General features: G+C 67.9%; 51 protein-coding genes (2 of these 51 only partly in view). 37 read left to right on the top strand and 14 right to left on the bottom strand.

The window, feature by feature from the left end:
• A protein-coding gene (locus ACLQ3I_RS19175; RefSeq protein ID WP_425804063.1) for a YncE family protein crosses the window boundary here: on the bottom strand, positions 1–349 show its 5' portion. 764 nt of this gene lie to the left of the window's left edge; 349 of the gene's 1113 nt are visible here — the first part of the coding sequence; its start codon is at positions 347–349; its stop codon lies off the left edge, out of view.
• Positions 350–489: 140 nt separating this feature from the next.
• Between ACLQ3I_RS19175 and ACLQ3I_RS19170 the strand changes: the two genes are divergently transcribed.
• The 6 genes from ACLQ3I_RS19170 to ACLQ3I_RS19145 all read left to right on the top strand — a co-directional run bounded on the left by ACLQ3I_RS19170 (position 490) and on the right by ACLQ3I_RS19145 (position 5571).
• Positions 490–1332, top strand: coding sequence for an undecaprenyl-diphosphate phosphatase (locus tag ACLQ3I_RS19170; RefSeq protein WP_425803998.1), 843 nt, complete (start codon positions 490–492; stop codon positions 1330–1332).
• A gap of 71 nt (positions 1333–1403) precedes the next feature.
• Entirely contained in the window at positions 1404–2186 is a 783-nt protein-coding gene (locus tag ACLQ3I_RS19165; RefSeq protein ID WP_425803996.1) for an MSMEG_4193 family putative phosphomutase, read from the top strand.
• A gap of 25 nt (positions 2187–2211) precedes the next feature.
• Positions 2212–2904 (top strand): DUF3090 domain-containing protein, encoded by a 693-nt coding sequence (locus tag ACLQ3I_RS19160; protein ID WP_425794466.1) that lies wholly within the window; start codon positions 2212–2214, stop codon positions 2902–2904.
• Between the two features lies 1 nt (position 2905).
• Positions 2906–3814, top strand: coding sequence for an SCO1664 family protein (locus ACLQ3I_RS19155; protein WP_425794464.1), 909 nt, complete (start codon positions 2906–2908; stop codon positions 3812–3814).
• A 75-nt stretch (positions 3815–3889) separates the two neighbouring features.
• A complete protein-coding gene (mshC, locus tag ACLQ3I_RS19150; protein WP_425803994.1) occupies positions 3890–5131 on the top strand; it encodes a cysteine--1-D-myo-inosityl 2-amino-2-deoxy-alpha-D-glucopyranoside ligase in 1242 nt (413 codons plus the stop codon).
• Positions 5132–5262: 131 nt separating this feature from the next.
• The gene (locus tag ACLQ3I_RS19145) at positions 5263–5571 is read left to right on the top strand and encodes a hypothetical protein (RefSeq protein ID WP_425794460.1); all 309 of its coding nucleotides are present in this window, start codon (positions 5263–5265) and stop codon (positions 5569–5571) included.
• A gap of 18 nt (positions 5572–5589) precedes the next feature.
• On the opposite strand, the gene ACLQ3I_RS19140 is transcribed toward ACLQ3I_RS19145, so the two are convergent.
• Positions 5590–6489 carry a PAC2 family protein gene (locus ACLQ3I_RS19140; protein ID WP_425794458.1) on the bottom strand — a complete coding sequence of 300 codons (900 nt, stop codon included), beginning with the start codon at positions 6487–6489 and terminating at the stop codon, positions 5590–5592.
• 51 nt (positions 6490–6540) lie between these two features.
• On the opposite strand from ACLQ3I_RS19140, the gene metH reads away from it, so the two are divergent.
• The 4 genes from metH to ACLQ3I_RS19120 all read left to right on the top strand — a co-directional run bounded on the left by metH (position 6541) and on the right by ACLQ3I_RS19120 (position 13729).
• The gene (gene metH, locus ACLQ3I_RS19135) at positions 6541–10125 is read left to right on the top strand and encodes a methionine synthase (protein WP_425803992.1); all 3585 of its coding nucleotides are present in this window, start codon (positions 6541–6543) and stop codon (positions 10123–10125) included.
• A 78-nt stretch (positions 10126–10203) separates the two neighbouring features.
• Complete coding sequence (locus ACLQ3I_RS19130; protein WP_425794454.1) at positions 10204–10668, top strand: MarR family winged helix-turn-helix transcriptional regulator; 465 nt, start codon at positions 10204–10206, stop codon at positions 10666–10668.
• Positions 10669–10679: 11 nt separating this feature from the next.
• Positions 10680–12128, top strand: a complete 1449-nt coding sequence (locus tag ACLQ3I_RS19125) for an MFS transporter (protein WP_425794452.1) — start codon at positions 10680–10682, stop codon at positions 12126–12128.
• A gap of 110 nt (positions 12129–12238) precedes the next feature.
• A complete protein-coding gene (locus ACLQ3I_RS19120; protein ID WP_425803990.1) occupies positions 12239–13729 on the top strand; it encodes a hypothetical protein in 1491 nt (496 codons plus the stop codon).
• Here ACLQ3I_RS19120 and ACLQ3I_RS19115 read toward each other — a convergent pair.
• On the bottom strand, positions 13630–14478 hold the full coding sequence (locus ACLQ3I_RS19115; protein ID WP_425803988.1) for a serine aminopeptidase domain-containing protein: 849 nt from the start codon (positions 14476–14478) through the stop codon (positions 13630–13632). The two genes, ACLQ3I_RS19120 and ACLQ3I_RS19115, sit on opposite strands and share 100 nt — an antisense overlap.
• An 85-nt stretch (positions 14479–14563) precedes the next feature.
• Between ACLQ3I_RS19115 and ACLQ3I_RS19110 the strand changes: the two genes are divergently transcribed.
• The 4 genes from ACLQ3I_RS19110 (at position 14564) to hisG (ending at position 17303) form a co-directional block, all read left to right on the top strand.
• Positions 14564–15364 carry a helix-turn-helix domain-containing protein gene (locus ACLQ3I_RS19110; protein ID WP_425803986.1) on the top strand — a complete coding sequence of 267 codons (801 nt, stop codon included), beginning with the start codon at positions 14564–14566 and terminating at the stop codon, positions 15362–15364.
• Positions 15361–16104 carry an HAD family hydrolase gene (locus ACLQ3I_RS19105; RefSeq protein WP_425803984.1) on the top strand — a complete coding sequence of 248 codons (744 nt, stop codon included), beginning with the start codon at positions 15361–15363 and terminating at the stop codon, positions 16102–16104. Before ACLQ3I_RS19110 ends, ACLQ3I_RS19105 begins: the two co-directional genes overlap by 4 nt.
• Positions 16105–16110: 6 nt before the next feature.
• The gene (locus ACLQ3I_RS19100; protein ID WP_425794444.1) at positions 16111–16374 is read left to right on the top strand and encodes a phosphoribosyl-ATP diphosphatase; all 264 of its coding nucleotides are present in this window, start codon (positions 16111–16113) and stop codon (positions 16372–16374) included.
• Positions 16375–16457: 83 nt separating this feature from the next.
• On the top strand, positions 16458–17303 hold the full coding sequence (gene hisG, locus ACLQ3I_RS19095) for an ATP phosphoribosyltransferase (RefSeq protein WP_425794442.1): 846 nt from the start codon (positions 16458–16460) through the stop codon (positions 17301–17303).
• A gap of 2 nt (positions 17304–17305) precedes the next feature.
• Here hisG and ACLQ3I_RS19090 read toward each other — a convergent pair whose 3' ends face one another.
• Both ACLQ3I_RS19090 and ACLQ3I_RS19085 read right to left on the bottom strand, forming a co-directional pair.
• On the bottom strand, positions 17306–18016 hold the full coding sequence (locus ACLQ3I_RS19090) for a response regulator (protein ID WP_425803982.1): 711 nt from the start codon (positions 18014–18016) through the stop codon (positions 17306–17308).
• Positions 18013–19146, bottom strand: a complete 1134-nt coding sequence (locus ACLQ3I_RS19085; RefSeq protein ID WP_425803980.1) for a sensor histidine kinase — start codon at positions 19144–19146, stop codon at positions 18013–18015. Before ACLQ3I_RS19085 ends, ACLQ3I_RS19090 begins: the two co-directional genes overlap by 4 nt.
• 219 nt (positions 19147–19365) lie before the next feature.
• On the opposite strand from ACLQ3I_RS19085, the gene ACLQ3I_RS19080 reads away from it, so the two are divergent.
• Positions 19366–19932, top strand: a complete 567-nt coding sequence (locus tag ACLQ3I_RS19080; RefSeq protein WP_425803977.1) for a hypothetical protein — start codon at positions 19366–19368, stop codon at positions 19930–19932.
• Here the strand turns inward: ACLQ3I_RS19080 and ACLQ3I_RS19075 are convergent.
• Together ACLQ3I_RS19075 and ACLQ3I_RS19070 are read right to left on the bottom strand one after the other, a co-directional pair.
• Complete coding sequence (locus tag ACLQ3I_RS19075) at positions 19872–20738, bottom strand: thioesterase family protein (protein WP_425803974.1); 867 nt, start codon at positions 20736–20738, stop codon at positions 19872–19874. The genes ACLQ3I_RS19080 and ACLQ3I_RS19075 overlap by 61 nt on opposite strands.
• A gap of 58 nt (positions 20739–20796) precedes the next feature.
• Positions 20797–21687, bottom strand: a complete 891-nt coding sequence (locus ACLQ3I_RS19070) for a RecB family exonuclease (RefSeq protein ID WP_425794433.1) — start codon at positions 21685–21687, stop codon at positions 20797–20799.
• A gap of 74 nt (positions 21688–21761) precedes the next feature.
• Between ACLQ3I_RS19070 and ACLQ3I_RS19065 the strand changes: the two genes are divergently transcribed.
• On the top strand, positions 21762–22607 hold the full coding sequence (locus ACLQ3I_RS19065; RefSeq protein WP_425794530.1) for a tRNA (adenine-N1)-methyltransferase: 846 nt from the start codon (positions 21762–21764) through the stop codon (positions 22605–22607).
• Between the two features lie 291 nt (positions 22608–22898).
• Positions 22899–24626, top strand: coding sequence for a proteasome ATPase (gene arc, locus ACLQ3I_RS19060; RefSeq protein WP_425794529.1), 1728 nt, complete (start codon positions 22899–22901; stop codon positions 24624–24626).
• A gap of 108 nt (positions 24627–24734) precedes the next feature.
• On the opposite strand, the gene glgP is transcribed toward arc, so the two are convergent.
• The gene (glgP, locus tag ACLQ3I_RS19055) at positions 24735–27386 is read right to left on the bottom strand and encodes an alpha-glucan family phosphorylase (RefSeq protein WP_425803972.1); all 2652 of its coding nucleotides are present in this window, start codon (positions 27384–27386) and stop codon (positions 24735–24737) included.
• 67 nt (positions 27387–27453) lie between these two features.
• Here glgP and dop point away from each other — a divergent pair, with 67 nt between their 5' ends.
• The 11 genes from dop to ACLQ3I_RS19000 all read left to right on the top strand — a co-directional run bounded on the left by dop (position 27454) and on the right by ACLQ3I_RS19000 (position 39928).
• Complete coding sequence (gene dop / locus ACLQ3I_RS19050) at positions 27454–28959, top strand: depupylase/deamidase Dop (RefSeq protein ID WP_425794429.1); 1506 nt, start codon at positions 27454–27456, stop codon at positions 28957–28959.
• A 141-nt stretch (positions 28960–29100) separates the two neighbouring features.
• Positions 29101–29292 carry a ubiquitin-like protein Pup gene (locus tag ACLQ3I_RS19045; RefSeq protein ID WP_161059114.1) on the top strand — a complete coding sequence of 64 codons (192 nt, stop codon included), beginning with the start codon at positions 29101–29103 and terminating at the stop codon, positions 29290–29292.
• On the top strand, positions 29289–30176 hold the full coding sequence (gene prcB, locus ACLQ3I_RS19040; protein WP_425794427.1) for a proteasome subunit beta: 888 nt from the start codon (positions 29289–29291) through the stop codon (positions 30174–30176). The genes ACLQ3I_RS19045 and prcB overlap by 4 nt, the downstream gene beginning before the upstream one ends.
• Positions 30173–31000 (top strand): proteasome subunit alpha, encoded by an 828-nt coding sequence (prcA, locus tag ACLQ3I_RS19035; RefSeq protein ID WP_425794426.1) that lies wholly within the window; start codon positions 30173–30175, stop codon positions 30998–31000. Before prcB ends, prcA begins: the two co-directional genes overlap by 4 nt.
• 96 nt (positions 31001–31096) lie before the next feature.
• Positions 31097–32455 (top strand): Pup--protein ligase, encoded by a 1359-nt coding sequence (pafA, locus tag ACLQ3I_RS19030; protein WP_425794424.1) that lies wholly within the window; start codon positions 31097–31099, stop codon positions 32453–32455.
• Positions 32456–32471: 16 nt separating this feature from the next.
• Entirely contained in the window at positions 32472–33464 is a 993-nt protein-coding gene (locus ACLQ3I_RS19025) for a helix-turn-helix transcriptional regulator (protein ID WP_425803970.1), read from the top strand.
• Positions 33461–34438: a helix-turn-helix transcriptional regulator gene (locus ACLQ3I_RS19020; RefSeq protein WP_425794528.1), complete on the top strand. Its 978-nt coding sequence runs from the start codon at positions 33461–33463 to the stop codon at positions 34436–34438. Before ACLQ3I_RS19025 ends, ACLQ3I_RS19020 begins: the two co-directional genes overlap by 4 nt.
• 81 nt (positions 34439–34519) lie before the next feature.
• Complete coding sequence (tatA, locus tag ACLQ3I_RS19015; RefSeq protein WP_425803968.1) at positions 34520–34837, top strand: Sec-independent protein translocase subunit TatA; 318 nt, start codon at positions 34520–34522, stop codon at positions 34835–34837.
• Between the two features lie 32 nt (positions 34838–34869).
• Positions 34870–35859 carry a twin-arginine translocase subunit TatC gene (gene tatC, locus ACLQ3I_RS19010; RefSeq protein WP_425803966.1) on the top strand — a complete coding sequence of 330 codons (990 nt, stop codon included), beginning with the start codon at positions 34870–34872 and terminating at the stop codon, positions 35857–35859.
• The gene (locus tag ACLQ3I_RS19005) at positions 35856–38663 is read left to right on the top strand and encodes a DEAD/DEAH box helicase (protein ID WP_425803963.1); all 2808 of its coding nucleotides are present in this window, start codon (positions 35856–35858) and stop codon (positions 38661–38663) included. The genes tatC and ACLQ3I_RS19005 overlap by 4 nt, the downstream gene beginning before the upstream one ends.
• 206 nt (positions 38664–38869) lie before the next feature.
• The gene (locus tag ACLQ3I_RS19000) at positions 38870–39928 is read left to right on the top strand and encodes a DUF4333 domain-containing protein (protein WP_425803961.1); all 1059 of its coding nucleotides are present in this window, start codon (positions 38870–38872) and stop codon (positions 39926–39928) included.
• Between the two features lie 25 nt (positions 39929–39953).
• Here ACLQ3I_RS19000 and ACLQ3I_RS18995 read toward each other — a convergent pair whose 3' ends face one another.
• Both ACLQ3I_RS18995 and ACLQ3I_RS18990 read right to left on the bottom strand, forming a co-directional pair.
• Positions 39954–40253: a putative quinol monooxygenase gene (locus ACLQ3I_RS18995; protein ID WP_425803958.1), complete on the bottom strand. Its 300-nt coding sequence runs from the start codon at positions 40251–40253 to the stop codon at positions 39954–39956.
• Positions 40250–41236, bottom strand: a complete 987-nt coding sequence (locus ACLQ3I_RS18990; RefSeq protein WP_425804060.1) for a 5'-3' exonuclease — start codon at positions 41234–41236, stop codon at positions 40250–40252. Before ACLQ3I_RS18990 ends, ACLQ3I_RS18995 begins: the two co-directional genes overlap by 4 nt.
• Before the next feature lie 52 nt (positions 41237–41288).
• Here ACLQ3I_RS18990 and ACLQ3I_RS18985 point away from each other — a divergent pair, with 52 nt between their 5' ends.
• Positions 41289–42401 (top strand): M24 family metallopeptidase, encoded by a 1113-nt coding sequence (locus ACLQ3I_RS18985; protein ID WP_425803955.1) that lies wholly within the window; start codon positions 41289–41291, stop codon positions 42399–42401.
• Positions 42402–42518: 117 nt separating this feature from the next.
• Here the strand turns inward: ACLQ3I_RS18985 and ACLQ3I_RS18980 are convergent, their stop codons facing one another.
• Positions 42519–42920 (bottom strand): PPOX class F420-dependent oxidoreductase, encoded by a 402-nt coding sequence (locus ACLQ3I_RS18980; RefSeq protein WP_425794415.1) that lies wholly within the window; start codon positions 42918–42920, stop codon positions 42519–42521.
• Here ACLQ3I_RS18980 and ACLQ3I_RS18975 point away from each other — a divergent pair.
• The 4 genes from ACLQ3I_RS18975 to ACLQ3I_RS18960 are packed head-to-tail and all read left to right on the top strand — an operon-like array spanning position 42919 to position 46490.
• Positions 42919–43725, top strand: coding sequence for an SDR family NAD(P)-dependent oxidoreductase (locus tag ACLQ3I_RS18975; RefSeq protein ID WP_425794414.1), 807 nt, complete (start codon positions 42919–42921; stop codon positions 43723–43725). The two genes, ACLQ3I_RS18980 and ACLQ3I_RS18975, sit on opposite strands and share 2 nt — an antisense overlap.
• The gene (gene cbiE, locus ACLQ3I_RS18970) at positions 43722–44948 is read left to right on the top strand and encodes a precorrin-6y C5,15-methyltransferase (decarboxylating) subunit CbiE (RefSeq protein WP_425794413.1); all 1227 of its coding nucleotides are present in this window, start codon (positions 43722–43724) and stop codon (positions 44946–44948) included. The genes ACLQ3I_RS18975 and cbiE overlap by 4 nt, the downstream gene beginning before the upstream one ends.
• Positions 44945–45712 carry a cobalt-precorrin-4/precorrin-4 C(11)-methyltransferase gene (locus ACLQ3I_RS18965; protein WP_425803952.1) on the top strand — a complete coding sequence of 256 codons (768 nt, stop codon included), beginning with the start codon at positions 44945–44947 and terminating at the stop codon, positions 45710–45712. Before cbiE ends, ACLQ3I_RS18965 begins: the two co-directional genes overlap by 4 nt.
• Positions 45705–46490, top strand: a complete 786-nt coding sequence (locus tag ACLQ3I_RS18960; protein ID WP_425794410.1) for a cobalt-precorrin-6A reductase — start codon at positions 45705–45707, stop codon at positions 46488–46490. Before ACLQ3I_RS18965 ends, ACLQ3I_RS18960 begins: the two co-directional genes overlap by 8 nt.
• Before the next feature lies 1 nt (position 46491).
• Here the strand turns inward: ACLQ3I_RS18960 and cobJ are convergent, their stop codons facing one another.
• From cobJ to ACLQ3I_RS18945, 3 genes are read right to left on the bottom strand one after another with little or no spacing between them, the layout of a single operon-like run.
• On the bottom strand, positions 46492–47985 hold the full coding sequence (gene cobJ / locus ACLQ3I_RS18955) for a precorrin-3B C(17)-methyltransferase (protein WP_425803949.1): 1494 nt from the start codon (positions 47983–47985) through the stop codon (positions 46492–46494).
• A 5-nt stretch (positions 47986–47990) separates the two neighbouring features.
• Entirely contained in the window at positions 47991–48614 is a 624-nt protein-coding gene (locus ACLQ3I_RS18950) for a precorrin-8X methylmutase (protein ID WP_425803947.1), read from the bottom strand.
• A gap of 12 nt (positions 48615–48626) precedes the next feature.
• Entirely contained in the window at positions 48627–49847 is a 1221-nt protein-coding gene (locus tag ACLQ3I_RS18945; protein ID WP_425803944.1) for a precorrin-3B synthase, read from the bottom strand.
• 235 nt (positions 49848–50082) lie between these two features.
• Between ACLQ3I_RS18945 and cobN the strand changes: the two genes are divergently transcribed.
• The 4 genes from cobN to lnt all read left to right on the top strand — a co-directional run.
• Entirely contained in the window at positions 50083–53709 is a 3627-nt protein-coding gene (gene cobN, locus ACLQ3I_RS18940; protein WP_425803942.1) for a cobaltochelatase subunit CobN, read from the top strand.
• 145 nt (positions 53710–53854) lie between these two features.
• Positions 53855–54355 (top strand): FxsA family protein, encoded by a 501-nt coding sequence (locus ACLQ3I_RS18935; protein WP_425794526.1) that lies wholly within the window; start codon positions 53855–53857, stop codon positions 54353–54355.
• A 36-nt stretch (positions 54356–54391) separates the two neighbouring features.
• Positions 54392–56032 carry an amidohydrolase gene (locus ACLQ3I_RS18930; protein ID WP_425794405.1) on the top strand — a complete coding sequence of 547 codons (1641 nt, stop codon included), beginning with the start codon at positions 54392–54394 and terminating at the stop codon, positions 56030–56032.
• Positions 56029–57671 carry the 5' portion of an apolipoprotein N-acyltransferase gene (lnt, locus tag ACLQ3I_RS18925; protein ID WP_425803940.1) on the top strand. It continues 61 nt past the right edge of the window, so the window shows 1643 of its 1704 coding nt (coding positions 1–1643); the start codon lies at positions 56029–56031; its stop codon lies beyond the right edge, outside the window. The genes ACLQ3I_RS18930 and lnt overlap by 4 nt, the downstream gene beginning before the upstream one ends.

Raw genomic sequence — 57671 nt, 5'->3', positions numbered from 1 at the left:
TCGTCGATCGTCGCGGAGCGTCGGAAATGCGGTCGGTGGCGTAACGCAGGACGGTGGTCCCGGCCGGATCGAGCACCGCGACGGTGCCCGAGTCGATCGCCAGTCCACGGCTGTTCGCGGGAGTCGGCACCACCACACCGGCCGGCGCGGCAGCCGGACCGGGCGGGGCCTGCTCGGCGGTCGCCGGTGTGACGGTCGGCACGTTCGGGGTGGACGAACTGTCGCCGGACGATCCGCAACCCGACACCAGCACGACGGCAGCGATCGCGACGATCCCGGCGGCGATCGGCGCAGGCCTGCGCACCGCGGTGAACAGGGGGCTCCGGCGCGGTGATCTCGGCACGTGCATCTCACCATCTTGCGTCACGACGCCGATCCGGGACGCGCGGGGTCGCGTCGACGGCTCGTGTCGGATCTGCGGCGGATGCCGGGAAACGCCGGTGCGGGCGATGCGGTGCCGCAGCGGGTTTCCACGTAGCATCAGCCGCCGTGACAGACACCATGACGTGGGCCCAGTCGATCGTGCTCGGTGCCCTGCAAGGTCTCACCGAGTTCCTGCCGATCTCGTCGTCGGGCCATCTGCGGATCGCCTCGGAGATCATGTTCGGCGGGGATGCCGGCGCCTCGTTCACCGCGGTCACCCAGCTCGGGACCGAAGCCGCCGTGCTGGTCTACTTCGCGCGCGACATCGTGCGGATCGTGGCGGCGTGGTTCCGCGGTCTGACGAACGAGGAGGAGCGCGGCCTCGACTACCGCATCGGCTGGTACGTGATCTTCGCGACCATCCCGATCGGTGTCCTGGGATTCCTGTTCAAGGACCAGATCCGGACATCCGGGCGCAACCTCTGGCTGGTCGCGACCGTGCTGATCGTGTTCGCCGGCGTCATCTGGCTCGCCGAGCGCTACGGACGCAAGGAACGCTCGATGGAGCAGCTGACATTGCGGGACGGCGTGGTGATGGGACTGGCCCAGTGTCTGGCGTTGGTCCCCGGGGTCTCGCGTTCGGGCGCGACCGCCAGCGCCGGACTCTTCCTGGGGCTCGAGCGAGAGGCGGCCTTCCGTTTCTCGTTCCTGCTCGCCATCCCGGCGGTGACCGCGTCGGGACTGTTCAGCCTCCCCGACGCTTTCGACCCCAGCGGCGAGGGGATGGAGGCATCCGGATCGCAACTGCTGGTCGCCACTCTCATCGCCTTCGTCATCGGTTATGCGTCGATCGCCTGGCTGCTGCGCTTCGTCAGCGCCCATTCGATGAACTGGTTCGGCGCATACCGGGTGATCCTCGGCCTCATCGTGATGGGCCTCCTCGCCGGGGGTGTGATCAGCGCCACGTGAGTGGACCGGGCATGAGGTCGGCGGACTGTCGCGTCGCGATCCATGTTGTTGGCTACGCCTATGGTTGAGACATGACCGTGATTCTGGTGCGACACGGACGTTCCACGGCCAACACCTCGGGGGTGCTCGCCGGGCGGACGCCCGGAGTGTCACTCGACGACAAGGGGCGAGAGCAGGCCGCTGCCCTGATCGACCGGCTCGGAGTGTGCATCGGCGAGATCGCCGCGGTCGCGCGTTCCCCGTTGGATCGCTGTGCGCAGACCGTGGCGCCGTTGATGGCTGTGCTGGGCGCCGATGACCAGCGTGACGTCCCCGAACTCGTGGTGGACGCCCTTGCGGAGGTCGACTACGGCGAGTGGACGAACAAGCCCATCAAGGAGTTGTTCTCGGAGCCGCTCTGGAAGACCGTGCAGCAGCATCCGTCGGCCGCCGTGTTCCCCGGCGGGGAGGGCCTTGCAGCTGTCCAGGCGCGGGCCGTCGCCGCGATCCGCGACCTCGACCGGGTGCACGGGGGCGAGGACGGCAGCGGCGTCTGGGTTGCGTGTTCGCATGGCGACGTGATCAAGGCGGTGATCGCCGACGCGATGGGCATGCATCTCGATTCGTTCCAGCGCATCGTCGTCGAACCCGCATCGATCAGCGTCATCCGATACGGCTCCACCCGCCCGTATGTGCACACCGTCAACAGCACGGCGGTCCTGTCGGTCCCGCCACCGCACCGCGAGAAGGACGGGCCGCGTGACGGATCCGCCGAGGTCGCCGCAGGTGAGGACGCCGTGGTGGGAGGTGCCTCCGGCGTCGACGGTCGCGATCGTGGCGACAAGGCTGCGGCCACCCCCCTCGCACGCGGATAATGGACGAACAAGCCAAGGAGGTGTGATGTCTCGCGCGATACACGTGTTCCGAACCCCGGACCGGTTCGTTGCCGGTACGGTCGGCCAGCCGGGCGACCGAACGTTCTACCTCCAGGCCGTGCACGAGACGAGAATCGTCAGCGTGATGCTGGAGAAGCAGCAGGTGGCCATCCTGGCCGACCGCATCGGTGCGCTGCTCGACGAGATCCACCGTCGATTCGGGACGGCCATTCCCCCGGAGAGCGACCAGGTCGGCGACCTCAGTCCGCTGGTGATGCCGGTGGACGCGGAATTCCGCGTCGGCACGATGGGCCTGGGCTGGGATGCCGAATCCGAGGCCGTCGTGGTGGAGCTGCTGGCGATCACGGAGGGAGAGTTCGACGAGAGCGTCGTCCTCGACGACACCGACGAGGGACCCGACGCCGTTCGGGTGTTCCTCACCACCGAGGCGGCCCGTGAGTTCGCCGCCCGTTCCTCACGCGTGATCTCGGCCGGCCGGCAGCCCTGCCCGCTCTGCCACGAACCACTCGATCCGGACGGCCACCTGTGCGTGCGGACCAACGGCTACAAACGCGATGCCGAACTCAGCAAATCGCTCGACTTCGTCGATCCCGAGGTGTTCCGGAACCTGACGATCCAGGACGAGGGCGGTTACCTGGACGTGGATCCGACCGACCCGGACGACGACACCGATCCCGGTCCGAACCCGCAGGACTGATGTGACCGTCGGAGAACCGTCCGCGCCCGGGCCCGAGACGTCGGGTTCCGGCGACCGCCGAGACGATCGCGGTGCTGCCGAGGTCGAGGCGCTCCGCACCGGCGAGCTGGTCATCATCGGACGCATCCCGTCGGCGAGCAATGCGACGCTGGTCTGCGACGCCGTCCTCGGGGACACCGAGGTGCGCTGTGTCTACAAGCCGGTCCGGGGCGAGGTGCCGCTGTGGGATTTCCCCGACGGCACGCTCGCCGGGCGCGAGGTGTCGTCGTTTCTGGTGTCGGAGGCACTCGGTTGGTCGGTCATCCCGACGACCATCCACCGTGACGGTCCATTGGGACCGGGAATGGTGCAGCGGTGGGTGGTGACCGCGGAGAACGACGAGCCGCCATCGAGAGCGGGAGCGGCCGTCGACCTCCCGATCCCGCGGGTCGACCTGGTCGACCTGTGTCCCGCCGACACCGTTCCGACCGGCTACAAGGCGATCCTCCGCGCGCTCGACGGGCTCGGTGAGCCGGTCGTCCTCGTGCACGCCGACGACCCGCGGCTACAACGGATGGCCGTGCTCGACATCGTGCTGAACAACGCCGACCGCAAGGGCGGTCACGTCCTGGAAGGCCTCGACGGCGGGGTGTACGGCGTCGACCACGGGATCTGCCTGCATACCGACGACAAGCTGCGGACCGTCCTGTGGGGATGGGCGGGCGAGCCGATCCCCACACATCTGCTGGCCGATCTCGGCGGCCTCGTCGAACATCTGACCTCGGCTGACCACCCCCTCACCGCCGAGTTGGCCGGGCACATCACCGATGACGAGATCCTCGCGATGGCCGTACGTGCCGGCGAGCTCGTCGAGCACGAGACGATGCCGCACCCACCGGGTCACCGGCCGATTCCGTGGCCACCCTTCTGACCGCTGCCGAAGGTCGCACGGTCGAGCATCCGATCCCCGCGGGCCGCGTCGCGAGCCGGGCCATACAGTGGACCCATGCAGTCTTGGCCTGACCCCGCCCTTCCGGCCGTGCCGGGCACCGGGCCGGCACTCCGCCTCTATGACACCTCCGACGCACAGGTTCGTCCCGTCAGTCCGGGCGAGACCGCCACGATGTACGTCTGTGGGATCACCCCCTACGACGCGACCCACCTGGGGCATGCCGCGACCTACGTCACCTTCGATCTGGTGAACCGCGTGCTGCGTGACCTCGGACACGACGTGCACTACGTGCAGAATGTGACCGACGTCGACGATCCGCTCTTCGAGCGGGCCGAACGCGACGGCATCGACTGGCAGGACCTCGGTGCACGCGAGACCCAGCTGTTCCGCGACGACATGACCGCGCTGCGAGTGCTCCCGCCGCGCGACTACATCGGCGCCATCGAATCGGTCGGCGAGGTCGTCGAGGTGGTCGGCAAGCTGTTGGCGTCCGGGGCGGCCTACGTCGTCGACGATGCCGAGTATCCCGACGTGTATTTCCGCACGGACGCGACCGAACAGTTCGGCTACGAGTCCGGGTACGACCGCGCGACGATGGAGAAGTTCTTCGCCGAGCGCGGCGGCGACCCGGACCGGGCAGGCAAACGAGACCCGCTCGACGCTTTGCTGTGGCGCGCGACGCGCCCCGGTGAGCCGTCCTGGGACTCGCCCCAGGGGCCAGGACGGCCGGGCTGGCACATCGAGTGCTCGGCGATCGCGCTGAACCGCCTCGGCGTCGAGTTCGACATCCAGGGTGGTGGCAACGACCTCATCTTCCCGCATCACGAGTTCTCCGCCGCCCACGGCGAGGCGCTGACCGATTCGCGCCGCTTTGCCCGTCACTACGTACACACCGGGATGGTCGGTCTCGACGGCGAGAAGATGTCGAAGAGCCGCGGCAATCTCGTGTTCGTCTCCGGCCTGCGCCGCGACGGTGTGGACCCGGCTGCGATCCGGCTCGCCCTGCTCGCCGATCACTATCGGGCCGACCGGATGTGGACCGACGCGGTTCTCGACCAGGCGCAGGAGCGGCTACAGCGGTGGCGCACCGCGACGTCGGCGCCCACCGGCCCGGACGCGGCACCGGTGATCGCGCGCGTACGCCAGCACCTCGCCGATGACCTCGACACCCCGAAGGCGCTGGCCGCGATCGACGCGTGGTGCCGCGATGTGGCCGAGGGGATCGGCGGGTCGGCCGGGGCCCCCGCGGAGGTCGAACACGCCGTCGACGCGTTGCTCGGCGTCGCACTGCCCTAGCCGAACAGTCAGGGGCAGCAGGAGACCGGGCAGCAGGAGTCCGGGAAGCAGGAGTCCGGGGCAGCACGAGTCCGGGGAGAACCACCCGACGTCGTCGCGAAGGTAGGAAACGGGATCGGTACAGTTCTTCCGTGGCACGCGCTCAGCAAATCGATCCCGACACCACTGCCGGGGTGTGGACGGTGGTGACCCGCACATCGACCTACCTGCTGGACTTCGAAGACATGACGTTGCTCAGGGCGCCGGGGGTGGGTGGCACGGAGAGTGACGAATGGGCCGTCAGTCGGCTGCGTCGCGATTCCGAGGACATCCCGCTCCTGGGCGTGAAGTCCTGCCGGATCGGCGAATCCGCCCAGTTCTGGGTCCGGGCCGCCGATGACCCGGACGTGCGCACGTGGCGAATCACGACCCCGGTCGTGTCGATCGAGAGGATCGGCTGAGGGCCGGCCTGTTCGCTCTCAGCTCCCGAACGATCCCTGGCCGCGTCCGGCCCCGCCCGGTCCGCGACGCTTGAGGTAGCGCTCAAATTCGGCGGCGAGGGCGTCCCCGTCGATCTTGGCCATCACGTCATCGGCGTCGAGTTCGGCGTCGCCGCGCTCTTCGAGCCCGCGCACATAATCGGCGATCTCCTCGTCGTCCTCGGTCATCTCGGTGACCGCACGTTCCCACTCCTCGGCCTGCTCGGGCAGCGTCGCCAGCGGCACCTCCACATCGAGGACCTCCTCGACACGGTTCAGCAGTGCCACCGTCGCCTTCGGGTTCGGGGGAGTGGAGACGTAATGGGGCACCGCGGCCCAGAACGACACCGCCGGCAGCCCCGCCTGGACGAACAGGTCCTGGAGTACGCCCGTGATCCCGGTGGGGCCCTCGTAGCGGCTCTCCGCGAGGTTGAACTGCGCGGCCGACTCACTGCTGTAAGCGGTTCCGGTCACCGGAACAGGACGCGTGTGAGGCGTGTCGGCGAGGAGAGCGCCGAGCATGACTGTCGTCTCGACATCCAGTTGTCGAGCGAGGTCCACGATCTCTGCGCAGAATGCCCGCCAGCGCATGTTCGGCTCGATGCCGCGAACGAGTACGATGTCACGGTCCGCACCTTGGGGGGTGCAATAGGAAATGGACGTGGTGGGCCAGTCGATCCGTCGGGTGACCCCGTCGATCTGCTTGACCGTGGGTCGGTTCACCTGGAAGTCGTAGTAGTCCTCGGAGTCGATATCGGCGAGTGGAACGGCATCCCAGGTGAGCGCCAGATGCTCGATCGCGCTGCTGGCAGCGTCCCCCGCGTCATTCCACCCCTCGAAGGCGGCCAACAGGATGGGCTTGCGCAGCTGGGGAAGGTTCGACCTCTGCTCAGCGTTCACTGAACCAGCCTACGACCGAACCCCGAGAGAGGGCGAACTACGCTGACAACCATGTCGACCCGCACCACGGACCCGTCCGCCTACGACACGACATTCCTCACCGCGATGTCGCGCCGTGTGCTGATCGGCGATGGGGCCATGGGCACAATGCTGCAGGCCGCCGATCTCACGCTCGACGACTTCAACGGTCTCGAGGGCTGTAACGAGATCCTCAACGACACCCGCCCCGATGTGCTCGCGGACATCCACCGCGCCTATTTCGAGGCGGGCGCGGACGCGGTCGAGACCAACACCTTCGGCTGCAACCTCTCGAACCTCGGTGATTACGACATCGCCGACCGCATCCGCGAACTCTCCTACAAGGGCACCGGCATCGCCCGTGGCGTGGCCGACGAGATGGGTCCGTCGGCCGATGGGACGGCGCGCTTCGTGCTCGGCTCGATCGGGCCCGGCACCAAACTGCCCAGCCTCGGCCACACCACCTTCGCGGTGATCCGTGACGCCTACTACGAGTGTGTCGCCGGGATGCTCGACGGCGGTGCGGACGCGATCCTGGTCGAGACGTCGCAGGATCTCCTGCAGGTCAAGGCGGCGATCGTGGCGGCACGTCGCGCCATGAACGATCTCGGGCGCTCCATCCCCATCATCAGTCACGTCACCGTGGAGACAACCGGCACGATGTTGCTCGGCTCGGAGATCGGTGCGGCCCTGACCGCCATCGAACCGCTCGGCGTCGACATGATCGGGTTGAACTGCGCGACCGGCCCCGCCGAGATGAGCGAGCACCTCCGGTACCTGTCCAAACACGCGCGGATCCCGGTGTCGGTCATGCCCAATGCCGGCCTGCCCGTGCTGGGCGCCAACGGCGCCGAATACCCCCTGCAGCCCGACGAGCTGGCGACCGCCCTGGGAGATTTCGTCTCCGACTTCGGACTGGCATTCGTGGGTGGGTGCTGCGGGACCACACCCGAACACATCCGCCAGGTCGCCGACCACGTGGCCGACGTGACCGCGGCACAGCGGAAACCGGAGCACATCGCCGAGACGTCGTCGCTCTACAGCGCGGTCCCGTTCGATCAGGACGCGAGCTTCCTGGTGATCGGTGAGCGGACGAACACCAACGGCTCCAAGGCATTCCGTGAGGCGATGATCGCCGAGGATTACCAGAAATGCCTCGACATCGCCAAGGATCAGACCCGCGACGGTGCGCACATGCTCGACCTCAACGTCGACTATGTGGGACGCGACGGTGCGGTCGACATGACTGAACTGGCAGGTCGGTTCGCGACGTCGTCGACACTGCCGATCATGCTCGACTCCACCGAGCCCCCGGTCATCAAGGCCGGTCTGGAGGCGCTGGGCGGCCGCTGTGCGGTCAACTCGGTCAACTACGAGGACGGCGACGGGCCCGACTCACGGTTCACCCGCATGATGGAGCTGGTCGTGGAGCACGGCGCCGCCGTGGTCGCGCTGACCATCGACGAGGAGGGGCAGGCGCGGACCGCGGACTGGAAGATCCGGATCGCCGAGCGGCTGATCACCGACATCACCCAGAACTGGGGTCTGGCCGAGGAAGACATCATCATCGATGCCCTCACGTTCCCGATCTCCACCGGGCAGGAAGAGGTCCGACGCGACGGTATCGAGACCATCGAGGCCATCCGCCGCCTCCACGAGGCGCACCCGGACGTCCACTTCACCCTGGGTATCTCCAACATCTCGTTCGGCCTGAACCCGGCCGCCCGGCAGGTGCTGAACTCGGTGTTCCTGCACGAATGTGTGCGGGCCGGCCTCGACACGGCGATCGTGCACGCATCGAAGATCCTGCCGATCGCCCGGATTCCCGAAGAACACCGCGAGGTCGCGCTCGATCTCGTCTATGACCGGCGTCGTGAGGGCTACGACCCACTGCAGAAGCTCATGGAGCTCTTCGAAGGGGTGTCGGCGGCGTCGGCGCGCGAATCCCGTGCGGCCGAGTTGGCGAAACTGCCGTTGTTCGATCGTCTGGAGCGTCGCATCGTCGACGGCGAGCGCAATGGTCTCGAGGACGACCTCGACGCCGCGATGACCGAGAAGCCGCCGCTGCAGATCATCAATGAGACATTGCTCTCGGGCATGAAAACCGTCGGCGAGCTCTTCGGTTCGGGACAGATGCAGCTACCGTTCGTGCTGCAGTCCGCCGAGGTGATGAAAACCGCTGTTGCGCATCTGGAACCGCACATGGAGGCCACGGGCGAGGACGGCAAGGGCCGCATCGTGCTCGCCACCGTCAAGGGCGACGTCCACGACATCGGCAAGAACCTCGTCGACATCATCCTGTCCAACAACGGCTATGAGGTGGTGAACCTCGGAATCAAGCAACCGATCAACACCATCCTCGAGGCTGCCGAGGACAAGCGGGCCGACGTCATCGGCATGTCCGGGCTGCTCGTCAAATCGACGGTGGTGATGAAGGAGAACCTCGAGGAGATCAATTCTCGCGGGGTCGCCACCAGCTTCCCCGTCTTGCTCGGCGGGGCCGCGCTCACCCGTACCTACGTCGAGAACGACCTGTCGGAGACCTACGACGGCGATGTGCACTACGCGCGCGACGCCTTCGAGGGTCTCCGGCTCATGGACGAGATCATGGCGACCAAACGCGGTGAGGGGCCGGATCCGAACAGCCCGGAGGCGATCGCCGCAAGGCAGAAGGTCGAGGAGCGCAAGGCCCGGCACGAACGTTCGCGGCGGATCGCCGAGAAGCGCAAGGCCGCGGAGACCCCGGTCGAGGTCCCGGCCCGATCGGATGTGGCCACCGACAATGCGATTCCGGCGCCTCCGTTCTGGGGCACCCGCATCGTCAAGGGCGTGCCGGTGGCGGACTATCTCCAACTGCTCGACGAGCGTGCATTGTTCCTCGGACAGTGGGGACTTCGTGGCGTTCGTGGGGGAAAGGGGCCGTCCTACGAGGAACTCGTCGAGTCCGAGGGTCGCCCGCGGCTGCGGTATTGGATCGACCGGCTCGCAACCGAGGGAATTCTCCAGCACGCAGCGGTCGTCTACGGCTATTTCCCGGCGGTGAGCGACGGCGACACGGTCCATGTGCTCGCCGAGCCGCGGCCGGATGCCGAGGTCCGTCACAGCTTCGAATTCCCACGGCAACAGCGTTCCCGGTTCCTCTGCATCGCCGACTTCATCATGTCGCGGGAGCAGGCCAAGGCGGCCGGCCGGGTTGACGTGTTCCCGTTCCAGCTCGTCACCATGGGCCAGCCGATCGCGGACTTCGCGAACAAGCTGTTCGCCGAGGATGCGTATCGCGACTACCTCGAGGTGCACGGGATCGGCGTCCAGCTGACCGAGGCGCTCGCGGAGTACTGGCATCAGCGGGTCCGCAGCGAGTTGACCGTCGCGGGAACGTCATTCGCGGGGGACGACCCCGAGGACGCGCAGGGCTTCTTCGACCTCGAGTACCGGGGTGCCCGCTTCTCGTTCGGCTACGGTGCGTGCCCCGATCTCGACGATCGCGCGAAGATGATGGAGCTGCTCGAGCCCGAACGGATCGGTGTGGTGCTGTCGGAGGAACTGCAGCTGCATCCCGAGCAGTCGACGGATGCGTTCGTGCTGCATCACCCGGAGGCCAAGTACTTCAACACGTGACCTGAGTCGCGAAGCGAAAGACAGGCGGACGCGCCGGCGAGCTGGCGTGCAAGACAGTTGTACGCATACAATCGTTGTATGAGTACAACTGATTCGCGGAAACGCGGTGGTTCGGAGACGGCCGTACCGACGGCCACCGAACTCTGGTTCGCGATGAACAGCCTCGTCCGCGACCACGCCGTCGAGTCGCGCGCCCGGATCGACGCACGCGTCGACATGCCGTTCAGTCGATTCCGTGCGTTGCGCCGGATCGCCGTGCGTGACCTGACCCAGAGTGATCTGGCCAGGCGACTCGGAATCGATGCGCCGGCGACCAGTGGAATCGTCAACGACCTGGTCGACCGGGGGCTGGTCACGCGCGAGTCCCATCCCACCGACCGGCGGTACAAGGTGGTCACCATCACCGATGACGGTCGCCGGATCGTCGACTCGGTGATCGCCGACCCTGCCATCGCGCCGCGGATGTTCGCCTCGCTCGCCGACGAGCAGCTGCGCGATCTGGGCTCACTACTGGACGCCCTCCGGGAGGCAGCCGAATCATGAACATCCCGACCATGTCCGGACCCGTGGCGGACATCTCCGAGCTCGGCACGCGCCGCCGCATGGCGATCCTGGCGACGTGCTGTCTGAGCCTCTTCATCGTGGGGATCGACACATCCGGTGTGAACGTGGCCCTGCCGGCGATCGGCTCCGACCTCGGCGCGACGGCGTCCCAGCTGCAATGGGTGATCGACGCCTACACGCTGGTGCTCGCCAGCCTGCTGATGCTGGGTGGATCGTTGGGCGATCGCCTGGGTCGCAAACGAGTCTTCCAGGTGGGGCTCACCGTCTTCGGCCTCGGTTCCATCCTCTGCTCCTTGGCCGTGTCGCCCGAGATGCTCATCGGTGCGCGCATGCTCCAGGCGATCGGCGGAGCGATGATGAACCCCGTCGCGATGTCGATCATCACCAACACCTTCACCGAGCCGAAAGAGAGGGCACGGGCGATCGGCATGTGGGGCACCGCGATCGGCGTGAGCATGGCACTCGGCCCACTCGTCGGCGGTGCGCTGGTCGACGGTATCGGCTGGGAGGCGATCTTCTGGCTGAACGTCCCGGTCTGCGTCGCCGCGTGCATCCTCACCGCGATCCTGGTGCCGGAGTCGAAGGCGGCCCGTGCGCGCAGGCCCGATCCTGCGGGTCAGTTCTTGATCCTCGTCTTCCTCGCCACCCTCACCTACGGCATCATCGAGGGCCGCGGTCTCGGATGGGACTCCGGTCTGGTCGTCGGCGCATTCGCGATCGCGATCGTCGCGCTCCTCTTGTTCCTGGTCGTCGAATCGCGCAGGCATGAGCCGCTCCTGGACCTTCGCTTCTTCCACAGCGTCCCGTTCAGCAGTTCGGTGATCGGCGCCGTCCTCGCGTTCAGCGCTATGGGCGGATTCCTGTTTCTCAACACCCTCTACCTGCAGCAGGTCCGCGGGTTGAGCCCACTACAGGCCGGGTTGATGACACTGCCGATGGCGGTGGCGAACGCGGTGTTCTCGCCGCTGTCGGGCCGGCTGGTGGGCGATCGCGGCGCTCGTGTGCCGATGGTCGGTGCCGGTGTGATGGTCCTGGCGAGCGGCGTGATGCTGACGCAGGCCGGCCACGACACCAGCATGTGGTACCTCGGCGTCGCGTACCTGTTCCTCGGGGTGGGTATGGGATTGGTCAACGCCCCCATCACCAACGCGGCCGTCTCGGGTATGCCACGGTCGCAGGCCGGCGTCGCGTCGGCGATCGCCTCGACCAGCCGACAGGTCGGGATCTCGTTGGGCGTCGCGATCTTCGGCGCCGTCGCGTTCGCCGGCATCGACGGTCCGGTCTCCGACGGACTGGCGGCGGCGTCGCATCCGGCGTGGATCCTCATGGCGTTGTGCGGTGTCGGGATCATCATCGTCGGCTTCGTGTCGACGGGTCGCTGGGCGGCTGCGACCGCCGAGCGGACCCGGGAGCAGATCGTCGCGACGACCGCCCCGTGAACGTTCCGGTGTCGCCGATTCGAGACGGATGATCCGGCTTGGGCGAGTCCGCGTGAACCTCCCAGCCGGCTGACACCGGGTATACAGCTTCGCCACCCACAGTGGTGACCATGACCTTGGCTGCCCGTGCCCTCACGCCTGCACTCGACGACACACCCGAGTCGCATGCCGTCACCGGGACACCGCGCTGGACGCGGTGGCTCGTGCTCGGCGCGATCATCGCCGTCGCCATCGGAATCCGATACCGATTCCTCGACGTCGAGACCCTCGATTATCGAGCGTTTCTCAGCCGTTGGTACGACATCCTCGACGCGCAGGGCTTCGGCGCCTTCCGTGAGAAGTTCGCCGACTACAACTATCCGTACCTCTATCTGATCTGGATACTCACCGCCCTTCACATCCCGCCGCTGGCGGGTATCAAGGCGATCTCGATCCTCTTCGATTTCCTGCTCGGGTTCTTCGCGTACCGCATCGTCGGTCTCCGGACCGAGCGATTCTGGTTGCGCGCCTTGGCGTTCGCGGTGATGGTTCTGTTGCCGTCGGTGATCGCCAACAGTGCCTATTGGGGCCAGGCCGACGCCATCTACTCGGCGTTCGCGCTCGGCGGCGTGTACTTCCTCATGAGAGCGCAGCATGGGTCGCACCGCTGGAACTCGCTCTGGGCATGCGTCCTGTTCGGACTGGCCATCTCGTTCAAGTTGCAGGCCGTCTTCGTGCTGCCGGTGCTGGCCTGGCTGCTGCTCCGGCGCCGGGTGCCGTGGTACACGTTGGCGGCCATCCCGGTGGTCTACCTGCTGCTCGACGTCCCGGCGCTCATCGCGGGCGCCCCGTGGCAGACCGCACTGTCGGTGTATCTGGATCAGACCGACAGTTATCAGCAGTTGACCCTGGGTGCCGCGAATCTGTACCAACTGATCCCGATCTCCGGTGACGCCACCTGGCTGGCCCATCTCGGCATCGCTGCTGCTGCCACGGTCATCGTGGTGTTCCTGGCCTGGTCGGTGTGGAAGAAGCCCGAGGTGACCCCGACCTCGATCCTGGTCGTCGCGACCGCCTCCTCGGTGATCGTTCCGTTCCTGCTCCCGGCAATGCACGATCGCTACTTCTTCACGGCTGAGGTCCTGAGTGTGGTCATGGCCTTCTACCTGCCGCTTCGCTTTGTGCTGATCCCGATCCTCATCCAGGCCGCCGCGATCGGTGTCTACCACTCCTCGCTGACCGGCGACCAGGGACAGGGGATGGGCGGCCCGGGCGGCGGCGGTGGGCACGGAGGCGCGCCGGGTGGTGGACAAGGACGCCAGTTCGGCCAGGGGGGTCAGGGTGGTCAAGGCGGCGGCCCGGGCTCTGGCGGCCGCGGCCCAGTTGGCGGCACCGGCGGCAGTGACTCCGGCGGCGCTCCGGAATCGGGTCACGGCGCCGGCGGTGGCGCCCCGCAGGGTGGCGGCCCTGGCGGGCGTGGCGGCGGCTACAGCTCGGGTCGTGGCGATACCGCGCTGTCGATCTACGCGTCGATGATGGGTTTGGCCGCGCTCGGTGTCGTCGTCGCCGTGACCGACACATTCCGGCGTGGGCGGCTGCGGGTGACCTCCTCGGTGGGATGAGCCGTCCACCAGGCGACGATGCGATCGACCACGGCTTCCGGTGTCCGGGCCCACTGCACGTGGCCCACCGACCCACCGGGCGGGCAGTGGTCTGCCGAATAGGTCCAGGCGGTGCGGGCGGCCGGATGAAAGGCTCGCTCGAAGCGTTCGGCCGCTTGCGCGGTCACCAGGCGGTCGCCGTCGAGGCGGACTGCGAGCGTGGGGATCTCGATCGGATCGCCATCGTCGAACGGGGTGCGTCCGGTGCGGACCATGCGAGCCCACTCCCGCATCAGCGTTCGAGGCGCGGGGGCGCCGAATCCCGGGGTGGGCCAGTAGCCGAACGCTGCGGTGACGATGGGGACGGCTGCCGCGGTGCACCACTCCACCACACCGCCGCGCCCGTAGTGACGGAAATAGGGGACCGACGCCGCGACCGTGGCGATGATGTCCGGGGCGCCGTCGTCACCACGCCGTCCGAGGACCGCGCACAGCTGGGCACCCAGACTGTGCCCGAGGATCATGACCGGTGCATCGGGCGTCTCGGCGCGCGCACGACGAACCGCCACGGCGAGATCGTCGGCCTCGTCGGCATAGGACCAGTCCTCGTCCCGTGATGGCGCGCCGGAGCCGGCGTCGATCCCACGTCGCGGAACTGTTGTCGCAAACCACCCGTGCCGGGCGAAGGCGTCGACGAACGGTTGGTAATAGCGCGACGGCACCGCCATCGCCGGGGAGATCAGCACGTTCGGTGTGGTGTCATGGTTCATGGCTGCAGCGTGCTCGCCGTCGCGCTGCGAATCCACTACCTCCGAGGTAGTCGGATCCGATCCCGGCCGGCCCTAGGATGGCCACATGACGGCCGATGCGGGAACGATGTTGCGGCAGTGGCGTTCGCAGCGGTCGATCAGTCAGCTCGACCTGGCCTACGACGTCGGTGTCTCACCGCGGCATCTGAGCTTCGTCGAAACCGGGAAGTCACGTCCGAGCCCGGCGCTGCTCGAGGCGCTGTCCACCCGGCTCGACATCCCGCTGCGGGAACGCAACGCCCTCCTGCTCGCAGCCGGGCACGCGCCGCGCTACTCCGAGGAGTCACTCGATGCGGCGGCGATGCGGCGGATTCGGGCGTCCGTCCAGCGAATTCTCGACGCGCACAATCCCAACCCGGGTCTTGCGCTCGATCGGAGCTGGAATGTCGTGTTGGCCAACGACACCGCAGCATCGCTCGCCGCTCTGCTGCCGGCACACCTGCAGGGGCCGCCGTTCAACGTGTTCCGTGCGTCCCTGCACCCCGAGGGCTTCGCCCGCCTGACGGAGAATCTGGACGTCTGGGCGTCGTACCTGATGGATACTCTTCGTCGGCTGGTCCGCGTCACCGGCGATCCGCGCCTCGCCGCCATCGAACGTGAGGTGGGGGAGTACTCCACGGTTGCCGACCTCGACCGTCGCGCGCCGCGATCAACGGGACGGGGTGCTGCCGAACCGACTCTGCTGGTGCCGTTCGCCCTGCGCCTGGGCGACGACGTGTTGTCGTTCTTCACCACACTCACCACCTTCGGGACACCCCGCGACATCACACTCGAGGAGATGACCATCGAGCTGTTCTACCCGGCGGACGAGGTCACCGAGGAGGCGGTTGCGAGAATGCAGGGGTGAACAGCTCTCCGACCGCGTCCTCGTCCCGTGCCGCCCGATCGGGTCCCGCCGCCGTGCTCTGGGACATGGACGGCACGTTGCTCGACTCCGAGCCGTTGTGGGACATAGCGATGGCCGACCTGGCCCTACGGCACGGCATCATGATGTCGCCTGCTCTGCGGGAGTCGACGCTGGGCAACTCACTTCCCGATGCGATGACGAAGGTCTACGACGCCGCCGGCATCGTTGAACCGGACCGCGACCGGAACGGCGACTACCGGTGGCTCCTGGACCACGTCGCCGGACTCTTCGCTGCCGGGCTGCCGTGGCGACCGGGCGGGTCCGCGGCACTGGACCTGGTGGCCGCGGCAGGACTTCCGATGGTGTTGGTCACCAACACGGTGCGCGAACTGACCGACACCGCCTTGGAGACGCTGGGCCGCGACCGGTTCACCGCGACCGTCTGCGGCGACGAGGTCCCGGTCGGGAAGCCCGCGCCGGACCCCTACCTGCGCGGGGCGGCACTGCTCGGCCTGACGCCCGACGAATGCCTGGCCGTCGAGGACTCGCCGACCGGCACCATCTCGGCGACCGCAGCCGGTTGTCCGACGCTTGTCCTCCCGTCGGCGGCGCGGGTGCCTTCCGGCAATCTGCGCACCTTCCGCGAATCATTGGTCGGTCTCACCCTCGACGACCTCACCGATGCGTGGACCGGGCAGCACCCCGGCCATCGCTCCGACCACCGTGACATGCCAAGATAGGGGACCGTGAAGACATTCGAGGAGCTGTTCGCCGAACTGAGCGACAAGGCACAGCATCGACCCGCCGGGAGCGGGACCGTCGCGGCCCTCGACTCCGGGGCGCACACCCTCGGCAAGAAGATCATCGAAGAGGCCGGCGAGGTGTGGCTGGCCGCCGAGTACGAGTCCGACGAGTCGCTGGGTGAGGAGATCTCCCAGCTGGTCTACTGGCTGCAGGTGATGATGATCAAGCGTGGTCTCTCGTTGGAGGACGTGTACCGCCATCTGTAGGGGTCGGCATCGGATGTCACCGCACCGACCCCTCAGATCGCCCTCCACAGACCAGTCGGCAATCAGTTAGGACACCACTGAACATGTTGCGCGTAGCCGTGCCCAACAAGGGATCGCTCAGCGAATCGGCCGGGGCCGTGTTGGCCGAAGCCGGATACCGCAAGCGGTCCGACGCCAAGGATCTCACCGTCCTCGACAACGCCAACGACGTCGAGTTCTTCTTCCTCCGACCCAAGGACATCGCCATCTATGTCGGGTCCGGCACACTGGATCTCGGCATCACGGGGCGGGACCTCGCGCTCGACTCGGGCGCCACCGTGGACGAACAGATCTCGATGGGCTTCGGGTCGTCGACCTTCCGGTACGCCGCCCCGGCCGGGAAGGCCTGGACGGTCGAGGAGCTGGCGGGCAAGCGGATCGCGACGTCGTACCCGAATCTGGTGCGTGCCGACCTGGGCAGGCGCGGGCTCGACGCCGAGATCATCCGCCTCGACGGAGCGGTCGAGATCTCGATCCAGCTCGGCGTGGCGGACGCGATCGCCGACGTCGTGGGATCGGGTCGCACGCTGCGTCAGCACGGTTTGGCCGCGTTCGGCGACTCGCTGTGCGACTCCGAGGCCGTCCTCATCTCGCAGGGCGGCGCGGAGCGGACCAAGGCCGCCAAGCAGTTCATCGCCCGTGTCCAGGGTGTCGTTTTCGGGCAGCAGTACGTGATGATCGACTACGACTGCCCGCGAACCCTCCTAGAAGAGGCGTCTGCGCTGACCCCGGGACTGGAATCACCGACGGTGGCCCCCATGGCGGATCCGGACTGGGTGGCCGTGCGCGCGATGGTGCCGCGCAAGGAGCACCAGGGCCTCATGGACGAGCTGTCCGAACTCGGGGCGAAAGCGATTCTCGCCACCGACATCCGCTCCTGCCGCTTCTGACGTCAGCGGCCACCGAGGCCGTGATCGATGGCGATGCGCATGGCGTGCGCGCGGTCGCGAAGCGCAAGTTTGGCAAACAGATTGTTGATGTGGGTCTTGACGGTGGCTTCGCTGATCACCAGGCGGCGCGCGATCTCCCTGTTGGTGAGCCCCTCTGCGATCAACTCGAGGACCTCGGTCTCCCGGGCAGTGAGCGCGTCGAGAGGTGACTGGGCGTCAGACTTCGGGGAAGCGCCGACGGCCGAGACCGAACCGGAAGGCTGCCGGCCGATCGCGGCGATCAGCCGTGTCTGCACAACCGGATCGAGCACGGACTGGCCACCTGCGGCGACCCGGATGGCGGTGGCGATCTCGTCGCGTCCCGCGTCCTTCGTGAGATATCCGCGTGCCCCGGCCTGCAGGGCCGACAAGATGGACGTCTCGTCGTCGTAGGTGGTGAGCAGGACGACGACGGTCTCGGGGAAGTGCGCGCAGACCTCGGCGGTGGCGGTGGCGCCGTCCATCACCGGCATCCGCAGATCGGTCAGTAGGACGCGGGGGCGGTGCTCGGCTACTGCGGCCACCGCTTCCTGGCCGTTGCTCGCCGTCGCGAGCACAGTGATGTCGGCGACCAGATCCAGCATGGTGGCCAGAGCGTGCCGGATCGTCGTCTGATCGTCCGCGACGATCACGGTGATCGGCTCTGCCGCGGCCTGCGAATCGCTGTCGGTCATCGTTGCTCCTCGTGGTTTGCACACGGAATACGCAGTCGTACCGACCAACCGCCTGGGTACCCATGGTCGTCCGCGGGCAATGGACCCGCGTCCAGGGTGGCCCCGATCGACTCGGCACGCTCACGCATGCCGACGAGCCCCAGGCCGGAACTCGCGGTCGTATGCTCGGCAGCCTCGCGGGGTCGTGCGCCGCTGCGCGCGGTGAGGTCGATGGCGAACGGGGCGAAGGTGAGTGCGACGTGCAGTGGTGCGCCGGGTGCGTGGCGTCGGGCGTTGGTCACCGATTCCTGCGCGATGCGCACCAGGGTGTGTGCCCATCGGCCAGGCATCGGGCCGGCGGTGCCGATCACGGCGAAGGTCTCGGTCGGACCGGAGACGATCCGGCTGATCGCGGAGACCGGGTCGATGGTGTCTCCGCGCAGGGTCTGGACCGCGGCGCGGGCCTCGTCGAGCCCAGTGACCACCAGCTGGCGGGCCGTGCGCACTGCAATACGTCCCTCGTCGGTACGGTCCGAGTCGAACAGTGCATCGGCCAGAGACAGTTGCATGCTGACGCCGGAAAGGGAGTGCGCCAGGACATCGTGGATGTCTCGGGCGATCGCGGCACGCTCGCCGAGCGCGCGTGACCGGGCCTCGGACTCGGCGGCGCGTTTCGATTGTCGCACAACTTCATCGGCCGCGGCGAGTGTCTGCCGCCTGGTGTACCGGGCCATCCCGGGGATCACGCCCACGAAAACGAGGAGACTCGCCCACCACGGTGTGATGTCCACGGGCGCCCAGAACAGCTGGACGACGATCGCGACGGCCACGTTGAGCGTGATGACCGCAGCGGCGATCCGCGGCTGGAAGCGAATACTAGCGTGCAACGCAACCATGTACGAGAACGTGCCGGGCCACCCTTGTCCCCCGATACCCATGATCACGCCTGCGCAGATCGCGGCCAGGATGGCGATGAGCAGCCGGGACCGGCTGCCGATGACCGAATCGGACACCGTGACCGTCAGCAACAAGCTCGCCGACACCACGATCAGTACAACCTGGAAGGCTTCGCCCTCCGAGACCCTCTGGCGCAGGGTCACGATCATCGCGAAGGCGAATGCGACCACCAAGAATGGTTGGAGCACCCGCATCGCGCGATCCCACTCGGTCTCACGTGGGATCCCGCTCTCGAATCTCTGAACCTCCCACCAGCGCATCGTTCCATCGTCTCAGCCGATCCGAATGGCGACCAAGCACCCTTGGGTGGAGAGCGACCTCCACCCGATCTCCATCTCCACGCCGATGTCTCGACTCGCGGCCGCGAGTTCACTGACATCAGCAGACAAACACACTTCCCGAAAGGTACGACGATGTCGGAACTCGCTCAGGCCGCACTCATCAGCGGCGGAATCTTTTTCGTGGTGACGGCCCGCGGTTACGGTCGCCGCACCTTCGACCGCCGCACGCTGGTGCTGCCGTTGGTGATGGTGGCAATCTTCGGTTGGACGTATCTGAAGAATGCGCCGATCGACAGTGTCAACGACTGGGCGGTCTATGGGGTCGCGGTGGCGATCGGCCTCCTCTTCGGTGGCATGGCAACACTGGTCACACGCATCGAGACCGATGAGCGCACGGGCACGACGATGACCGGCACCGGACCCGCTTTCGTCGCGGTCTGGCTGCTCGCGGTGTTGATTCGCCTTGCCTTCGTGTGGGCTGTCACCGATAACCCGAGCGCACGGATGCACTTCGGCGAGTTCATGATCGGACATCACCTGGAGATGGCGACCATCGCCCCGTTCTTTCTGCTGTGGGCGCTGACCATGGTGCTCTCGCGGATGGTGGCACTCAAGGTCAGAGAGCGCGTGATGATTGCTCAGCGACGCGAGAGCAACACCGTCTGCGCCGACCGGCCGACGAATCCGGTGATGTCGTAGAGGTCACCGAAAGTCGCTCCGAAACCCTCCGGGCCCTGGACCATGTCGGCGTCGATGCCCACCCAGGGCCCGCGCGGGATCCGAGTGAGATGCACTGTGGTGTCGGTGTTCATCCACGTCCACTCGTCGGTACGCAGACGCGTACCCATGCCGTTCGCGATGTCGATGACGCTGAAGATGGACTCGAGATCGGAGATCTCCTCACCGCCGACGAGCGGAATCGCCGGCCGGATCCACACCGCCGGGGTGTCGCCGGTACGGCCCGCAATGGTTGCCGATTCGATCGATCCAATGAAACCTGTTGTGCCCCAATCGACTCCGAGGTCCTCGTTCCCCGTGACGCCCGCGACCGGCGTCAGTTCGGCAGGTAGCGGTGTGAGTGGGGCGGGCTCCTCGACGATCGCCGAGGTGTCGGCCGTCCGCAACCGCCAGCCGACAGACCGCGCGGCGAGCCGGAACGAGCCGTCGGCCTGCTGCACTTCCAGGTCCGTGCCCACCAGGCTGATCTGCCGTCCCGGACGGATCACCTGGGCGCGGATGCGGTTCACCCCAAATCCGATCGGACCCAGGATCTCGGTGGTCACCCGCGTGAACCGCTGACCCGGGTCGGGGTCACACCGCAGCAGCGACCGCATCATCAGACCCGATGGCGGTCCGCCGTGCTGCATCGTCGACGCCCACACACTCTGCGTCGCCTCGGTGGGCTGAAAGTACTCGTGGCCCGAGTCGGTCGAGACGCCCGACGGCCCCGTTTCTGGGGTCTCCATGTCCGGGCGGTCGATCGGCACGTAGTAACAGCTCTCCACACGGCAACCGTATGCCAACCGTCATAGTGGGCGGCCAAAGGGGTCGGCCGTCCGGCGATCAGGGGGTGAATCCGGGCGGCGGGCCCGGGTACGGCGGCACCTCGCCGCCGAACTCGGGACAACGCGCCTTGTGCTCACACATGTTGCACAGGCGCGAGCGGCGCGGACGGAAGTCGCCACTGGCGACCGCCGACCGGATCGCCGACCAGATCGCTTTCAGGGTGCGCGCGAACCGTTCGAGCTCGGCCCGGTCGGGTTCGTAGACGAGCTGCTGACCGTCCGACAAGTACATCAACTGAAGCCGCTTGGGCACCACGCCGCGAATACGCAGGATCGCAAGCGCATAGAACTTCATCTGGAAGAGCGCTTTGGCCTCGTAGGCCTCGCTGGGTGATCTCCCCGTCTTGTAGTCGACGACCCGAATCTCTCCTGTCGGTGCGATGTCGATCCGATCGATGAATCCCCGCATCAACACGTCGTCGACGTCGATCTCGACGTGCTCTTCGCAGGATTCGGCCTCGAAAGCGGTCGGGTTCTCCATCGTGTAGTACGTCGCGATGAGTTTCTGGGCCTCCGCCACGAACCGCCCACTCTGGCTCTCGTCGACCACGTCGGACAACTGTGGATCGGCCTCGCACATCGCCGCCCAGGCGCCCTCGACGAGCAGGTCGGCGGAGTCCTGGGTACGCAGCTCCGCCGGCATGTCGAAGAGATTCTCCAGCGCGGCGTGCACCACCGTCCCCCGCGTCTGCGCCTGCGTCGGGGTCTCCGGGAACCGGTCGATCGCCCGGTAACGGTAGAGCAGCGGACACTGTTTGAAGTCGGCTGCGCGCGAAGGGGACAGCGCCAGCGGGCGCCCGACCAGTCCCCGCGGCGGCGGCTCGCTCTCGGAGGGACCCGCGGCCTCCGCGGACCCGGGACCGGGCCCGGCTTCGGTTGTCGTACTCACAACTGGCAGGGTAGGTCGCGACAGTGACAGGTTCGGGGAACGACACCCTGACCAGCCGGAAGGACCTCAATCCGATGCCGACATCCGGCCCGTTCGCCGTGGGTGACCGCGTACAGCTCACCGACGCCAAGGGACGCAAGTTCACCGTGAACCTCGAGGACGGGAAGCTCTTCCACACCCACCGTGGCGCGATCGCCCACGACGACCTGATCGGCTCCCCGGAGGGAAGCATAGTGTCGGCGACGAGCGGGACACAGTATCTGGCGCTCCGGCCGCTGTTGGTGGACTACGTGCTGTCGATGCCGCGGGGTGCGCAGGTCATCTATCCGAAGGACGCGGCGCAGATCGTCACCGAGGGCGACATCTTTCCCGGCGCCCGGGTACTGGAGGCGGGGGCCGGCTCCGGTGCACTGACCTGTTCGCTGCTCCGTGCCGTCGGGCCCGAGGGCTCGGTCACCTCCTACGAGGTGCGGGACGATCACGCCGAACATGCCGTCCGCAACGTCGAGACGTTCTTCGCCGGCAGGCCTCCGAACTGGGATCTCGTCATCGATGATCTCGCACATCTGGACACGTCCGGACTGTCCGCCGGCGGCCGTTTCGACCGCATCGTGCTCGACATGCTGGCCCCGTGGGAGCCCCTCGAGGTGGTCCGGGACGCGATCACGCCTGGTGGCGTGCTGATCGTTTATGTGGCAACGGTCACGCAGTTGTCGCGCGTCATGGAAGCGATGCGCGAACAGGAGTGCTGGACCGAGCCCCGCGCCTGGGAGTCCCTGGTGAGGGACTGGAGTGCCGTCGGTCTCGCGGTACGTCCGGAACACAAAATGCAAGGCCATACGGCCTTTCTGATCACGACGCGACGACTTGCGGACGGTGTCACCACCCTTCGCCCGCAGCGTCGGCCGTCGAAAGGGTGAGAGTGTTGCATTCGTCGCGGGTCCAAGGGGTTTACCGCGCGAAACGTCGCGAATACGTTGCGAATACGTAGATTTAACAGACCGTCAACACCGTGAATCGCGCGGCGCACGGCGTTTTCCGGCCCACACCGGTAGCGTGGTGTTACGGCGCAGACACTCCATGAGAGAAGTGTTTGCCGGGGAGAGGAGTCAGCAATGACCGAATCTGACCGCCAGGGCGCCAGCGGCGCCGACCGCCTCGGGTCCTCGGGTGCGCACGACGACGGATCCGACCGCGACGATTCCGCACAGATGCCCGGAGAGAGTTTCATCCCCGCGTATGCGTCTCCCGTCGCGCGTCCGGACTCGCAGCGCTCATCATTCGCACGGCCGGCCGACTCCACGGACCTGCAAGAACGAGTCGACAACCTGACTGCGCGTAACGCGAAGCTGCTCGACACCCTCAAAGAGGCCCGCCAGCAGCTCGTCGCCCTCCGCGAGGAGGTCGACCGGCTCGGACAGCCCCCGAGTGGCTATGGCGTGCTGCTCGACATCCACCCCGACAGCACCGTGGACGTCTTCACCTCCGGTCGCAAGATGCGGCTCACGTGTTCGCCGAACATCGACGTCGAGTCGCTCAGCAAGGGGCAGACCCTGCGGCTGAACGAGGCGCTGACCATCGTCGAGGCGTGTGAGTTCGACTCCGTCGGTGAGATCAGCACGCTGCGGGAGATCCTCGGGGACGGAAGCCGTGCGCTCGTCGTCGGCCATGCCGACGAGGAACGCGTCGTCTGGCTGGCCGAGCCACTGATGGGCGAGGTCGACGGCGAGGACGGCAAACGCCGAAAGCTCCGCCCCGGCGACTCGCTGCTCATCGACACCAAGGCCGGCTTCGCCTTCGAACGGGTACCCAAGGCCGAGGTGGAGGATCTGGTCCTCGAGGAGGTCCCCGACGTCGGCTACGAGGACATCGGCGGACTCGGTCGCCAGATCGAGCAGATCCGCGACGCCGTCGAGCTCCCGTTCCTGCACAAGGACTTGTTCCGCGACTACGCACTGCGCCCACCCAAGGGCGTGCTGCTCTACGGCCCGCCCGGATGCGGCAAGACGCTGATCGCGAAGGCGGTCGCCAACTCGCTGGCCAAGAAGATCGCACAGGTGCGTGGCGACGACGCGAAAGAGGCGAAGTCGTACTTCCTCAACATCAAGGGCCCCGAGCTGCTGAACAAGTTCGTGGGCGAGACCGAGCGTCACATTCGGCTGATCTTCCAGCGGGCCCGCGAGAAGGCGTCCGAGGGCACCCCGGTGATCGTCTTCTTCGACGAGATGGATTCGATCTTCCGGACCCGTGGCTCCGGCGTCTCGTCGGACGTGGAGACGACCGTCGTGCCGCAACTGCTCAGTGAGATCGACGGCGTCGAGGGCCTCGAGAACGTCATCGTGATCGGCGCCTCGAACCGCGAGGACATGATCGATCCCGCGATCCTGCGACCGGGCCGTCTCGACGTGAAGATCAAGATCGAGCGCCCCGACGCCGAGTCTGCGATGGACATCTTCTCGAAGTACCTGACCGAGCAGCTGCCGGTGCACGCCGACGATCTCAACGAGTTCGGTGGCGACCGGACCGCATGCCTCAATGCCATGATCGAGCGGGTCGTGGAGCGGATGTACGCCGAGAGCGACGACAACCGGTTCCTGGAGGTGACCTACGCCAACGGCGACAAGGAGATCATGTACTTCAAGGACTTCAACTCCGGTGCCATGATCCAGAACGTCGTCGACCGGTCCAAGAAGTACGCGATCAAGTCGCAGCTCGACACGGGCCAGCCCGGTCTTCGGGTGCAGCACCTGTTCGACTCGATCCTCGACGAGTTCGCCGAGAACGAGGACCTGCCGAACACGACCAATCCGGACGACTGGGCGCGGATCTCGGGCAAGAAGGGCGAGCGGATCGTCTACATCCGCACGCTGGTCACCGGCAAGAGCGCGGGCGCGAGCCGTGCGATCGACACCGAGACCAACACCGGCCAATACCTGTAGCCCAGATTCCCGGCCGATCGGTTCCGAGGGCGATCGATTCCGAGGGCGATCGATTCCGACAGTGGAGGGTCCCACGCGAACGCGTGGGACCCTCCACTGTGTGCGGTGTCAGGCCTGTGCGCCGGAGTCCCGGCGGGTCCCGGCCAACGCCGGTCCCGCGTCGGCGGCCGTCCCGACGGGGTAGCGCACCAGACCGAGCTCGGCGTCGTCGGAGAGTTGCGCGTGCCGGGGCAGGACCCGCGCGGTGTATCCGTGGCGACCGGACCGGTCGGGTGACACGGTCGCCACGAACAGCGTGCGGCCGGACGGATCGGTAGCGGCCGTCGGGGACATCTCGGCGAAGACCGGATCGATGATCTCGCCCTCGTCGGTCACGCGGCCAACCAGGGCCTGGACGCGCACCCGGTCGGCCGTCAGCTCACCCAGAGCGACGTGGGCGGTGAGAGTCAGGCTCACCCGCTGTGGGCTGTCCTCGGCGAGGGAGTCGCCGGAGCCCGATTCGTCGATGCCGGCGATCTGCACCGCGGGCCAGCTCCGATCGAGCAGGTGCCGGTACGCGGCGAGATCGTGTGCCGGTGCGAACTCGTCCGCACAGATGGAGGCGAACTGTGTGGCGGCCGGCCCGTAGAGGGCGGTGGTGTAGTCACGCACCATCCGCGACGCCTGCACCTTCGGCCCGAGGCGGTTCAGCGTGTGCCGGACCATCTCCACCCAGCGCTCGGGCACACCCGCGGCCGACCGGCGGTAGAACATCGGGATCACGGTCTCCTCGAGGAGCGAATAGAGCGCCTCCGCCTCGAGATCGTCCCGGCGATGCTCGTCGGTGACCCCCTCCGCGGACGGGATGGCCCACCCGTTCTCGCCGTCGGCCATCTCGTCCCACCAACCGTCGAGGATGGACAGGTTGAGTCCGCCGTTCATGGCGGACTTCATCCCGGACGTCCCGCAGGCCTCCATCGGGCGAACGGGGTTGTTGAGCCAGACGTCACAGCCGGCGTAGATCTCGCGCGCCATCGAGATGTCGTAGTCGGGCAGGAAGACGATCCGGTCCCGGAGTTCGGGGTCGTCGGTGAATCGGACCACCTGCTGGATGAGTGCCTTGCCGCCGTCGTCGGCGGGATGGGCCTTACCCGCGATGACCAGTTGCACCGGGCGATCCGGATCGGCGAGGATGCGTCGCATCCGCTCGGGATCGCGCAGCATCAGAGTGAGTCGTTTGTAGGTGGCCGCGCGGCGGGCGAAGCCGATGGTCAGTGCGTCCGGATCGAAGATGTCGGCCGTCCACCCCAGTTCGGCGTCGGTGAACCCCCGGTCACGACCGCTGTCGTGCGCCCGTCGGCGCACCTCGTCGACCAGCCGGGCCCGCAGGGTCGAGCGGATCTCCCAGATCTCGTCGGCGGGCAGCTCCGAGACGACCCCGTCGCCGCCGTCCGCACCCAGTTCCTGCCAGCGCCGAGCCGTCCAGGTGGGACCGTGCACCCCGTTGGTGACGGCTCCGATCGGGACCTCGTCGGCGTCGAAACCCGGCCAGAGATCGGCGAACATCTCACGACTCACCGAACCGTGTAGTTGCGAGACCCCGTTGCTGCGCTGACCGAGCCGAAAACCCATGTGCGCCATGTTGAAGACACCGGGATCGGCCTCGTCGCCGAGGTCGAGCACGGTGGCCGCCGACAGCCCGGGCACCAACCGCGAGTTCCCGGCGTCGTCGGCGTCGAGGTAGTAGCGCACCATGTCGAGCGGGAATCTGTCGATGCCGGCCGGGACCGGGGTGTGGGTGGTGAAGATGTTGGAAGCCCGCACGACAGCCTCGGCGGTGTCGAAGTCGAGGAAGCCTGACGCTCCCGGCGCCGGATCACTGCACAGTTCACGGATCCGCTCGACGCCGAGGAAGCCCGCGTGTCCCTCGTTCATGTGGAACACCGTCGGGACGGCGTGCCCACTGATCCGGACGTACTCCCGCACTGCGCGTACACCCCCGATGCCGAGCAGGATCTCCTGCTTGATGCGGTGGTCCTGATCGCCGCCGTAGAGCCGGTCGGTGACGTTGCGGAGTTCCTCGTCGTTGGTGGGCAGATCGGAGTCGAGCAGCAGGAGCGGGATCCGTCCGACCGTCGCCACCCACACCTGGGCGTCGAGCGTCCGGCCGCCCGGCATGGAGATCGTCACGACGACCGGACCGTCGTCGTCGGCGAGAATGCTCAGCGGCAGTGAGGTCGGGTCGTTGACCGGATAACGCTCGACCTGCCAGCCGTCGTGGGACAGGCTCTGGTGGAAGTAGCCGGACCGGTAGAAGAGACCGACGCCGATCAGGGGCAGACCGAGGTCGGAGGCGGCCTTCAGGTGGTCGCCGGCGAGAATGCCGAGCCCACCGGAGTAGATGGGTAGCACCTCCGAGATGCCGAACTCCATCGAGAAGTAGGCAATGGCTTGCGGTGCAACGGCTTCCGGCCTGAGGTCGGCGGCGTAGTCGCCGAACCACCGGGGCCGGTCGGTGTAGCGTTCGAGGTCCTCGCGGACGATCGCGAGCCGGTCGAGGAAGGCATGATCCCGGGCCAGCTCGGCGATGCGGTCCGGGTCCGTCTCCGCGAGCAGTCGCAGCGGATCGGCCGTGTCGTGCCAGAGCGTCGGGTCGATCGCGGCGAACAGCTCCTGGGTCGGGGCGTGCCACGCCCATCGGAGATTGTGGGCGAGGTCGGCGAGGTCGGTGAGCTCGGCGGGTAATGGCACCCGAACGGTGAACCGGCGGAAGGCTTTCACCGCGTTGACGCTACCGAGACAGGGGCGAGGGTGCGACCGCAGCACGATGAACATCTACGCTCGTACCATGCAGCGAATCATCGGCACCGAGGTCGAGTACGGGATCTCCGCTCCCGGCGACCCGACCGCGAACCCGATCATGACCTCCACCCAGGCCGTGCTGGCGTATGCCGCGGCCGCGGGTGTACCCCGCGCCAAGCGCACACGCTGGGACTATGAGGTGGAATCTCCCCTGCGCGATGCCCGCGGATTCGACCTCGGACGGGGGGCGGGTCCGGCACCCATCATCGATGCCGACGAGATCGGCGCGGCGAACATGATCCTGACCAACGGCGCCCGCCTCTACGTCGACCACGCCCACCCGGAGTACTCGGCGCCCGAGGTCACCGACCCGATGGACGCGGTCATCTGGGACAAGGCCGGGGAGCGGGTCATGGAGGCGGCCGCCCGGCACGTCGCCAGTGTCCCGGGGGCACCTCGCCTGCAGCTCTACAAGAACAACATCGACGGCAAGGGCGCGTCCTACGGCACCCACGAGAACTACCTGATGAACCGCGAGACCCCGTTCACGGCGGTCATCGCCGGTCTCACCACGTTCTTCGCGTCGAGGCAGGTGATCACCGGGTCGGGTCGGGTCGGCATCGGCCAGTCCGGCGACGAGGCGGGTTACCAGCTCTCACAGCGCTCCGACTACATCGAGGTCGAGGTCGGTCTCGAGACCACCCTCAAGCGGGGCATCATCAACACCCGCGACGAGCCCCACGCGGATCCGGAACGCTACCGGCGGCTGCACGTCATAATCGGCGACGCGAACCTGGCCGAGACCGCGACCTACCTCAAGGTCGGTACGACCGCACTGGTCCTCGACCTCATCGAGGCGGGCGTCGACTTCTCCGACATCGAGCTGGCCCGGCCCGTCCAGGCGGTGCACGCCATCAGCCACGACCCGACCCTGGCGGCGACGGTCGCGCTCACCGACGGCCGGGAGCTGACCGGACTCGCGCTCCAGCGGGAGTACCTCGAGCGGTGCATGAAGTTCCACGAGACCGAACGCAGTGACGACACCCGCGCCGCGCACGTCCTGGAGACCTGGGCCGACGTCCTCGACCGGCTCGAGCGTGATCCGATGGAGTGCGCCGACATCCTGGACTGGCCCGCCAAGCTGCGCATCCTCGAGGGATTCCGCCAGCGCGAGGGTCTGGGATGGTCGGCGCCGCGTCTGCAACTGATCGATCTGCAGTACTCGGACGTCCGGCTGGACAAGGGTCTCTACAACCGGCTCGTGGCGCGCGGGTCGATGAAGCGACTCGTCGACGAGAACGACGTGCTGCGGGCGATCAACCAGCCCCCGGAGAACACCCGCGCGTACTTCCGCGGCGAGTGCTTGCGACGCTTCGGTGCGGAGATCGCGGCGGCCAGCTGGGATTCGGTGATCTTCGACCTCGGTGGCGACTCGCTGGTCCGGATACCCACCCTGGAGCCGCTGCGGGGGAGTCGTGCCCATGTCGGGGAGCTCCTGGATTCGGTGAACTCGGCCGCGGAACTCGTCGATCAGCTGACGACGACCACCTGAGGCGACCGCACGGCGGGCGTGTTCGCTTCCGCCCCTGCGGGCGTGCGCACCGGTAGTGTGTGGAGTTACACGATGTGGAGTCCGGCAACGACCTGCCGGATCTCGGCCCGAGCGGGCCGAATCGGTTGAAGGAGGCAGCAGATGGCGCAGGAACAGACCAAGCGCGGTGGCGGCGACGACGATGACGACATCGGTTCGGACGGCGGTGCCGGCCAGGAACGCCGCGAGAAGCTTGCCGAGGACACTGACGACCTGCTCGACGAGATCGACGACGTGCTCGAGGAGAACGCCGAAGACTTCGTGCGTGCCTACGTGCAGAAGGGCGGCCAGTGAGCGATCGGTTCGGATCACTGCACCCCTACCAATCCGCGCGGCCCACATCTTCCTCCCCGGCGTTGCTGGGGGCGGACATCTCGTCGTTCACCGAATACGTCCGGGCGCACGCGCCCGAGCAACTTCCGCAGCACCGGGCTGAGCGCATGAGCATCAGCGGCGCGGGAACCGCCGACGAGATCCCGCACGGCACCACGATCGTCGCGGTGGCGTATCCGGGTGGTGTGGTGCTCGCCGGCGATCGACGGTCCACCGCCGGGAATCTCATCGCCAACCGCGACGTGCAGAAGGTCTATATCACGGACGAGTACTCGGCGGCCGGCATCGCCGGTACCGCCGGGATCGCGATCGAGATGGTGCGACTGTTCGCGGTGGAGTTGGAGCACTACGAGAAGATCGAGGGCGTCTCGCTCACACTCGACGGCAAGGTGAGCCGTCTCGCCTCCATGGTGCGCGGAAACCTCGGCGCCGCCATGCAGGGGCTGGCGGCCATCCCGCTGCTCGTGGGTTACGACATCGATCACGACGATCCGACCGAACGGGGGCGGATCTTTTCCTTCGACGTTGCAGGCGACCGTCACGAGGAGGTCGGCGGCTACCACGCGATCGGATCGGGATCGGTCTTCGCCAAGTCGTCGCTCAAGAAGCTCTACCGCAACGACCTGGATGCCGCGTCGACGCTGTCGATAGCGATCGAGTCGCTCTACGACGCCGCCGACGACGACTCGGCGACCGGTGGTCCCGACCTCATCCGCAAGATCTTTCCGACCGCGGTGATCGTGGCTGCCGACGGGGCGCGCGAGGTCGCGCCGTCGGAGATCGAGGAGGCGGCGCGGGCCATCCTGGACCGGCGGGCCGCCGAGCACGAGGGGGATCCGCGATGACGTTCCCGTATTACGCCAGTGCCGAACAGATCATGCGCGACCGATCGGACTTGGCGCGCAAGGGGATTGCGCGTGGTCGCAGTGTGGTGGCGCTGACTTACGCCGACGGGGTGCTCTTCGTCGCGGAGAACCCGTCGAACACGTTGCGCAAGGTCAGCGAGATCTATGACCGCATCGGATTCGCCGCGGTCGGCAAGTACAACGAGTTCGAGAGCCTCCGCAAGGCCGGCATCCAGCTCGCGGACATGCGCGGCTACAGCTACGACCGTGCCGACGTCGCAGGTCTCTCGCTGGCCAACGCCTACGCCAACACCCTTGGCGCCGTGTTCACCGAACAGGCCAAGCCCTATGAGGTGGAGCTGTGCGTGGCCGAGGTGTCCAAGCCGGGTAAGCCGGGCCCGTCGCAGCTGTATCGCATCAGCTACGACGGTTCCATCTCGGACGAGACCCGGTTCCTGGTGATGGGTGGCGCCAACGACGCGATCACCGCGGCGTTGCGCGACAGCTACGAGTCGGACCTCGACCTCGCGGCGGCCCTCGCGGTCGCCGTGGCGGCCTTGGCGACGCCACCCGAGGCGAGCGGCAACGGATCCGCGTCGTCGTCGACGACGGCCGCCGCGACGTCGGTGCCACCACGGGAGCTGACCGCCAACGATCTCGAGGTGGCGATCCTCGACCAGAACCGTCCCCGCAGGGCGTTCCGGCGACTGACCACCACCGCGTTGACGGACCTGCTCCCCAGCGTCGCTCCCTCCGCCGAGTCATCGGCCGGTGACGGCGACGCGAACGATGCGGCCTCCTCCTCGGGGAACGCGGAATCCTGACTACGCCCGGGCGGTGAGCGGACCGGAACATCCGGTCGGGTCACCGCCCGTCGCGTCGCCGGGTCCGCAGGGTGTTCCGCGGGTAGGGTTGACGATGTGCAGCGTCGAATCATGGGTATCGAGACCGAATTCGGTGTCACATGTACCTTTCACGGTCATCGTCGATTGAGCCCGGACGAGGTGGCCCGCTACCTCTTCCGGCGGGTTGTCTCCTGGGGACGTTCGTCCAACGTCTTCCTGCAGAACGGCGCGCGCCTCTACCTCGACGTGGGATCGCACCCCGAATATGCGACCGCCGAGTGCGACAGCCTGATCCAGTTGATCAATCACGACCGGGCCGGTGAGCTTGTCCTGGAGGATCTCCTGGTCGATGCCGAGCAGCGGTTGGCCGACGAGGGGATCGGCGGCGACATCTACCTGTTCAAGAACAACACCGACTCGGCGGGCAACTCCTACGGCTGCCACGAGAACTACCTGGTGGTGCGGGCCGGCGAGTTCTCCCGGATCTCCGACGTCCTGCTGCCCTTCCTGGTCACCCGGCAGCTGATCTGCGGTGCGGGCAAGGTCCTGCAGACCCCGAAGGCCGCCACCTTCTGCCTCTCGCAGCGAGCCGAGCACATCTGGGAGGGCGTCTCGTCGGCGACCACCCGGTCACGACCGATCATCAACACCCGCGACGAACCGCATGCCGACGCGGAGAAGTACCGACGGCTGCATGTCATCGTCGGGGACTCGAACATGTCCGAGATGACCACGATGCTCAAGGTGGGTTCGGCCGCGCTCGTGCTGGAGATGATCGAGGCCGGTGTCGCGTTCCGCGATTTCGCCCTCGACAACCCGATCCGCGCCATCCGCGAGGTCAGCCACGACCCGAGCGGTCGCCGACCGGTACGCCTGGCCGGCGGCCGGCAGGCCAGTGCCCTGGACATCCAGCGCGAATACCATGCACGGGCCGTCGAGCACATGGCCAACCGCCGCCCGGATCCGGAGATGGACCAGGTGGTCGATCTGTGGGGCCGGATGCTCGACGCCGTCGAGGCCGACGATTTCTCCACGGTTGACACCGAGGTCGACTGGGTGATCAAGCGCAAGCTGTTCGACCGGTACCAGGACCGGTATTCGATGGATCTCTCGGATCCGAAGATCGCACAGCTCGACCTCGCGTTCCACGACATCAAGCGGGGTCGCGGGGTGTTCGACGTGCTCACGCGCAAGGGACTGGTCACCCGGGCCACCACCGACGAGGCGATCGCGAACGCGGTGAACGAACCACCGCAAACCACCCGGGCGAAACTCCGCGGCGACTTCATCTCCGCCGCGCAGAAGGCGGGCCGGGATTTCACCGTCGACTGGGTGCATCTGAAGCTGAACGACCAGGCGCAGCGCACGGTGTTGTGCAAGGACCCGTTCCGCAGCGTCGACGAGCGCGTCGATCGACTCATCGCGTCCATGTGATGCGTAAGCTGTTCCGGTGTCAACCCCGAAAGTCGAACGCCTGCTGAATCTCGTGATCTGCCTGCTGTCGACCAGCCAGTTCGTGACCGCGGAGTACATCCGCCGCAACGTCAAGGGCTACAGCGACGACGGTCAGTCCGTCGAGGCCTTCAACCGGATGTTCGAGCGCGACAAGACCGAGCTGCGCGACCTCGGCATCCCACTGGTGACGGGCCGCGAGCGGTTGTCGGGTGGTGCCGACGGGTACCGGATCAACCGGGACAGCTACGAACTGCCCGACATCGAGCTCGACCGTTCGGAGGCCGCCGTGGTCGCGATGGCCGCGGCGCTGTGGGATGCCCCGGAGATCGCGGCGATCTCACAGACGGCCGTACTCAAGCTCCAGGCCGCAGGCATCGACGTCCGCACCGACGACGAGATCGGCTTCTCCGCCGCACTGTCCGCCCGGTCGGTCGGCTCGGAATCGGCTCTGGCGACGTTGTTGTCGGCGATCGGGGCGTCGCAGGTGGTGACCTTCACCTACCGGTCGGGCGCGGCGTCGACAGCGGCCACCCGAACACTGGAGCCGTGGGGGGTGGTGACCCATCGGGGGCGCTGGTACGTCGTCGGGCACGACCGCGACCGCGCGGCCACCCGCACCTTCCGACTCTCCCGGATCTCGGACGTCACCGCGGTCGGCGACCCGGGTGCCGTCAGCGTCCCGGCCGACACCGATCTGCAGACCATCGTCACGACCGCCGTCGAGTCGGCGGCCGGTTCGGACGGCCGGACCGCGCGGATCTGGGTGGCGGCCGACCGTGCCGCCGGACTACGACGCCTCGCCACCCACGCGGCCTGCCACGACCACGACGGCGAGTCGGGCGACGTCCTGGAGATCGAGATCCGGTCGATGTCCACGCTGGCCCGCATGGCGCTGGGCGCCGGCGCCGACGCAGTGGTGCTGTCGCCTCCCGAATTGCGTGACATGGTGATCGCATCGCTGGACCGACTCACCGGGGCGAGCGCCTGATGGCCCCGCGTCCGGATCGGTTCAGTCGCTTGCTCGCGCTGGTCCCGTATTTCGCCGCCCGACGCGGTATCGCTCTGGATCAGGCCGCCCGCGACCTCGGCATCACTCCCCGGCAGCTGACCAAGGACCTCGAACTCCTCTTCGTGTGTGGCCTGCCCGGACACTTTCCCGACGACCTCATCGACCTGCAGTTCGAACAGGGTTACGTGGAGGTCGGGTTCACGGCCGGGATGAATCGTCCACTGAGCCTCACCAGCACTGAGGCGAGCACCATGCTCGTCGCCCTCCGCGCCCTGCTCGACATGCCCGGTGCGGTCGACCGCGCGGCCGCGCGTCGGGCCATCGCCAAGATCGAGCAGGCCGTCGGGGCTTCGGAGAAGCGCCTGCCGGTCCCGACCGGTGGCGGTGGCGACGAGGGTGACGACACCGACAACCCCACCTACACGACCATCCGCGACGCGGTACGAGCCGCGCGGGCCCTCGAGATCCGCTATTACTCCGCGACCCGGGACAGCGTGACCGAACGCGTCGTCGATCCGATCCGACTTCAGACCATGGACGGCAACACTTACCTCGAGGCCTGGTGCCGCAGCAGCGACGGCGTGCGGTTGTTCCGGTTCGATCGGGTCGAGACCGCGACCATCCTGGACGAACCGGCCACCCCGCCCGCCGAAGCAGTCGCACATCCGCAGTCGGCGATCCTCTCCGACAATCCGGATCTGCCGTCGGCCGAGATCGAGATCGACCCGGACGAGCTCTGGATCCTCGATTACTACCTCGTCGAGCCGCTCGAGCCGGTCGAGAACCGCACGGACCCGCAAGCGCCACTGCGCGCACGCCTCGTCTACGGCTCGGTGGACTGGCTGTCGCGGTTCCTGCTGGGTTTCGGGGGCCGCGTCAGACCTGTCTCGGACCTCGGCATCGCTGATATGGTCGCCTCGACGGCTGCGGCAGCCCGAGCACGCTATCAGTGAGGCCGCAGCGATCGGCCGTGCACTCGGCTGCCCGCCTTTCCTCGGGTAGCATTGGGAACGTCGCGATTCGGAGGTAGAAACATGGGCGCTTTGTCCTGGTGGCACTGGGTGATCGTCTTGCTCGTGGTGGTGATCTTGTTCGGCTCCAAGAAGCTGCCCGACGCCGCCCGCGGTCTGGGCCAGTCGTTGCGGATCTTCAAGAGCGAGGTCAAGGAGATGCAGAACGACGGCAAGGACGCCGACGAGCCGGCCGCGCCGACCACACGCGAGCTTCCTCCAGGCGAAGCTCCCACGAATTCCACGCCCACGAATTCCACGCCCACGAATTCCACGCAGACGAACTCCACGCAGGCGAATCCTGCGCCGAAATCGCCCGATGACGTGAAGAAGTCCGCGTAGGCGCTCGGCGGAACCGAGGCCAGGGCACCCGCGTGCGAATTTCTCTCGACCCGAGACGCCGTAAACGCAAGCTCAACCCCGACGGCACCATGCCGTTGGTGGAGCATCTCTACGAGCTCCGCACCCGAGTTGTCATCGCGATGCTCGCGATCGTCGTGACGACGATCATCGGCTTCATCTGGTACACGCACGGCCTGTTCGGCACCCCGTCACTGGGCGAGTTGCTGCGCGGGCCGTACTGCGATCTGCCCTCGTCCTCACGAGCAACGCTCACCGCCGACGGTTCGTGCCGCCTCCTGGCGACCGGTCCGTTCGATCAGTTCATGTTGCGACTCAAGGTCGCACTGACCGCCGGCGTGGTGCTCGCCTGCCCGATCTGGCTTTATCAGATCTGGGAGTTCATCACCCCCGGTCTGCACTCGAACGAACGCCGATACGCGGTCGGTTTCGTGTCTGCCGCCGCCGCCCTCTTCGTGACCGGAGCGATCCTTGCCTATCTCGTCGTCTCGAAGGCCTTCCATTTCTTGCTGACGGTCGGCAACGACGTGCAGGTGACCGCGCTGGCCGGCGACCAGTACTTCGGGTTCATGCTGCATCTGCTGATCATCTTCGGCGTCAGCTTCGAGTTGCCACTCCTGATCGTCGCGCTGAACATCATCGGCGTCCTGACCTATGAGCGTCTCAAGTCGTGGCGTCGTGGGTTGGTGTTCGCATTGTTCGTCTTCGCGGCGATCGCGACCCCCGGGCAGGATCCCTTCAGCATGCTCGCGTTGTCGGTCGCGTTGACGGTGCTCCTGGAGGTCGCGATCCAGTTCGCGCGGATCAACGACAAGCGGCGCAAGCGGCAGGCGGCAACGGATTGGTCGTCGATACCTGACGACCAGGCGAGCCCGCTCCCGGCGACCGGTCCCTCACCCACGGCGTCGCCGATGGCACCGTCGCAGCCCGCCCCCGGCGGGCAGAGCGCCTCGGCAGTCCGTACCTCGGTGCGAGACCGCGACACCTTCGACGACATCCTGTGAGCCGGCTCGACGAGTTCACCGACCGGCTCGCCTTCCGGCTCGACGACTTCCAGCGCCGCGCCTGCGTCGCATTGGAAGCCGGGCACGGCGTCCTCGTGTGCGCGCCGACCGGCGCGGGGAAGACGATCGTCGGTGAATTCGCCGTTCACCTCGCGCTCGCGGGCGGAACCAAATGCTTTTACACGACGCCGATCAAGGCACTGAGCAACCAGAAGTACGCCGACCTGGTCGCGATCCACGGGGCCGCCTCGGTCGGTCTGCTGACCGGCGACCAGTCGATCAACTCCGACGCACCGGTGGTGGTGATGACCACCGAGGTCGTGCGCAATATGATCTACGCGGACTCGCGTGCGCTGCAAGGTCTTTCCCATGTGGTGATGGACGAGGTGCATTTCCTTGCGGACCGGTTCCGTGGTGCCGTGTGGGAGGAGGTCATCCTGCACCTCGAACCGTCGGTGCGGGTCGTGAGTCTGTCCGCGACGGTCAGCAACGCCGAGGAGTTCGGCGACTGGATCCAGACCGTCCGCGGCGACACCACCGTCGTCGTGGACGAACACCGCCCGGTTCCGCTGAGCCAGCACATGCTGGTGGGCACCCGCATGTTCGACCTCTTCGACTCGGCCGCCGACACCCCGAGCCCGTCGAAAGCGGCGCGTGCGCAGGTGAACCCGGAGCTCAAACGCTACATCCGACACCGGGTCCTGACGGCCGACGACCGGGGCGACCGCGGTCAGGGCCGGGGCCGTCGCGGGCCGCCGCCGCGGGGCGGGCGACGAGGTGGCGGCGCTCGGCCGCCGTCCCGCCCCGATCTGGTCGCGCGTCTCGATCGGGAAGGTCTGCTGCCGGCGATCGGCTTCATCTTCTCCCGCGCCGGCTGCGACGGCGCCCTCGCGCAGTGTCTGCGGTCCGGGCTGAATCTGCTGACGCCACCGGAATCGCAGGCAGTGGACGAGGTGGTGGACCGACACCTGACCGAACTGTCACCGGCCGACGAGGAGATCCTCGGGGTCGCCGAGTGGCGGGCGGGGTTGCGACGGGGCTTCGCCGCGCACCACGCGGGGCTGCTGCCGACGTTCCGGCATACCGTGGAGGAGCTCTTCACGCTCGGTCTGGTCAGGATGGTCTTTGCCACAGAGACACTCGCGCTGGGCATCAACATGCCCGCCCGCACCGTCGCCCTCGAGCGGCTGATCAAGTTCAACGGCGAAGCCCACGTCGACCTGACGCCCGGCGAGTTCACGCAGTTGACCGGTCGGGCCGGTCGGCGAGGGATCGACGTCGAAGGGCACGCGGTGGTCGTGTGGACCCCCGACCTCGTGCCCGAAGAGGTCGCGGGTCTGGCGGGCGCCCGCACCTTTCCGTTGCGCAGCTCGTTCCAGCCCGAGTACAACATGGCGGTCAACCTGATCGGCCGCCTCGGCCTCGCCGGGTCGCGCGAACTCCTGAACCGGTCCTTCGCCCAGTTCCAGGCCGACCGATCCGTGGTCGGTGAGGCGCGCAAGGCCGACGAGGCCCGTCGCCGGTTGCGCAAACTCGATATCGAACTGACCGGGGCGGCCGAGAACCGGGGGCTCGAGCCGGGTGTCCTCGAGCCCGACGTCGACAATCCTGACAGCCACGACCCCTATCAGGGGTTCCTCGGGTATGTGCAACTGCGCGAGGACATCCGGCGCCGTGAGCGCGACCTCAAGTTCGAGCGCCGCACGGCAAACACGCAGTCGACGGTGGCCGATCTGGCTGCGTTGAAGCGCGGACACGTGATCGGCCTGCACGGTGGTCGCCATCGAGGTCTCGCGGTGGTTCTCGAACCGGCCGCGCAATCGGTCGATCCCAAGCCGCTGGTGTTGAGCGAAGACGCCTGGTGCGGCCGGGTCGGCACCCGCGACTTCGTCAATCCACCACAGGTCCTCGGCAACATGCGGTTGCCAAAACACCTCGATCGGCGCACCGGGAAAGGGCGCCGCGACCTCGCGTCCGCACTCCGATCAACCGGGATCGAGATGCCGCGCGGTCGCTCGAAGAAGCGCGCCGCGGCCGCGGATGATCGTGAACTCGGGCGTCTGCGGTCGATGTTGCGGAATCATCCGGCGCACCGGCTCGACGGCAACGACGAACTGTTCCGGCTCGCCGAGCGACGCAATCGGGTGGTCCGCGAGCTCGTGTCCGCCGACCGTGCGATCGGGGAACGTACCTCGACGCTGGGCGTGCAGTTCGGCCGGATCGTCGGAGTCCTCACCGAACTCGGGTATCTCGATGGATCGGGCGGACGGGAGACGTCCGTGACCGCGGCGGGTCATCTACTCAGCCGAATCTACAGCGAGAGCGACCTGCTCGTGACCGAGTGCATCAGGGCCGGGGTCTGGGACGCGTTGGCTCCCCATGAACTGGCCGCGGTGGTTGCCGCGATGGTCTTCGAGGCTCGCCGGGAGAGCTATTCGGGTATCGACGCCATGCCCGGCAATGCCGCGCAGCGCGACGCTCTCGCCCGTACCGTCGAGATCTGGCGGGAGGTGACCACCGTCGAGTCGAGGCATCGCGTCGACGCCACCCGGGAGCCGGACACCGGATTCTCGGTTGCGGTGTCGCTGTGGGCATCTGGACGTTCGCTCACCGAGTCGCTGGCCGCCGCGGGGGAGCGTGGTCAGTTGCTGTCGCCGGGTGACTTCGTCCGGTGGAATCGTCAGGTCATCGACCTGCTGGAGCAGATCAGGCTCGGCGTGGGGGCCGATACCCGGCTCGCCGGTTCCGCACGCGCGGCCGTCGGCGCGATTCGGCGTGGCGTGGTGGCTGCCGAGCTGCGCTGATGGCGACCCAACTGCTGTACCACACGCGCATCAGGAGCGCGCTGGGCTCCCGACGTGTGAGGTAACGTTCTCCACGCGGTCGGGAGTACGGGGTGGGCCGGTTCGACCACTCGCCGTGGGACCTGCGGCGGGGCGCTTTCCTCCCTCGACGACCGCCATGTCCAGGCGTAACGGTGCCCAGACACCGGGCAGAGCGGGAGAGACGCATGAGCGAGCCGAACGATCCGAACCGTCCGAGCGGACAGCAGCCGGAGTCGGATGGATCGGACCCGGTGACGGCACCGGATGCCTCGACGCCGGGCGCGCCACCCGCGCCGCAGACACCGCAACCCGAATACCCGCAACCAGGCTTTTCCCAGGCCGGCCATCCGGATCAAGGTCCAGGGCAGGCCGACCCCGCGCAACCGGGTCTCGGCCAACCCGTTTACGGGCAGCCGGTGTACGGACAGCCCGGCCCGGGGGAGCAGGTCCCGGGTCAACATGACTACGGCCAACAGGGCCAACATGGCCAACAGGGCCAACAGGGCCAACAGAACTACGGCCAGCAGAATTATGGACAGCCGAACTTCGGCCAGCAGGCTTACGGTCAGCCCGGGTACGGCAACCCGGCCGTTTACGGCGCACAACCGCCGACTGCCGGCACCTTCCCGCCGGCCCAGGGGTACCCCGGGCAGCCCGGCGAACACGGTGCACCGGGCCAGTACGGGGCTGCGGGGCAATACGGGGCTGCGGGGCAATACGGGGCTGCGGGCCAGTACGGGGCTGCGGGGCAAAACGTTGGCGGGCAGTACGCGGGCTCGGGTCAGTACGGTGATCCGTCCCAACAGGGGGGCGGCTACGGCCCGCCGCCCGGCGGTCAACCCCAGCAGCAGTATCCGGGCCGGCCACCGTACGGTCAGTTCGGTGGCGACCAGTTCTCGTCGATGGCCACGCCTCCGGCAAAGTCGGGTCGACGCAGACTGCTGTTGTTCGGTGGCGGCGCCGCGATCCTGATCGCGGCGATCGTCCTGATCACCGCATTCGTGGTGCCGGGCTGGGCGCCGAAGACGATCTCACAGGACGCCGTGCAAGACGGCGTCAAGAAGGTGCTCACCGAGGACTACCAGGCCAGCGAGGTCTCCGACGTCCAGTGCCCGTCCGGCGAACGCGTTGAGCAAGGGGCTTCCTTCACCTGCAAGGCCACCGTCGGCGGCCAGCAGCAGACCGTCACGGTGACATTCCTCGACGATGACGGCAAGTACGAGGTGTCTCGCCCGACCAGCTGATTCGCGCTCCCGACCGCGCGTGTGTTCAGGCCGGATCGGTGGTGATCGTGTACTCGCGGTGGAGATGGCGAGTGGCGGCGCTCCATTCCGACGTCGCGGCCCGACGTTGATGGGCGTCGAAGGCATCCCGGTCCGTGAAGCATTCCGCGACCATCATCCGGTCCGGATGATCGGGACTCGGAGTGACCGAGAAGGCGACACACCCAGGCTCGGCCAGGGTCAGCCGTCGATGCCGCTCGAGCAGCGCGTCCACGAGTGCGCGTTCTTCGACGGGGACGAGAATCCAGCCGGTGAGACGAACCTCGATCCCTGATCGTGGGTTCATCCGTCCGATCGGGCGGGCCAATCGAGGGCTTTGGCCAAGCGCGCCACCGACGTCCCGATGCCGAGTTGGTCGATCAGATCGGCGAGCCCGCCGGGATCGGCAGGCGCGTCCGGCAGCCGGTCGTCATCGGTGCTGTCGATGGTTTCCGCATCGGTGCGGACCAGCACCACCGTGCGGGCAGCCGTCAGATAGTCGGCGGAGGCCAGCAACGACTTCCGTGCTCGCGTGGGCAGTGACGATGCGCTGTCTCCAGCGGCGGTCTCCAGGGCGTCGAGGCTACCGAACTCGCGGATCAGTTTCGCCGCGGTCTTCTCACCGATGCCGGGAACACCGGGCAGCCCGTCGGACGGATCGCCGCGCAGCATCGCCATCTCGGCGTACGCGATGCCCGCCCGTTCCTCGGGAACCGCGTATTTCTCGGCGAGCTCGACCGGACCCATCATCTCCGCCTTCGCCAGGCCCCGACCCACGTAGAGCACCCGGACCTCGACCGGATCGTCGGAGACGACCTGCAGGAGGTCTCGATCACCGCTGACCACGACGACCGGGTCGGTCGACTCGTCGTAGGCCAGGGTGCCGATCACGTCGTCGGCCTCACAGCCGATCGCACCCGAGGTCGCGATCCCGGCGCAGCGGAGCACATCGAGGATCATGTCGACCTGCGGTGTCAGCGTGTCCGGGACCTCCTCGAGGTCGGTGACCGGAGCGCCGTCCGCGTCGTCGATGATCCCGCCAGGCGTGTGCGGGACCTCCTCGGCCACCCGATGGGCCTTGTAGGAGGGGATGAGATCGGTGCGGAACGCCGGCCGCCAGTCGAGATCCAGGCAGACGACGAGCCGGGTGGGCCGCTCCCGGGTGACAAGGGCGGCAATGGTGTCGACAAAACCCCGGACCGCGTTGACCGGGCGGCCATCTGGCGAGGTCATCTTCTCCGGCAGGGCGTAGAAAGAGCGGAACCACAGACTCGCTCCGTCGAGGAGCATCAGCGAACCAGCCATGCCCCAACTCTGTCATTGTCCGGCGTAGGCTGCGCTCATGGCCTACCGGTTCTCCTCCGACGTGTACCGCAATCGCCTCGAGAAGGCCCGACAGCTCACCGCCGATGCCGGCCTCGACGCACTCCTGGTGTCCACCGGACCGGACCTTCGATACCTCACCGGCTCGCGCGCGGACACCTTTGAACGCCTCACCGCGCTGGTCGTGCCGGCCGACGCCGATCCACGACTTGTGGTCGCCCGCCTGGAACTGGCGTCGGTCCGCGATTCGGCCGTCGCCGACCTCGGGATCGAGGTCACGGACTGGGTGGACGGACAGGATCCCTACGGGCTCGCCCTCGCCGGATTGCCGGCGTCGTCCAAGCTCGCCGTGTGCGACACGATGCCCGCACTGCACGTCATCCCGATTGCCTCGCACACCGGCTCGACACCCGCGCTGGCCACCGATGTGCTACGTGAACTCCGGATGATCAAGGACGACAGCGAGATCGACGCGTTGCGACAGGCCGGAGCGGCCATCGACCGGGTGCACGCGAGGATGGGGGAATGGCTGCGACCCGGTCGTACCGAGCGTGACGTCGCCGATGACATCCGCGCCGCGATCCTCGCCGAGGGGCATACCGAGGCCGCCTTCATCATCGTGGGGTCCGGCCCACACGGCGCGGACCCGCACCACGAGTACTCCGACCGCGTCATCGAGGCCGCCGACATCGTCGTCATCGATATCGGCGGCCCCGTCGACCCCGGATACAACTCGGACTCCACGCGCACCTATTGCTTCGCCGCGCCGGCTTCGGACATCGCCGACGCCTATGCCGCGCTGCACGATGCGCAACGAGCCGCCGTGGAGGTGATCCGTCCCGGGATCGCCGCGGAGCAGGTCGACGCGACCGCGCGAGATCGCCTGCGCGAGTTCGGTCTCGCCGACAACTTCATCCATCGGACCGGTCATGGCATCGGGTTGTCGGTGCACGAGGAGCCCTACATCGTCGGCGGTAACGACATCACGTTGCGGGCCGGGATGGCGTTCAGCGTCGAACCGGGCGTCTACTTCGACGGTCGATGGGGTGCACGCATCGAGGACATCGTGGTCGTCACCGACGACGGCTGCGAAGCGATGAACACCCGACCGCACGAGCTCGCGATCCTCTGATCTGCCGACCGGGCACAGAGTCTCGGCGATCGGGCGCGAACTCGACCCAGTGCGCACGATCGGCAGGATTCTGCGCCCGCTCGGCGGGAATCCAGGCCCGATGGGCGGGTGTGGAAATCAGCCCAGAAGTGTCTTCGAACCCATGACGCGTCGGACCGTGATCTCGATGACCACGCGCCGCGGATTGGGTTTCGGCTCGCGGTAGCGCAGGGCGTAGCGCTCCTCGGCATCCCGGACGTCGTCCGGTTCGCGGCGAATGGTGGCCGGCCCCTCGAGAGTCAGCCACCGCGGCCCGTCGACGTTGGTCACCGAGGCGTACCCACCGCGCTCGACGTTGCGGACCTTCTGATTCCCGTCCGTGGTGATCACCCGCGCGAGACCGTGCTCGCCATCCCAGGTGAAACCGACGGCGACGACGTGCGGGGTGCCGTCGGCGCGCGACGTCGCCAGCGTTGCGAGATGACGTTCGCTGAGGAATTCGGCCGCGGCCGGGCCCAGATCGGTAGGGGTGCGGGTCATGCCCGTCACGCTAGCGGGCGATGCGATACTGGCACCCATGGCCCTGCCACCGACGACCGGAACCATCGTGCTGTTCGGCGGTCGAAGCGAGATCGGCGTCGCGCTGACCCGACGACTCGCGCAGGGCCGCACCGTGGTGCTGGCCGCACGTCGCCCCGATGACCTCGGCGTCGAGGCGTCGCGGTTGATCGAGGCCGGCGCGGCCGAGGTGCACACCGTTGCTTTCGACGCCGACGACACCGCGTCCCATGGAGCGCTCATCGACTCGGTGATCTCCCGATTCGGCCCGATCGAGGCGGCCATCGTGGCGTTCGGGATACTGGGCGATCAGGCCCGCGCCGAGACCGACGTCGAGCATGCCCTGCAGATCGCGCACACCGACTACCTGGCCCAGATCAGTGTCCTGACCCCACTCGCGACCGCACTTCGTGCCCAGGGCTCCGGCACCATCATCGTGTTCTCGTCGGTCGCAGGCATCCGTGTCCGAAAGGCCAACTACGTATACGGGTCCACCAAGGCCGGCCTCGACGGGTTCGCCAGCGGTCTGGCGGATGCACTCCACGGCAGCGGAGTGCACCTTCTGCTCGCCCGCCCGGGGTTCGTCGTCGGGGCGATGACCAGGGAACTCATGGATTCGGGCGTGAAACCGGCACCATTGTCGGTCGATGCCGAACAGGTCGCCGACGCCGTCGCGCGGGCGTACCGACGGGGCAGAGGTGAGGTATGGATTCCGTGGGCCCTGCGACCATTGTTCGTCGGCATGCGGCTCCTCCCTCGCCCGCTCTGGCGGCGGTTGTCTCGATGACGGATCGGTACGTGGTGGTCGGGATCGGCGCCGATGGATGGGACGGCCTCGGCCGGCGGGCCCGCGACGAGCTCTCCGGCGCTGCGATGATCTACGGGTCGGACCGGCAACTCGGACTGCTGCCACCGCTCGCGGCGCAGCTCCGACCGTGGGCTTCGCCGATGAGCGCACACCTGACCGAGGTCCTCGAGACTGCGTCGCGCAGCGGCCCCGACGGGGATAGCACCGAGGCCGCCGGCGCTGTCCACATCCTGGCGAGCGGCGACCCGATGTTCCACGGCATCGGCTCCACGATCGTGCGCGCCGTCGGCGCGGCCCGGGTCGACGTGATACCGACCGTGTCCAGCGCGGCGCTGGCCTGCGCGCGGCTGGGATGGGATCTCACCGAGGTCGGGATCCTGACGACGGTCGCCCGTGACCTGGAATCCGTTGCCGACGCACTCACCGACGGCCGGAACCTGTTGATCCTCAGTCGTGACGAGACAACCCCGGCACAGCTCGCACACCTGTTGACCGACAACGGTTTCGGCTGGTCGTCGATCACCGTTCTGGAACAACTCGGCGGGCCCGCGGAACGGATCGTCCGAGGCATCGCCCGCACCTGGGCCGAGCCGACCGGCGCCACACTCAACATCGTCGCCGTCACCTGTGTCGGACCTCATCGCAGCCGGGCGCCGGGGCATCCCGACGACGAGTACGCCAACGATGGCCAGATCACCAAGCAGCCGATCCGCGCGCTGACCGTTTCCGCGCTCGCCCCGAGTCATCGACAACTCCTGTGGGACATCGGTTCCGGGTCCGGCAGCATCTCCATCGAATGGCTGCGGGCGGAACCCACCGGACGGGTCGTCGCATTCGAGCGCGACGACGCACGCAGCGCGCAACTGATCGCCAACGCCGCCCAGCACGGTGTTCGCGGCCGATTGACGGTCGGTGGCGCCGCACCGGAGGCCTTGGCGTCGGCACCCGAACCCGATGTCGTCTTCATCGGCGGCGGACTCAGCACATCCGTACTCGAGGCCGCGTGGGCGGCGCTGAGCGAGGATGGCCGCCTCGTCGCCAACGCGGTCACCCTGGAGAATCAGCATCTGCTCACCGAATGGTATGGCCGCCATGGTGGTTCACTGCGTCGTCTGTCGGTGGAGACGGCGGTCCCATTGGGCACGATGACCACGTGGCGCCCGTCGTTGCCGATCGTTCAGTGGGTGGTGGACAAACCATGACCGTGTACGTCATCGGCGCCGGACCGGGCGCCCCGGACCTGATCACCCTGCGCGGCGCCGAGATCCTCGGTCGCTGTCAGACCTGCCTGTACGCAGGATCGTTGGTTCCGACCGAGCTCCTCGACCGGTGCCCGCCGGACGCCATCCTCATCGACACCGCCCGGATGCCGCTCGCGGAGATCATCTCCCACATCGTCGCGGCGGATGCCGCCGGACATCACGTGGCGCGATTGCATTCGGGTGACCCGTCGTTGTACTCGGCGATGACCGAGCAGCGCCGAGAACTCGTGGCCCGCGGAATCCCGGTGGAGGTCGTGCCCGGCGTCCCCGCGTTCGCGGCCGCGGCGGCTGCTCTCGACTGCGAACTGACCGCACCCGGTGTCGGACAGAGCCTGCTGATCACCCGGGTCTCGACACTGTCGACGGACATGCCGCCGGGCGAGGAACTCGACCGTCTCGCCGCCACCGGTGTGACCCTCGCCCTCCACCTGGCCGCACACCGTGTCACCGAGCTCACCGCTGTCCTGACCCCGCATTACGGAGCGGAATGTCCTACCGCCACTGTCGCGTTCGCCAGTCGGTCGGATCAGCAGATCGTGCGCTGCCGACTCGCCGACCTGCCCACGAGCCTGGCCGACGCGGACATCCGGCGCACCGCGGTGATCTTCGTCGGTCGGGTTCTCGATCCATCCGCCCATCCCGCCGTCAGCGACAGCTACCTCTACTCGGAGGCCCGCATGACAAAGCTGCGGCGCGATGGATGACGCTGATGCGATGAAGGACGGGCCGATCCTGCTGCTCGGGGGCACCGGCGAGGCCCGCGCGCTGGCCCAGCGCATGGGCGACGCCGACATCGCGGTGATCAGTTCGCTGGCCGGCCGGGTCCGTGACCCGCGCTTACCGGTCGGGGACGTCCGCATCGGCGGGTTCGGCGGAATCGACGGTCTCACCGACTGGATTCAGAACCACCACGTCATCGCCGTGGTCGACGCGACGCACCCGTTCGCCACCACCATGACCGATCACGCCGCGACCGTAGCCGACCGAATGGCCCTTCCGCTCTTACGAGTTCGCCGCCCGGCGTGGACGCCCACCGCCGACGACAGCTGGGTGACGGTGCCCGACATACGTGCCGCGGCCCGCGAGATCGACACGCGCGCCGTCCGACAGGGAGATCTGCGCGTCTTCCTGACCACCGGCCGGCAGGACGTCGGGGTGTTCGCCGGCGTCACCGACGCCACATTTCTGATCCGGGTGGTCGACCCGCCGACGGCCGACCTGCCGCCGCGACACCGGATCCTGCGCTCGCGCGGCCCCTACGATCTGTCGAGTGAGCGGGAACTGATGCGTGCGAACGAGATAGACGTACTGGTCACCAAGAACAGCGGGGGAGAACTCACCCGGGCGAAGCTCACCGCGGCCGCCGCGCTCGGTGTCGACGTGGTGATGGTGGACCGTCCGGCCGAACCGGCGTCGGGAGACTCGGTCGATTCGGTGGCCGCCGCGATGGATTGGGTTCTCGACCACCTGGCCGAGAACTGACTCACCCCGGGTGATGCCGCGGCGTGTACACGAGGTCCCCACCCGCCCGCGTCACCGCGGTGGTCGCCGACGACCCGATGATGAGCAATGTGCGCATGTCGACGGTCTGGGGATCGAGTTCGCCGACCGAGATCGTCCGCAGACTCTCCGTCGGTCCGCCCACATCGCGACCGACGACCAGAGTCCGGTCCGGTGAGACCGACTCCAGCAGGATCTCCTTGAGTTTGCCCACCTGCCAGGTGCGATGCGACGACCCGGGGTTGTAGATCGCCACGACGAGATCCGCTGCCACCGCGTGCCGGATCCGGTCGGCGATCACCTCCCACGGCTTGAGCCGATCGGACAGCGAGATGATCGCAAAGTCGTGACCGAGCGGGGCGCCAACGGCCGCGGCGACCGCGCTCGCGGCCGTCACCCCGGGCGCCACCCGAACCGCGACATCGTGCCAACGTGGTTCGGCGGCCACCTCCGCGACGGCCGCGGCCATCGCGAAGACGCCGGGATCCCCGGACGAGACCACCGCGACCCGCGCGCCGTGGGCGGCGAGATCGAGGGCGAACTCCGCCCGCTCGGACTCCACCCGGTTGTCGCTCGCGTGGACTCGCTGCCCGGGTCGGGCGGTGACCCGTGACAGGTAGGTGGTGTAACCGACGAGATCGGTGGCGCGGGCGAGTTCGACCTGCACCTGCGGCGTCGTCTGGTCGTCGGCACCAGGGCCCAATCCGACCACCACGACCTCGCCGCGCGCCTCGGCGACGTCCGGCGGGCGATTCGGGTTGTTCAGCGGACCGGGCACCACGATCATCGAGAAATACGGCACCTCATCGGGATTCACGTCGCGCAGCGGCATCACCCGCTGTGCCGGGGTGGACGCACGCTCCACGTACCAGGCCTCGTCTGCCCGGCCTGCCGAGACAAGCGCGTCACGCACCCGGACGAAGGTGCGGCCGAGTTTCAGGACGGCGATGGCGTCCGCGGCGCGGAAGCGGACGACCAGTTCTGCCGCCGGCAGGGTCCCGGGCACCACCGTCAAGGTCTCGTCGGCTTCCACCAGCGGGATCCCGAGGGCCGCCGACGACGCGCTCACCGACGTCACACCCGGCACGATCTCGGCATCGAACTCGCCGACGAGCCTCTTGTGCATGTGCATGTAGGAGCTGAAGAACAGCGGATCACCCTCGGCCAGCAGCGCCACGTCGCGGCCCGCCCGTAGATGGCCGGCGAGGCGGGCGGCGCTCTCGGCGTAGAAATCCTGCATTGCGCCGGCGTACCCGCCCGGGTGATCGGTGGTCTCGGTCGTCACCGGATACATCAGGCGTTCTTCGGTCTGTCCATCGCGCACGTACGGTGCCGCCACCGACCGCGCAATGCTGTTCCCGTGTCTCGCACAGTGATACGCGATGACATCGGCAGACCCGATGATGCGGGCCGACTTCACCGTCACCAGTTCGCTGTCCCCGGGCCCGAGGCCGATCCCCCAGAGCTTTCCACTCACCGACGTCACTCCTCCGGACTGGCCAATGCATTGATCGCGGCGGCGGTGATCGCCGACCCACCGCGCCGACCGGTCACCGTGATGAACTCCAGGTCGCGGCGGAGCGCCAGGGCCGCACAGGATTCGGCGGCACCCACGAAGCCGACGGGCGCGCCGACGATCGCCGCCGGGCGCGGTGCCCCGTCGTCGATCATGTCCAGCAGCGCGAACAGAGCAGTCGGGGCATTGCCGATCGCCACCACGGCTCCGTCGAGGTGTGCACGCCAGAACTCCAGTGCGGCAGCCGTTCTGGTGGTGCCCAGTCGATCGGCGAGCGCCGGTAGTGATGGTTCGGAGAGGTGACAACGCACGTCGTTGTCGGCGGGTAGGCGTTTACGGGTGACTCCCGCGGCCACCATCGAGGCATCGCAGAGGATCGGTGCGCCCGCTCCGAGCGCCGCACGTGCGGACCGCACGACACCGTCCGTGGCGACCACGTCCTCGGTGAGGTCGGTCTGCCCGCAGGCGTGGATCATGCGCACCACCACCTGCGCCACATCGGGTGCGAAGGCCGCCAGATCCGACTCGGCACGGATCGTGGCAAAGGACTGGCGATAGATCGCGGCGCCGTCACGCAGGTAGTCGCTCATGGTGCGGCCAGCCTATCGGCGGTGCGTCACGTATCCACCGTCGGGAGTCGCCTCGACACTGCGGTGCGGACCGCTGGGGGAGCCGCATCGGCGTCCGCACCCCACCCAGTGTTCGCGTTCCGTCACCGGTTCGCCGTCCCGGATGCGTACCAGCAGATCGTCGCGGACCGGGGCCAGCGCCTTTGCGCATCCCGGGGCGCCGACACAGCAGCTGACCGCGGCCCATGGTGAGGCGGCATCGAAGATCAGGCCCATCGGGGCCAGGACTCGCACCACGGTCTCGGCGACCCCCTCGTCCAGATCGCAGATGAGGATCTCGCGGTCGGGGGTCACGACGATCGGTGCCTGCACGGCGGCCACGAACTCGGCGAGCCGCGCGGGGAGTCGGGCGAGCTCGACGACGGCGCCCAGGAGTACACCGCCGTCGTCCTGGTCGAACCAGCCGACGATCGGGTCGGGAGGCTGCGAGGCGGGAGGCTGCGAGGCGGGAGGCTGCGAGGCGGGAGGCTGCGAGGTGGGAGGCTGCGGGGTGGGACCGCCGACGGCGGGTGCCAGCCGCGCCCGAACCCGATCGTCGAGCTCGGTTCGTTCGGTTTCGGCGAGATCGGCGACCCGCCACGCACCGTGGCAGATATCGATCATGTCCGCCGCGACGGCCAGGAGCTCCGTGGCGACCGTCTCGTCGCCGCGGGCCGAACCGAGCACTGCGCCGCCCACCAGCACATCGGCGACGATCTCGCCCGGCACAGCGGCCGATCGGACGATTGCACAGACATCGGGTTCGCGGCGCGCGATGTCGCCGCGGCCGTCGTCGAGGCCGAACAGGAAACGGCCGGAGAGCGACGCCGACACGTCGGCGGCCTGCAGTCGGTCGTCGAGCAGATCCGCGAGCGGGCGCACGTCGGCGATACCGCCGATCCGGCCGGTCAGCGGGCTGACCTCGATGTTGCGTACCTTGTCGTGGGTCGAGCTCGGAGCGAGGCCCGCCTTGATGACCGCGTCGGCCACCGCATCGACGTCGGTGAGCCCGCGCAGCTGGAGATTGGCCCGCGCGGTCAACTCGAGATATCCGTCCCCGTGCGCGGCCGCGGCCTGCGCGAGGGTCTCGAGCTGATCGGGTCGAATCCGGCCGCCCGGGAGCCGCACCCGGGCAACCGCGCCGTCGGCCGCAACATGTGTCGTGAACACGCCGGGACAGCGGTCGGTGGCATCGCGACGTACGGGTTCGGTCACCTGTTCCAGGGTAGGCCCCCACCGCAGGCCCGCGATGCCCGCGCTGACTAGGCTGAACGCACCGAGGAGCGGCAGAAGCCGGTGCAAATCCGACGCGGTCGCGCCACTGTGACGGTGTTCGACGGTCGACGACCGAGGACATCGAAGCCAGACCTGCGCTCCGGTAACCGCGATACGGCACGACAGACGTCACCACCGACCACACACCGGGCGCGCCATCCCGGCGAGGAGAACCATGATCCTGCTGCTCTCGACTTCAGACACCGACCTCATCACGGCAGCGGCCTCCGACGCGGAGTTCTCCGGCGCCAACCCGTCGCGCATCCTCGTCGACGACATCGGATCGCTGGCCGCAGCCGCCGACATCGTCGTCGTGCGCATCCTGGGTGGCACGCGCGCCTGGGAGGACGGGCTCGCCGCGGTGGCGGCGACCGGCAAACCGCTGGTGGTCTGTTCCGGCGAGCAGCAGCCCGACCCGGACCTGATGGCGCATTCGACCGTGCCGGCCGGTGTCGTCGCCGAGGCGCACAACTATCTCGCGGCGGGCGGCGTGGAGAACCTCGTCAATCTCTACAACTTCCTGTCCGACACGGTCCTGCTCACCGGTCACGGCTTCGATCCGCCGCAGCAGACCCCTGCCTGGGGTGTGCTCGATCGCCCGGCACGGGTCGCCGCCACCTCGGCGCCCACCATCGCCGTCCTCTATTACCGCGCGCAGCACCTGGCCGGCAACACCCGCTACATCGAAGCGCTCTGCGCGGCGATCGAAGAACGCGGCGGGCGCGCCCTGCCGATCTACTGCGCGTCGCTGCGTACCGCGCCCGACGATCTCATCGAACTCCTGGGTACCACTGACGCGCTGGTGGTGACCGTCCTGGCCGCCGGCGGCGCGACGCCGGCGACCGCCTCGGCAGGCGGCGACGACGACGCGTGGAACATCGAACGTCTCGCGGCGCTCGACGTCCCGATCCTGCAGGGCTTGTGTCTCACCGGTTCCCGCGCCGACTGGGCGGCCACCGACGACGGACTCTCGCCCCTGGACGTGGCGACGCAGGTGGCCGTCCCCGAGTTCGACGGGCGCATCATCACGGTGCCGTTCTCGTTCAAGGAGTTCGACGAGAACGGCCTGCCCTGGTACCAGCCGGATCCGGAACGCTGCGCCCGGGTGGCCGGGATCGCGGTGGCACACGCGCGATTACGGCGTACACCTCCGGCGGATCGTCGTGTCGCACTGATGCTGTCGGCGTACCCGACCAAACACGCTCGGATCGGCAACGCCGTCGGGCTCGACACCCCGCGAAGTCTGCTCCACCTCCTCGTCGCGTTGCGGGCGGCCGGCTACGACATCGGACCCGATGCCGGCCCGGACGCGATACCCGGACTGGCCGAGGACGATTCCGATGCCCTCATCCACGCCATCGTCGAGACGGGTGGGCAGGACCCGGACTGGCTGACCGAGGACACACTGGCGGCCAGCCCGATCCGCGTCGCCGCCGAGGACTACCGCCGATGGTTCGCCACCCTGCCGGACGATCTCCGGAGCTCCGTGGAAGAACATTGGGGGCCCGCGCCGGGTGACCTGTTCGTCGACAGGTCGTCGCGCCCCGACGGCGAGATAGTGGTCTCCGCCATGCGCTTCGGCAACATCACCCTCATGGTGCAGCCGCCGCGCGGGTTCGGCGAGAACCCGGTGGCGATCTACCACGATCCCGATCTCCCTCCGTCGCACCATTATCTGGCGTCCTATCGCTGGCTGACCGGTCGCGGTGACGGTGCCGCCGACATCGACGGGTTCGGCGCCGATGCGATCGTGCATGTCGGCAAACACGGCAACCTCGAGTGGCTGCCGGGCAAGACCCTCGGCATGTCGGCCGCATGCGGTACCGACGCCGCCCTCGGCGACGTCCCGTTGATCTACCCGTTCCTGGTGAACGATCCGGGAGAGGGCACGCAGGCCAAACGACGTGCCCACGCGGTGCTCGTCGACCATCTCATCCCGCCGATGGCGCGCGCCGAGTCCTATGGCGACATCGCCCGGCTCGAGCAGCTGCTCGACGAACACGCCAACATCTCCGCCCTCGACCCGGCCAAGCTGCCCGCGATCCGTCAGCAGATCTGGACTTTGCTGACCGCCGCCAAGATGGACCACGACCTCGGCCTGTCCGAACGTCCCGACGAGGACGTCTTCGACGACATGCTGCTACACGTCGACGGCTGGCTGTGCGAGATAAAGGACGTCCAGATCCGGGACGGACTCCACGTCCTCGGCCAGGCACCAGAAGACGAGAGCGAGATCGACCTCGTCCTGGCGATGCTGCGAGCACGTCAGCTGTGGGGCGGCACGCAGGCGCTGCCGGGCCTGCGCGAGGCTCTCGGTCTCATCGAGGACGGCAGTGCGGCCCGCATCTCGGTCGATGACGTGGAGACCACTGCCCGCGAGCTCGTCGCCGCCTGCGCAAAGGAGGGCTGGACCCCCGAGGCCGTCGCCGCGACGGCCGCCGGCCATCCGCCCGCCGTGGCCGACGTCCTCGGGTTCGCGGCGCGCGAGGTGGTGCCGCGCCTGCGGCAGACCGGCCGTGAGATCGACCAGATCCTGCACGCTCTCGACGGCGGATTCATCGAGGCCGGCCCCAGTGGGTCGCCGCTGCGCGGGCTGATCAACGTGCTGCCGACCGGACGAAACTTCTACTCCGTGGATCCCAAGGCGGTCCCGTCGCGTCTTGCCTGGGAAACCGGTCGCGCCCTGGCCGATTCGCTGGTGGAAAGGTATGTCGGCGAGCACGGCCACCATCCGGCGTCGGTCGGCCTGTCGGTGTGGGGAACCAGCGCGATGCGCACCTCCGGCGATGACATCGCCGAGGTCCTCGCGCTTCTCGGCGTGATGCCGGTGTGGGACGAGGCGTCCCGACGGGTCGTCGATCTGGAGTTGATCGACCTCGCCGAGCTCGGACGCCCGCGCATCGACGTCACGGTGCGCATCTCCGGGTTCTTCCGCGATGCGTTCCCGCACGTGGTGACGATGCTGGACGATGCCGTCGCGCTGGCCGCCGCGGCCGACGAGCCCGACGACCAGAATTACGTCGCCGCCCACGTGCGTTCCGCGATGGCCGACCACGGTGATCGTCGCCGCGCGTCGACGCGGATCTTCGGTTCCAAGCCGGGCACCTACGGGGCCGGGCTATTGCAACTGATCGACTCGCGCGAGTGGCGCAGCGACGCCGATCTGGCGCAGGTCTACACCGAATGGGGCGGCTATGCGTACGGCCGCGACCTCGGCGGCATCCCGGCGGTCGACGATATGCGGACGGCCTACCGACGCATCGCCGTCGCGGCGAAGAACACCGACACCCGTGAGCACGACATCGCCGATTCGGACGACTACTTCCAGTACCACGGCGGCATGGTGGCGACCGTGCGTGCCCTGACGGGGTCGTCGCCGGATGCCTACATCGGTGACAGCACCCGACCGGACTCGGTGCGTACCCGCACCTTGTCGGAGGAGACCAGCCGTGTGTTCCGGGCGCGCGTGGTCAATCCGCGCTGGATCTCCGCCATGCAGCGGCACGGTTACAAGGGCGCATTCGAGATGGCGGCCACCGTCGACTATCTGTTCGGTTACGACGCGACGACCAACGTGGTGGCCGACTGGATGTACGAGAAGCTCACCGAGTCCTACGTCCTCGACGAGGACAATCAGCGATTCATGCAGCAGTCGAATCCGTGGGCGTTGCACGGCATCGCCGAGCGCCTGCTCGAGGCGGTCGATCGGGAGATGTGGGAGGAACCGCCGGCCGACATGCTCGACCGGCTGCGGCAGGTCTATCTGCAGGCCGAAGGAGATATCGAGGGGCGCGCCGAGTGATGTGATCACGGCGACCGTGTGGTCGGAAAGAAATCCTGCGGATTCGGGAGAAAACCGGCACGCTCGATCGTTGGACTGGGCAGAGACCAGGGCGACACCGACCAGCTCGGCCGGTGGACGAGGTCTCGGAAAGGCGGAGATCCTCATGCGGATGATCTACCTGATCGCCTACTTTGCGGTCGAGATCGGTGCTTTCGTCGCGATGGCGCACTTCCTCGGATTTGGCTGGGCGGTGTTGATCACCCTCGCCGCGGTGGTGGCCGGATTCGTGCTGCTCCAGCAACAGGGTCGCAAGGTCTTCGCCGAGCTCCGACGTGCCTCGCGCAACGAAGTCGACCCGCGCGGTCCGCTCACCGACACCGCACTTCTCGCCGCGTCGAGTCTTCTGCTCGTCATCCCCGGGATCGTGTCCACGGTCGTCGGCCTGGTGCTGCTGGCGCCGCCGGTGCGTCGGATGATGCGTCCGGTGGTCGCCGCCGCCGGTGCGCGCCGGTTCGCCGCGACCATGGACCGCGCAGGCATCTATGCCAGCGGCATGTACGTCGGCCGCGGCACCGTCGTCGACGGCACGGTGGTCGATGTCGACGGGTCCGTCGTCGATCCGACACCCGGGCCTGCAGATCGCGGGTTGCCTCGGGGGCGATAGTCCGAGCGCCCGCTCGTCAGGGCACACTGGACCATCGTGACCACGGAACTGCTAGTCGGCGGCGTCGTCTATTCACCGGCCGCCCCGGATGCCACCGCCATGGCCGTGACCGACGGCACCATCGTCTGGGTGGGCAGCGACGACGTCGGCCGGGCGCTGCACCCGGATGCCCGGGTCACCGACCTGCAGGGCCGCTTCGTCGGACCGGGATTCGTCGACTCGCACGTCCATCTCACCTCTACCGGCCTGGGACTCGCAGGGCTCACCCTCAACGAGGCCACGGACCGGTCGGATTGTCTGCGCCGAGTGGCCGCGTTCGCTTCCGTCACCGACGAGGGTGAGCTGATCTGGGGTCTCGGCTGGGACGACTCCGGCTGGCAGGGCGTCGATCCCGATGACCGCCGGTTCCCGACAACTGCGGAGATCGACGCGGTGGTCGGCAATCTGCCGGTCTACCTGGCCCGTATCGACGAGCATTCCGCCGTCGCGTCGACCGCGCTGCGGCGTCTGGTGCCCGACCTCGAAGCCGCCGTCGGTCACCACCCCGATGAACCGTTGGTCGCGGAGGCGCATCACCTCGTGCGCGGGGCGGCCCGCCAACTCGTGACCGCGGCACAGCGCACCCGCGCGCAGCGCCGCGCCCTCGACACCGCGGCCGCACATGGCGTGATCGCCGTCCACGAGAACGGCGGCCCGGACATCAGCGGTCTGGACGACTTCCTCGCCCTCGCCGACCTCGATCACCCGGTCGAGGTGCGTCGCTACTGGGGTCAGGCCGTGCAGAGCGCCGAGCATGCGCGTGAACTCCTGGCGATCAGCCACGCCGACGCCCTGGCCGGCGATCTCTTCATCGACGGGGCGATCGGCTCGCACACCGCCTGGCTGACCGAGCCGTACACCGACCATCCCGGTCACACCGGCATAAGCTACCTCGACTACGAGACCATCCGCGACCACATCCGGGCTTGTACCGAGGTCGGGATCCAGGCCGGATTCCATGTGATCGGCGACGCGGCAACCGCTTCGGTGGTAGCCGCGTTCCAGGAACTCGCCGCCGAACTCGGCACACCGGCCCTGGCCCGGTGCGCCCATCGACTCGAACACGCGGAGATGGTGTCGACCGAGCAGGCCGTGACCTTGGCACGCTGCGGTGTCGTCGCGAGCATGCAGCCGCTTTTCGACGCGGAGTGGGGCGGTCCGGGTGACCTCTACGAGCAACGTCTCGGAGTCGCGCGCACCGCCGGGTTGAACAACTTCGCCGGACATGCCCGCGAGGGGGTGATCCTGGCCTTCTCGTCCGATGCGCCGGTGACACCGATCGATCCATGGTCGTCGATCCGGGCGGCCGTGCATCACCACCAACCGCGCAACGCGATCTCCGCCCGCGGCGCCTTCGCCGCGTCCACGCGCGGCGGCTGGCGGGCCGCCGGCGTCAACGACGGGCTCACCGGAACCCTCGTCCCCGGCGCTCCCGCGAGCTACGCGGTCTGGGACATCGACGATCTCGTGGTCGCCGGATCCCACGCCGGGGTGCAGCGCTGGTCCACCGACCCTCGGTCGCGGGTACCGGCCCTCCCGGACATCACCCCGGGGGCACGACTGCCCAGATGCGTCCGTACCGTCCACCGCGACACCGTCCTGTTCGACAGCGGGGCGCTCGACGGCGGCCCCGCGTGAGTTCGCCTCGGTCCGCGTGGACCGTCCTGGTGGCCCAGACGATCGTCGCCGTGGTCGCGGGCATCGCGATGTGGGCGGCCTTCCCGCCCCGCAACCTCTGGTTCCTCGCGGTCGTCGGCCTCGGCCTGATGGCGGTTCTGCTGGGTGCCGGTCGCCCACGGGTTCGCACCGGGGCGTGGCTCGGCTTCGTCTTCGGGCTGGCGTTCTTCGTGCCGCTGCTCCCATGGATCGGTGTCTACGTCGGGCCGCTGCCGTGGCTGGCGCTCGCCGCGGTGCTGTCGGTGTATCTCGCGCTGTTCGGGGTGATCGCGGTGCTCACCATGCGGCTGCCGGTCCCACCCGTCTGGTTCACCCTGTCCTGGGTGGCGGTCGAGGGTTTGCGATCAGCCTTCCCGTTCGGCGGGTTTCCCTGGGGGAGGGCGGCATTCAGCCAGGTCGACGGACCGTTGCTGCCCATGGCGTCGGTGTTGGGCGCGCCCGGGCTCTCGGCGGCGGTGGCGCTCCTGGGCGCGTCGATCGCCTGGTTGTGCCAGATCGTCTTCCGTGCCGTCCGCGACGGCGAGCACCACGGTCGATCGGTGGTCCGCGGAGCCGCACTGGCTGTGGTGCTGGCCCTGATCGGCCCGGTCTCCGCCATCGCGCTGACCCCAGGCACCGTCGACCGCAACGTCGCGTCGTCGTCGGCGCAGGTGTCGGCGGTCCAGGGCAATGTGCCCCGGCTCGGACTGGAATTCAACGCACAGCGCCGCGCAGTCCTCGACAATCACGTCCGGCAGACCGAACGACTCGCCGATGCCGTTCGCAGCGGCAACGCCGTGCAACCCGACTTCGTGGCGTGGCCGGAGAACGCGTCGGACATCTCGCCGCTCACCAACCCGGACGCCGCGCAGGAGATCACCGCGGCGTCAGTCTCGGTCGGCGCGCCGATCCTGGTGGGCACCCTCGTGATGAATCCCGACGGTCGGCCGACCAACACGGTTCTGGTCTGGGATCAGGAACGCGGCCCCGTCGATCGCTACGACAAGCACATCATCCAGCCGTTCGGCGAGTATCTGCCGTGGCGCGGATTCTTCCGGAAGTTCTCGTCGTATGCGGACATGGCAGGCAATTTCCGGCCCGGCTCCGGACCGTCGACGCTGACGGTGCCCGGCCGGTCGGGATCCGTGCAGGTCGGTGTGTCGACGTGCTGGGAGGTGGCCTTCGACAGATCGGCCCGCGCGGCAGTGGACGATGGCGCCCAGATTCTCTATGTGCCGACGAACAACGCGACGTTCGGTCGTACCGAGATGAGCTATCAGCAGCTCGCGATGTCACAGGTGCGAGCAGTCGAACACGGACGCGCCGTTGTGGTCGCCGCCACCAGCGGTGTCAGCGCGATCATCGATCCCGACGGGATGATCACCGCTCAGAGCGGCATCTTCACCCCTGCAGTGCTGTCGAGCCGGTTGCCCTTGCGCAGCGACACCACGCTGGCGACCCGGCTGGGAAGCTGGCCGCAGACCGTGGCGATGATCATCGCGGCGGTGGGGCTTTTGTTCGCGGTGGGACGGCATACTAGGTTCTCACTCAGGCAACGCAGCCCACATCGCCGAGTCACAGACCGCGCCTCCGCGGACCTGGCAGAGCCCGTCGGCCAGGG

The sequence above is a fragment of the Gordonia sp. DT101 genome, from assembly GCF_049844895.1.
Taxonomy (GTDB): domain Bacteria; phylum Actinomycetota; class Actinomycetes; order Mycobacteriales; family Mycobacteriaceae; genus Gordonia.
Note: the sequence above shows the minus strand (reverse complement) of the source record. Positions and strands in the feature narration are given on the sequence as shown.

Bases quoted from the DNA above. Each gene is read 5' to 3' on its own strand.
- ACLQ3I_RS19165 (WP_425803996.1), top strand. From the start codon at position 1,404: ATGACCGTGATTCTGGTGCGACACGGACGTTCCACGGCCAACACCTCG.
- ACLQ3I_RS19160 (WP_425794466.1), top strand. From the start codon at position 2,212: ATGTCTCGCGCGATACACGTGTTCCGAACCCCGGACCGGTTCGTTGCC.
- mshC (WP_425803994.1), top strand. From the start codon at position 3,890: ATGCAGTCTTGGCCTGACCCCGCCCTTCCGGCCGTGCCGGGCACCGGG.
- metH (WP_425803992.1), top strand. From the start codon at position 6,541: ATGTCGACCCGCACCACGGACCCGTCCGCCTACGACACGACATTCCTC.
- ACLQ3I_RS19130 (WP_425794454.1), top strand. From the start codon at position 10,204: ATGAGTACAACTGATTCGCGGAAACGCGGTGGTTCGGAGACGGCCGTA.
- ACLQ3I_RS19125 (WP_425794452.1), top strand. From the start codon at position 10,680: ATGTCCGGACCCGTGGCGGACATCTCCGAGCTCGGCACGCGCCGCCGC.
- ACLQ3I_RS19120 (WP_425803990.1), top strand. From the start codon at position 12,239: ATGACCTTGGCTGCCCGTGCCCTCACGCCTGCACTCGACGACACACCC.
- ACLQ3I_RS19115 (WP_425803988.1), bottom strand. From the start codon at position 14,478: ATGAACCATGACACCACACCGAACGTGCTGATCTCCCCGGCGATGGCG.
- ACLQ3I_RS19110 (WP_425803986.1), top strand. From the start codon at position 14,564: ATGACGGCCGATGCGGGAACGATGTTGCGGCAGTGGCGTTCGCAGCGG.
- hisG (WP_425794442.1), top strand. From the start codon at position 16,458: ATGTTGCGCGTAGCCGTGCCCAACAAGGGATCGCTCAGCGAATCGGCC.
- ACLQ3I_RS19090 (WP_425803982.1), bottom strand. From the start codon at position 18,016: ATGACCGACAGCGATTCGCAGGCCGCGGCAGAGCCGATCACCGTGATC.
- ACLQ3I_RS19085 (WP_425803980.1), bottom strand. From the start codon at position 19,146: ATGCGGGTGCTCCAACCATTCTTGGTGGTCGCATTCGCCTTCGCGATG.
- ACLQ3I_RS19080 (WP_425803977.1), top strand. From the start codon at position 19,366: ATGTCGGAACTCGCTCAGGCCGCACTCATCAGCGGCGGAATCTTTTTC.
- ACLQ3I_RS19065 (WP_425794530.1), top strand. From the start codon at position 21,762: ATGCCGACATCCGGCCCGTTCGCCGTGGGTGACCGCGTACAGCTCACC.
- arc (WP_425794529.1), top strand. From the start codon at position 22,899: ATGCCCGGAGAGAGTTTCATCCCCGCGTATGCGTCTCCCGTCGCGCGT.
- dop (WP_425794429.1), top strand. From the start codon at position 27,454: ATGCAGCGAATCATCGGCACCGAGGTCGAGTACGGGATCTCCGCTCCC.
- ACLQ3I_RS19045 (WP_161059114.1), top strand. From the start codon at position 29,101: ATGGCGCAGGAACAGACCAAGCGCGGTGGCGGCGACGACGATGACGAC.
- prcA (WP_425794426.1), top strand. From the start codon at position 30,173: ATGACGTTCCCGTATTACGCCAGTGCCGAACAGATCATGCGCGACCGA.
- tatA (WP_425803968.1), top strand. From the start codon at position 34,520: ATGGGCGCTTTGTCCTGGTGGCACTGGGTGATCGTCTTGCTCGTGGTG.
- ACLQ3I_RS19000 (WP_425803961.1), top strand. From the start codon at position 38,870: ATGAGCGAGCCGAACGATCCGAACCGTCCGAGCGGACAGCAGCCGGAG.
- ACLQ3I_RS18995 (WP_425803958.1), bottom strand. From the start codon at position 40,253: ATGAACCCACGATCAGGGATCGAGGTTCGTCTCACCGGCTGGATTCTC.
- ACLQ3I_RS18990 (WP_425804060.1), bottom strand. From the start codon at position 41,236: ATGCTCCTCGACGGAGCGAGTCTGTGGTTCCGCTCTTTCTACGCCCTG.
- ACLQ3I_RS18985 (WP_425803955.1), top strand. From the start codon at position 41,289: ATGGCCTACCGGTTCTCCTCCGACGTGTACCGCAATCGCCTCGAGAAG.
- ACLQ3I_RS18975 (WP_425794414.1), top strand. From the start codon at position 42,919: ATGCCCGTCACGCTAGCGGGCGATGCGATACTGGCACCCATGGCCCTG.
- ACLQ3I_RS18980 (WP_425794415.1), bottom strand. From the start codon at position 42,920: ATGACCCGCACCCCTACCGATCTGGGCCCGGCCGCGGCCGAATTCCTC.
- cbiE (WP_425794413.1), top strand. From the start codon at position 43,722: ATGACGGATCGGTACGTGGTGGTCGGGATCGGCGCCGATGGATGGGAC.
- ACLQ3I_RS18965 (WP_425803952.1), top strand. From the start codon at position 44,945: ATGACCGTGTACGTCATCGGCGCCGGACCGGGCGCCCCGGACCTGATC.
- ACLQ3I_RS18960 (WP_425794410.1), top strand. From the start codon at position 45,705: ATGGATGACGCTGATGCGATGAAGGACGGGCCGATCCTGCTGCTCGGG.
- ACLQ3I_RS18950 (WP_425803947.1), bottom strand. From the start codon at position 48,614: ATGAGCGACTACCTGCGTGACGGCGCCGCGATCTATCGCCAGTCCTTT.
- cobN (WP_425803942.1), top strand. From the start codon at position 50,083: ATGATCCTGCTGCTCTCGACTTCAGACACCGACCTCATCACGGCAGCG.
- ACLQ3I_RS18935 (WP_425794526.1), top strand. From the start codon at position 53,855: ATGCGGATGATCTACCTGATCGCCTACTTTGCGGTCGAGATCGGTGCT.